Origin of the sequence: Lentzea sp. NPDC003310 (assembly GCF_040610935.1) — a bacterium.
Taxonomy (GTDB): domain Bacteria; phylum Actinomycetota; class Actinomycetes; order Mycobacteriales; family Pseudonocardiaceae; genus Lentzea.
The window spans coordinates 1-56366 of the sequence record NZ_JBEXNC010000026.1 but is presented as its reverse complement, the minus strand read 5'-3'; the positions used below and the strand labels follow the sequence as shown (position 1 = coordinate 56366).

The window sequence follows — 56366 nt, the reverse complement described above, 5'->3', positions numbered from 1 at the left end:
CAGCTCGTCGCCTTCCAGGTGGTCCAGCGCAGCACCGACCCCAACACCGTCGGGCAGGTCGTCCAGGGACTCGCCGCCAAGGCCTTCGAGAGGTTGCCGAAGTGAAGCGCCTGCTGCCGTTGGTGTTGCTGATCGCGGGCTGCTCCGCGGCACCCGTGGCCGCGCCACCGAGCACGACCACGACGACGACCACCACCGAGACGACGGTCACGACGACGTCGCCGCGCATGGACACCCCGCGCAAGCTGCCGGCGGACCCGTGCCAGCTGCTCGCGGCGGGCGACTTCGGCACCCCGCTGGCCGACGTCCCCGCACCGTTCCCGGACCTCCCGCGCTCCTGCGTGTTCCGGGAGGGGACCGGCGCCGACTCCGACCTGTTCGTGATCGTCCAGTTCGCGGGCGCCTTCGCCAAGCCGGACAACTCCCAGGAGGCGCTCGTCGAACTCCACACGGCGGCCGTGTCGTTCGCCACCGCGCCCGGAGTCATGGAGTGCACGTACCTGGTCGCCGTCAACTCGGCCGAGTCGTTCAAGGTCATCGCGAGCCTGCGCAACGGCAACGACACCCAGGTCTCGTCGATCGCGCTGGGCAAGGCGCAACGGGCGTTCAAGCGGCTTGTCACACCCTGACGCGCTGTCTCGTCCACCGGTCATGAAGGTATTCGTGATCGGTGCGACGGGTGTTCTCGGACGGGAGGCGGTCGCTCAGCTGCGGGCCGCGGGACACGAGGTCGGGGTGCTGGACCGGCACACCACCTCGATGTTCGACGCTGACCAGCTGGCGGCGGCGCTGACCGGCTACGACGCCGTCGTCAACCTCGCCACCCGCATCCCGTTGAGCGCCAAGGCCGTGCTGGCGAGCGCCTGGGCGGACAACGACCGCATCCGCACCGAGGGCAGCGCCGCCGTGGTCGAGGCCGCTCGCCGGGCCGGCGTCGGGCGGGTCGTGCAGGAGGGCATCTCGTTCGTCTACGCGGACGGCGGCGACCGGGAGCTCGACGAGAGCGCGCCGATCAAGCCGGTCGGGCACATCGCCAGCTCGGTCACCGCGCAGGAGAACGTGCTCATGCATCCCGGCGGTGTGTTCCTGCGCATCGGCCTGCTGATCGGCGGCGAGGCCCAGTCGCCGCCCGTGCTGGTCGGCGACGGCTGGATGTCGGTCGTGCACCCCGCCGACGCCGCAGCGGCCGCGATCGCCGCCCTCGACGCGCCTCCAGGGGTCTACAACGTCGGCACGGCGGTGCTCAAGCGCGACCTGGGGATCACGCGCCTGCCCCGGTTCTTCGGCAGATTCACGGCGGCGTTCGAGGTGTTCGGCCGTTCGCAGCGGGTGGTGAGCACGAAGCTCACCGAGGCGACGGGCTGGAAGCCTCGGCACTAACCCATGTGCGGGTACCGGTGGTCCTTGGGTGGCACCAGGGTCTCCTTGATGGCGCGCGGGCTCGTCCACCGCTGCAGGTTGTAGATCGAGCCCGCCTTGTCGTTGGTGCCGGAACCGCGCGACCCGCCGAACGGCTGCTGCCCGACGACGGCGCCGGTCGGCTTGTCGTTGACGTAGAAGTTGCCCGCGGCGAACCGCAGCGCGCGGTGCGCCTGCTCGACCGCCACCCGGTCGCGCGCGAAGACCGCCCCGGTCAGCGCGTACGGCGTGGCGGTGTCGATGGCCTCCATGACCTCGGCGTACTCCGCGTCCTCGTAGACGTGCACGGCGAGGATCGGGCCGAAGTACTCGGTCGTGAAGATGTCGTGGCGCGGATCGGTGCCGAGCAGCACGGTCGGGTCGACGAAGTAGCCGACCGAGTCGTCGCACGAGCCGCCGGCGAGCACCTCGACCGAAGTGGACGCCGAGGCCATCAGCAGCGCCTCCTTGTGCTTGGCGAACGCGCGGTGGTCGATGACGGCGCCGCCGAACGCCGACAGGTCCGTGACATCGCCGTAGGACAACGACTTCGTGACGTCGAGCAGGTGGTCGCGGACCCCGCCCTCCCACAACGACCGCGGGACGTACGACCGCGAGGCCGCCGAGCACTTCTGGCCCTGGTACTCGAAAGCGCCGCGCACGAGGCCGGTGACGAGCGCGTCCGGGTCGGCGGAGGCGTGGGCCAGCACGAAGTCCTTGCCGCCGGTCTCGCCGACGACGCGTGGGTAGGCGCGGTAGTGGTCGAGGTTCGCCGCCATGGTCTGCCACAACGACTTGAAGGTGCGGGTGGAACCGGTGAAGTGCAGGCCGGCGAAGAACCTGTCCCGCAACGCGACCTGGCCGAGCGCCTGGCCGTCGCCGGTGACGAGGTTGATCACGCCCGGCGGCAGGCCGGCCTCTTCGAGCAGCCGCATGGTGAAGTGCGCGGCCAGCTGCTGCGTGGGCGACGGCTTCCACAGCACCGTGTTGCCCATCAGGGCCGGTGCGAGCGGCAGGTTGCCCGCGATGGCGGTGAAGTTGAACGGCGTGATCGCCACGACGAACCCGTCGAGCGGCCGGTGGTCCATCCGGTTCCACACGCCCGGCGAGGAGAGCGGCTGCTCCTCGAGGATGCGGCGGCCGAAGTGGACGTTGAAGCGCAGGAAGTCGATGAGCTCGCACGCCGCGTCGATCTCGGCCTGCTGCACGGACTTCGACTGCCCGAGGATCGTGGCGGCGTTGAGGGTGTCGCGCCACGGACCGGCGAGCAGGTCGGCGGCCCGCAGCAGCACGGCGGCGCGTTCGTCGAACGGCAGTTCCTGCCAGCCCGGTGCGGCGTGCTGGGCGGCGCGCATGGCGTCGGCGACGTCGGAGTTCGTGGCCTGCGCAGTCACGCCGAGGACGTGCCTGTGGTCGTGCGGCTGAACGACGTCGATGCGATCGCCACCGCCCATGCGCTGCTCACCGCTGATGGTCATCGTCAGCTCGTGCGTGGTGCCTTCGAGTTCCGCGATACGAGCCTGGAGACTCGTCCGTTCGGCGCTACCGGGTGCGTAGGTGCGCACGGGCTCGTTGACCGGTTCGGGTGCAGACGTGACTGCGTCCATTCCCCCATCGTGGCACGCGGTAGTAGGGTCCGTCGGGTGGCGCGGGTGACTGGCATCGGCGGGGTTTTCCTGCGTTCAAGGGATCCTGTGCGGTTGGCGGCCTGGTACCGCGACAACCTCGGCGTGCCGATGAGCGAGAAGGGCACCGTCACCTTCCACTGGCTCGACACGGCGACGAACGAGTACCCCGGCACGACGACCATGGCGTTGTTCGCGCAGGACACGGAGTACATCGGCGAACCGCACCAGCGCACCATGCTGAACCTGCGCGTGGACGACCTGGTGACGTTGATGGCCAAGCTGAAGGCGCGCGGCGTCGAGGTGCTGCCCGACACCGAGGACTCGGAGTTCGGCCTGTTCGGCTGGTGCGTCGACCCCGAGGGCAACCGCATCGAGCTGTGGGAGCCCGCGGAGGGGATGTGACCGTGTTCGACGAGGCCGTGCGCGCGCTGCGGGAGTGGCAGCACGACGACCAGCCGTTCCAGCTCCACCCCGGCGACCTGGGCTGGCACCGGCGTTTCGGCGCCGAGGCGACCGGCGAGGCGGTCCGGACCTGGCGCGTCGACGGGCGGATCGTCGCCGTCGGGCTGCTGGACGGTGCCGACCTGCTGCGGTTCACGATCGCGCCGGAGCTGCGCGCCGACGAGTCACTGGCGCAGCGGCTGGCCGACGACATCGGCACTCCCGAACGCCGAGTCCTCCCCGCGGGCGCCGTCTACGTCGAGTCCCCGCTGGGCACGCGGTTCAAGGAGCTGCTGTTCGACCGCGGCTGGCAGACCGACGAGCCGTGGACACCGTTGCGCCGCGACCTCACCGAGCCCGTGCCGGAGGCCGGCGTGAAGATCGAGGTGGTCGGCCCGGACCGCGCCGAGCTGCACGCGGGCGTGATCAGAGCGTCGTTCGAGAAGTCGACGTTCACCGAGGAGCGCTGGCACGCCATGGCGTCCGGCTCGCCGTACGCCGACGCCCGCTCACTGGTCGCGTTCGACGACGGCGAACCGGCAGCGGCGATCACGGTGTGGTCGGCCGGTCCCGGCAGGCCCGGCCTCATCGAACCGATGGGCGTGCACCGCGACCACCGGGGCAAGGGCCTCGGCACGGCGATCACGCTCGCCGGCGCCGCCGCGTTGCGGGAGCTCGGCTCGTCGAGCGCGCTCGTGTGCACGCCCAGCTCGAACGCCGGCGCGGTCGCCACCTACCGGGCAGCCGGGTTCACCGCGCTGCCCGGGGTGTTCGACCAGCGCCGGGACTAGAGCAGCTCCAGCACGAACGGCAGTTCCTGTGCCGCGTACCAGGCCAGTTCGTGGTCCTCGGCGCTGCCCAGCGCGAACTCCGCGTCCGGGTCGCCGAGGTCGGCCGCGTCGATGACGTCCACGGCCGCGCGCACGTCCTGTTCGGCCTCGGCCGTGTCGAGGTGCACGGACGCGACGTCCTTCAGCGTGAACGAACCGCCGACCTTCACGACCGAGAAGTCGAGGTCGGGCCGCAGCGTCACGTCGTCCATGTCCACCGCGAGCACCGCACGCCGCGGCTCGGCCTTCTCGTCGGCGGCCAGCAGCCGCAGGGAGGCGCGGGCCGCGTCCAGCATGGCCGCGTACTCCAGTTCCTCCGTGTCGCCCGCCGCGTAGGACTCGCGCAGCGCCGGCGTCAGCGCGAACGCCGTGCCGGTCACCGGAGCCAGTTCGCCGCTCTCGACGAACGTGCGCAGCATCGGCACCGTGGCCGGGATGTAGACCCTCATGCGCTCGCCGTCCCCATCAGTTCCTCCACCGACTCCTCGACCATGGTCGCGAGAACGTCCACATCGGACATGGCGTCGCGGTCGCCGTTCAACCCGAAGTACACACCGCCGTCGTACGACGTCACCCCGATGGCCAGCGCCTGGTTCTTGGCGAGCGGCACGACCGGGAAGATCTCGGTCATTCTCGCGCCTGCCGCGTACAGCGGCACCTGCGGGCCGGGAACGTTCGTGATCATCACGTTGAACAGCCGGCGGCTGAACGAGCTCGCGGCCCGCGCGCCGAGGGCGTGCAGCGTGGGCGGGGCGAACCCGGACACCTTGACCAGCGCGTCGGCGGCGACGGACTGGCCGGACTCCTGGTGCGCGCGCATCGCGTGGCTCACGTGGTGCAGGCGGACGACCGGGTTCGGTTCGCCGACCGGCAGGTCGACCAGGTAGGCGCTCACGTTGTTGCCCGAGTCCGGGTCGGCCTCGCGGACCGACAGCGGGGCCATCGCACGGATCGTGGTGCTGCCGGTGACGTTCTCGCCGCGGCTGAGCAGCCAGTTGCGCAGGGCGCCGGACAGCGCGGCGAGCACCACGTCGTTGACCGTGCCGCCGTGCTGCTTGCGGATGGCGCGGAAGTCGTCGAGCTGGGCGCGCGCGACGGCGAACCGGCGCTGCGGCGAGGCGATGCGGACGTTCAGCGGGCTGCCGGACGCGGGCGTCGCGACGGTGCGGACCGCGCTCGCCAGCACGCCGAACGCGTTGAAGACCTTCTCGACCGTGTTGACCGTGTCGAGGGCGGCGCTGCGGACGTTCTCCACGAGCTCGCCGGGGCTGTGCACGATGTCGGTGACCGCGTCGGCCACGAGCTGCAGCGAGCTGGGCTCTGGCTGCGGCATCCAGAGGTTCTCGACGTTGGTGCGCGGCGTCGGCGAGACGTCGAGCATGACCTGGCCGATCTCCAGCGACGCGATGCCGTCGATCATGGCCTGGTGGGTCTTGGTGATGACCGCGGTCTGGTTCTTCTCGAGGCCCTCGACCAGGTAGATCTCCCACAGCGGGCGGGAGTGGTCGAGCGGGCGCGACATCAGGCGCGCGATCAGGTCGTTCAGCTGGGTCTCGTTGCCCGGCCTGGGCAGGGCGCTGCGGCGCACGTGGTAGGTGACGTCGAAGTCCGGGTCGTCGATCCACACGGGCCGTGCGATGCGTCCCGGGACGTGCACGACCTTCTGCCGGTAGCGCGGCACGAGGCTGAGGCGTTGCTCGATCAGGGCGACGAGCTTGTCGTAGTCGAACCCCGCCTTGGGACGGCGGAACACCGCGACGCCACCGACGTGCATCGGCGTCGTGGAGTCCTCCAGGTACAGGAACGAGGCGTCCAGCGCTGACAGTCGGTCCGGCATGCGCTCCAGCCTAGTGGCGTTCGCGGTCCATCAACTTCTGAAGTGCGGCACGTTCGCGGGGATCGCGGTCGTGCCGGGCCAGCCGGATGCGCGCGGCCTCCGGGATCGCGTTGCGCGCCTCCGGGTCCACGTTGGCCATGAACGACCGCAGGAACCGCCAGCGGGTGATCTTCCGGACCGGCGCTAGGTGCGCGACGGCGAGCGAGACCCAGCTGAGCGCCACGTCGAGCCTGCGGTCGCCCTTGCCGGCGCTCGCCCAGTCGAGGACCACGGGGCCTTCCGGGCCGAGCACGACGTTGCCGGGGTGCAGGTCGAGGTGCAGCAGGTCGCCGTCGCCGTCGAGGAAGTCGGGCGCGGCGATGGCGTCGAGGCGGTGGTGCAGGTCCGCGAGCTCCTCGCCGAGGCTGCCCGCGAGCCACGGCCTGCGGCCGATCTCCTGGGACATCCGCGGGCCGGGCACGTACTGCATGACGAGCTCGTCCGCGGTGGCGTCGTGCACGCGCGGAACGGGGATGCCGTGACCGCTCAGGTAGATCATCATCTCGGCCTCGCGCCGCAGGTCACGGCCTGTGCGGGTGCGCTTGACCAGCAAGCCGTCGGAACGGATGAACACATCCGAGTCCTGACCGCTCGCGAGATGTTGACGTTGCGCGACGCTGCGCATACCTGCCGTCATGTGACGATCATCATCGATATGATCCGAAACACAAGGGCCGAACGGCTCTAGTGGAGCTCTTCACCCGTTTGAGCTCTCCGTGGTTCCCTCTGGCACTCTCTTCCGGTGGAGATCTCGCCCAAGGACCGCTTCGTCACCGTCTACGGCCGCAAGCCAGTGCTGGAAGCGCTGGACGACCCGGCACTCACGGTGGACAAGGTGGTGCTCGCCGACACGGCCCGTGGCCCGGCCGCGCGCGAGATCCTCGACGCCGCCCGCACGCGCGGTGTGGCCGTGCAGCGCGCCACGGCGCAACGCGTGAAGGTGCTGGCCGGCAACGGCAAGCAGGACCAGGGCGTGCTGGCCGACGTGGTCGCGCCGCGCATGAAGCCGCTGGCACTGGCCCTGGAAGAGGAGTCACTGCGGACCGTCCTGGTGCTGGACGGCATCACCACGCCCGCGAACGTGGGCATGATCCTGCGCACCGCGACCGCCGCGGGCATCGACGGCATCGTCGTCCCCCGCCGAGGCGTCGCGTCGATCGACCCGCTCGTGGTGAAGGCCTCCGCCGGAGTGGCTTTCCGCGCGCCCGTGCTGCGCTGCGGCACCTCGGCGGAGGCCTCCGCTCTGTTGCGCGCGTCCGGATTCTCGATCCACGCGCTCGATTCCCACGCATCCGACACGATTTATTCCGCATCTTTTCCGACGCGCGCTGCTTTCGTGCTCGGCAGCGAAACCGCCGGAATCACCGACGACGTGCGTCCACACGTCACGTCGTGGCTCTCGATTCCGATGGCGGCGGGCGTGGAATCCCTGAACGTCGCGTCAGCGGCGGCCGTGCTCTGCTTCGAACTCGTGCGCCGCGCTCAATGAGCTAGAGCCAGTCGACGTGGTACCCGTTCACCCGCGGGTACCCGAGCAGCGACGTGCACGAGGCCACCGACGGCTCACCCCTGACCCGGCCGACGGTCCCGTACTGGTCCCAGACGCCCAGGCCGTTGGTGCAGTGCGCGACGGCCCGGAAGCGTCCCGGCCGCCCCTCGTCGCAGTAGACCTCGACGGTGCGCCCGTCCCGCAGGTAATCCTCGTAACAACCGCGTTCCTGCGCCTGCGCGGGTGATGCAATTGCCGTGGCTGCAATGGCGACTGCAACACAAGCGACAATTCTTCGCATTTTCTCCCCTTGGCAATAGGCAACTGACCAAAAGGACGCTAGTGCTTGCCCCAATAACGGGCAATGACGCTCCGGGGTGAACCCTCAGACGCGGAGCGCGATCGCTAGCAGGACTTCCAACTCCTCGAGGGTGGACCGTGTCGACCGATGGTGGACACCGACCATGCCGGCCTCCGCGGCCCCGCGGACGTTGACCGCGAGGTCGTCGACGAACACGCACTCGCGCGGCTCGAGGCCGAGCTTCCTGGCCGTGAGGAGGTAGATCTCGGTGTCCGGTTTGGCCAGCCCGACCTCACCGGAGATGACGGCGACGTCCAGGACGCTCTTGAGCTCGCGGGGTGGCTGCCACCAGCCGTCGGCGTTGGACAGCAGAGCCGTCTTGAGGCCGTGTCGTTTGACGGTGCGCAGGGCGGTGAGGAGCGGGGGTTCGGTGGGGTTGTCCTCGCCGGGGTCGGTGAGGACGCCGCCGTAGTCGAGCACGAGAGCCTTGAGCATGGTGGGGACCGTAGTCCCACTTTCGGGTGTTCCGCGTCCTGATCCGCGTCGTGGCCCGCCTGTTCTGGCATGCCCCCAGTTGTTCGACGTCTGCCCGCGTATGAGCCACCTGTCGGTGGGCCGGTTTTCGTCCCGCTGCCTCGGCCTCGGCCTGTTTGGGTGCCGGAGGTCTTGCCGCCTTCGCCTGCTTTGGATGCCGCTCGGTTGTTCTCGGTGGTGTTCGAGGTGTTGGACGGGCGGCGGTCTGCTCGGTTGTTGCGGGAGGTGGCTGTGCCTGGGCTGGCTGCTCGGTTGGGGGCTGGCGTGCGGCCTGCCAGTACCCGGATGGTTCGGCCGCCTCGGGTTTGTCATCCGGCTCGGTTCGTGGGGGAGCTGTCGGTGACTGTTCGGCGGGGGGAGCGGGTTTTGGCTGTGGCTGCTCGGGTGGAGTACCGGGGTGGGCGGTGGTGGTTCACCGCGTTCACGGTGCTGTGAGGGCCTTTGTGGCCTTTGCGGCCTGTCGCCTTGCGTTGTGGTCACCTTGCGTCTGTACCGAGCCGGTGCCGGACATCGCCGCTTCGCGACGATCGCGATTGGGGCTTGACTTCGGGGCCCTTGCGAGGCCTTCCTCGGCCTTTTAAAGCCGGGATTGTGAAGCCCGGCCGAGTGGTCAAGTTTAAGGCCTCGCACCCAAAGTCAAGCCCCAATCGCCGTCGTGGTTGCGTCATCACCGCTGACCAGAGGCTCGCAGCTCACACGCCTCGGCTTCGCCATTGCTTGCGGCCCGAGGGGGCTCGGCTTCGCCGTTGCCCTGGGTGGCCCCAGGCGGGTCGTTCCACGCGGTCCATCCGGCCCTCGCCCCGTGCATCCTCTTCCGCCGGCCCCTCCGCCTTGCCGCCTTCCGCCCAGCCACCCGTCCCACAGCGGTCCTTGCCTGTCCCCCACCGGTCCCCAAACGCCGCGTGGGCCGCGTCCCCTCGGGAACGCGGCCCACGCGGTGGTGGTGCGGTGTAGCGGTTAGCGGTTCTTGCGGTTGTTCTTCGCCGCCTGGCGGGCCGCCTCGCGGCGCTCCTTGCGGGTGCCGCCGCCCTGCTGGGCCGCGCCGCCGGACTCGCCGTGCTCGTCCACGCCGCCGTCCTCGGCCGGGCCGCTGTAGCTCAGGTTCTGCTGGCCCGGGCCGCCGAGGCCCTTGCCGCGCAGGGCGGGCGGGATGGCGTTGCCGCTGGCCAGCTGGGCCATGGCCGGGCCTGCGGGGGCCTGGGCCTGCTGCTGTGCCTGCTGCTGGGCGGCTGCCGCGGCGCGGGCTCGGGCGCGGGCGCCGCTGCCTCCGCCGTTGCCCGAGACCTGCGGGAGGGCCTGCGGGGCCGAGCCCACGGTCACCGGGACCTCGGGCTCTGCGGGCTGCTCCGGCTCGGCTGCCTCGACCTGGAGGTTGAACAGGAAGCCGACGGTCTCCTCGCGCAACGCGTCGAGCATCGCGTTGAACATCTCGAAGCCCTCGCGCTGGTACTCGATGAGGGGGTCGCGCTGCGCCATCGCGCGCAGGCCGATGCCCTCCTTCAAGTAGTCCATCTCGTAGAGGTGCTCGCGCCACTTGCGGTCCAGGACGGACAGCAGGACGCGGCGCTCCAGTTCGCGCATGGCGCCTTCGCCGACACGGCCCTCGATGTCGGCCTCGCGGGCGCGGTACGCGTTCATCGCGTCCTCGACGAGGAGGTCGCGCAGGTACTCGCGCGTCACGTCCTCATCGGACTCGAGGATCTCCTTCGCGTCCAGCGAGACCGGGTAGAGGGTCTTGAGGGCGGTCCACAGCTTGTCGAAGTCCCAGTCCTCGGCGTAGCCGTCGGCGGTGGCGCCGTTGACGTACTCCTCGACGACGCTCTCGATCATGTGCTCGACCTGTTCCTTCAGGTCTTCGCCTGCGAGAACGCGGTGGCGCTCGGCGTAGATCACCGTGCGCTGGCGGTTCATGACCTCGTCGTACTTGAGGACGTTCTTGCGGATCTCGAAGTTCTGCTGCTCGACCTGGGTCTGCGCGCTGCGGATGGCGCGGGTGACCATCTTGTGCTCGATCGGCACGTCGTCCGGCACGTTCAGGCGCGTCATGACCATCTCGACCATGGACGCGTTGAAGCGGCGCATCAGCTCGTCCTGCAGGGACAGGTAGAAGCGCGACTCGCCGGGGTCGCCCTGGCGACCGGTGCGGCCGCGGAGCTGGTTGTCGATGCGGCGCGACTCGTGGCGCTCGGTGCCGAGCACGTAGAGGCCGCCGGCCTCGCGGACCTCGTCGGCCTCGGCCTTGCCCAGGGTCGTCAGCTCCTCGACGACCTTGGCCCACTCGGCCTCGTACTCCTCCGGCGTCTCCACCGGGTCGAGGCCGCGGTCGCGCAGCTCGTGGTCGGCGATGATGTCCGGGTTGCCGCCCAGCACGATGTCGGTACCGCGACCGGCCATGTTCGTCGCGACGGTGACGGCGCCCTTGCGGCCCGCCTTCGCGATGATCAGCGCCTCGCGGTCGTGGTGCTTCGCGTTCAGCACCTCGTGCGGGATTCCCCTGCGCACCAACAGCTTCGACAGGTACTCGGAGCGCTCGACGCTCGTCGTGCCGATCAGGACCGGCTGGCCGTTCTCGTGCTTCTCGGCGATGTCGTCGGCGACGGCCTCGAACTTCGCCTCCTCGCTCTTGTAGACGAGGTCGGGCTGGTCCTTGCGCTGCGGCGGGCGGTTCGTCGGGATCGGGACGACGCCCAGCTTGTAGGTCTGGTGGAACTCGGCCGCCTCGGTCTCGGCGGTACCGGTCATGCCGCCGAGCTTTTCGTAGAGGCGGAAGTAGTTCTGCAGCGTGATCGTGGCGAGAGTCTGGTTCTCCGCCTTGATCTCGACGCCTTCCTTGGCCTCGATCGCCTGGTGCATGCCCTCGTTGTAGCGGCGGCCGGCGAGCACACGACCCGTGAACTCGTCGACGATCATCACTTCGCCGTTGCGGAGGATGTAGTCCTTGTCGCGGTTGTAGAGCTCCTTCGCCTTGAGGGCGTTGTTCAGGTAGCCCACCAACGGCGTGTTGGCCGCCTCGTACAGGTTGTCGATGCCGAGCTGGTCCTCGATGAACTCCACACCGAGCTCGGTGACGGCGACCGTGCGCTTCTTCTCGTCGTACTGGTAGTGGAACGACTTCGACTTCTCCTCGATGACCTCGATGCGGTCCTTCTGGGAGAGCTGGGTGACGTCGATGCCGCGCATGCGCGGGGCGAGCCGCGCGAACTCCGTGTACCAGCGGGCCGACTGCTCGGCCGGGCCGGAGATGATCAGCGGCGTGCGGGCCTCGTCGATGAGGATCGAGTCGACCTCGTCGACGATCGCGAAGTAGTGGCCGCGCTGCACGCACTCGTCCAGGCTCCACGCCATGTTGTCGCGCAGGTAGTCGAAGCCGAACTCGTTGTTCGTGCCGTAGGTGACGTCCGAGTTGTACGAGACGCGCCGCTGCTCGGGCGTCATCTCGGAGAGGATCGCGCCGACCGTGAGGCCGAGGAAGCGGTGCACGCGGCCCATCCAGTCCGCGTCGCGCTTGGCCAGGTAGTCGTTCGTGGTGATGACGTGGACGCCCTTGCCGGCGATCGCGTTCAGGTAGACGGGCATGACACTCGTGAGGGTCTTGCCCTCACCGGTGCGCATCTCGGAGATCTGACCCAGGTGGAGCGCCGCTCCACCCATCATCTGCACGTCGTAAGGACGCTGGCCGAGGGTGCGCTTCGCGGCCTCGCGGGCCACGGCGAACGCCTCCGGCAGCAGTTCGTCGAGCGACTCGCCGTCGGCGTAGCGCTTCTTGAACTCCTCGGTCTTGCCGCGCAACTCGGCGTCGGAGAGGTCCACCACCTCGTCTTCCAGGTGGTTGATGTGCTGTGCGATGTTGCGGAGGCGCTTGAGCATCTTGCCCTCGCCGGAGCGGAGCAGTCGGGACAGCACCATCTGGATAGACCTCATCACCTGTATCGCGGCGCGCCCACGTCGGACGCCTTTCCCCTGCCCATCGTAGGCAAGTCGCCAAGATGTGTGCACGGACACAGGCGGATTGGGCTAACTGACCTTGTTCACGCAGGTCAAACGCGGTTTGCGCGTTCTTCCCAGACCTCCTGGCGCCGGTGCCCCCACCTCGGCTACTGGTCTGGAGAACGCATGAGGACCGCGTAAAGGTTCCTGGTCGGGCCGATTTCACCTTCACGGTGAACAGCACGGCCCCAGAAGGGTCCGACCGGGGGTAGACGCGCGCCGCCGCCCCGCACGCGAGGGGTGCGGGGCGGCGGCGGTCGGAGGAATGTGGTCGAGCCGGGGTCAGGCCAGCCTGATCACGCCGTAGTCGAATCCCTTCCGGCGGTAGACGACACTCGGGCGTCCGCACTCGGTGTCGGCGAACAGGTAGAAGTCGTGTCCGACCAGTTCCATCTCGTAGAGGGCCTGGTCGACGGTCATCGGTTTGGCGGCGTGCTCCTTTTCGCGTACGACGCGTCCGGGCAACTTGTCTTCGAGGCCGTCGTCCCAACGCTGCGCGGGCACTTCCGCCATGCCCTCGTAGTCGGCCTCGGGTGCGTCGAGCACCGCGGTCTTGGCGCGGCGCGACGTCATGCTCTCGCCGGCGGACTGGTCCATCAGCCCGCTTGTCGCTTCGGCCACCGAGATCGGGGCGCGGGCCCCGTGGTGGACGCGCCTGCGGTCGTGTGACCGACGCAGACGGTTCTCGAGCTTCGCGACCGCTGAATCGAGCGCGGCGTAGAAGTCACCCGCGCAGGCTTCGGAACGGACCACGGGTCCACGTCCCTTGCCGGTGATTTCGACCCGCTGGCAGTTCTTCGACTGTCGGCGGTTCGGCTCGTGGAAAAGCTCCACGTCGAAGCGGATGACCTTGCGGTCGTAGCGCTCAAGCCGGGCCAGCTTTTCGGCGACGTGCACCCTGTAGTGATCGGGCACCTCGACGTTGCGGCCCTTAACGACGATGTCCATACACGACCTCCCTCGCTTTGCTGCGAGCTATGGCTGGACTGCTTTAAAAAGCGCCGTGGCGATCTTGGATCGCGCATCTGTCGCAGAGGGTCGTCTCCCTCAGCTCTCACGGCGCCAGGGTCATGGGCTGTTCGCCTCCTCCCCGCGGGCCGGGAACGCTGATAGCGGTGCACGTTAGCTTGGGATTCACCGTCGCGTAAGCCCCCTTGCCGGGGGAACGACGAGATTTTTTGGTGACTACGCAGCGCGACGACAGTCCGTTGCAAGTCGTTTCCCGAGCGTGGCCCGAACCAAACCCACCGGCACTTCGCTCACCCGAACGGCGCACACCACGGCCGACACTCGACCGCAGCTCCGCTGCGTCGAACGGGTCCCGTGGAGGCCTCATACCCAGCCAACGGGCGACCACCGCGTCATGTTCCCGAAACCTGGAAGAGATCGATTCCGAACCACTTCGCGCACGCCTGGAGCACTTCTTGCTGCCCATCCGTACTGCCCGGATGCCCGATCACACCCCGGTCACGCCCGCCTGAACGGCGGATTTCGCCCAATGGCGGACAAGGCAGTCGATCACTGTTGGGACGGACGTACAGCTATTTTCTGCAAATAACCGCTGGTCAGCTCGATACGTGAATAATCGTTAACCAGACGGGTGTGTGGGGCGGTGGCAGGCGGGCCACCCAAGGGGGTCGCCGCGCGGCTCGGGTGGCGCTTGATCAACGGCGCTCGGTGCGGACGTCCCAGTTCTGAAACGCCGGCTCAACAGACGTTGGGACAAACGGGTCGAAACGAGTTACAAGATCCCCGGTGATCGTCACAGAACTGGTGCCGAGCAGGGCTTTCCTGGCCCCTCCGCCGGGCTTGGAGATCGACAACGACACCGGAACTTCACTCGTGTGGGCGGTGCCGAAAGACCCCGCCGGCCGCCTGCCCGGATTTTCTGTCAGACCTCGCCGCCATCCTGGCTCCATGACAACTCTCGACCTGCTCGTCCCAGCGACCTGTTCGGGCTGCGGCCGCTCCGGCACCGCCTGCTGCGCCACGTGCCTCGACACCTTCGGTCCGCCCATCCGACTCCAGGTGCCCGGTGTGGGGCCGCCTGTGTGGACGCTGGCCACCTATCAGGGCGCCGCAAGGGAACTGGTGCTCGCCTTCAAGGAACGGGGCGCCCGCGCTCTGGCGGCGTGGTTCGGCGCACTCGTGGCGGCGTGCCTCGTCTCGGTCGGGCCTCCACCTTGGACGCTCGTGCCGGCGCCGTCGCGCCGCAGTGCCGCGCGGGGCCGGGGCGGCGACCACATGGTGCGAATCGCGCGGGAGGTGGAGATCGCAGCCGTCGCACCGGTGTTGCGGCTCGGGGCCGGGGTGGCCGATTCGGTGGGGCTGGGGGCCGGGGCTCGGCGGCGGAACCTGGAGGGGCGGGTGCTGGTGTGCGGGGTGCCGCCGCCGGGGACGACCGTGGTGTTGGACGACGTGGTGACGACCGGGGCCACGGCTGCCGCTTGTGTGCGGGCGTTGCGCGGGGTTGGGGTGCGGACGCAGGCGGTGGTGGTGTTGACGTCGGCTCGGCCGGGGCGGCCTGGGGAGTAGGGGGTTGAGGCGGGAGGAGGGTTGAAGCGGGAGGAGGGGCGGAGGAGGGCTGAGCCGGCTGCGCCGGGCTGGGCTGGACCGAGTCGGGCCGAGCCGGGCAGGGCAGGGCTGGGCCGAGCCGGGCCGGGCAGGGCCGGGCAGGGCAGGGCAGGGCAGGGCAGGGCAGGGCAGGGTCAGGCCGGGCCGAGGCGGGCCGAGCCGGGCTGAGCTGGGCAGAGCCGAGCTGGGTCGGGCCGGGCCGAGCCGGGCTGAGCTGGGCAGAGCCGAGCTGGGTCGGGCCGAGCTGGGTCGGGCCGAGCTGGGTCGAGCCGAGCTGGGTCGAGCCGAGCTGGGTCGAGCCGAGCTGGGTCGGGCCGAGCTGGGTCGGGCCGAGCTGGGTCGAGCCGAGCTGGGTCGGGCCGAGCTGGGTCGAGCCGAGCTGGGTCGAGCCGAGCTGGGTCGAGCCGAGCCGCGCCGAGCCGAGCCGCGCCGAGCCGCGCTGAGCCGCGCCGAGCCGCGCCGAGCCGGGCCGAGCCGAGCCGGGCCGGGCCGGGCAGAGCTGGGCTGGGCCGGGCCGGGCAGAGCTGGGCTGGGCCGGGCTGCACCGAAAGGGCACCGCGGCGGAAGGGCAGTGGAACCAGGTCGCTGCGTCCACGCCCCGGCTACCCGAGCGGCTGCGGACTCGCGGCGGCAGGCCGGACGCGAGCGCGTGGTCAGGCGAACGCGCGGCAGCCGCAAGGCACCGTGCCCACACAGCGCGGCTGCACGCGGACGAGCCGTTCCAAGCCCACGCGGGCGCCGCCGGTCAGCCCGGGTAGAACACCAGCGCCCCGGCCGGCACGCGGATCGCGCTCGACCTCCACACGTCCGTGATGTCCGAAGCCGACCACAGCCCCGAAGGGTCGACCACTTGCACCTGGCGTGCCGCCGCGGCCGCCACCGACCCGACCGGGACGGTCAGGTTGGACTGGCTGTAGCGGTCCATCTTGTAGCCGTCCGTGTAGACCTTGGTGACCGGCCACGAAGGCAGGGAGGAGGAGACGACCAGCACGTCCTGCGAGAGCCAGTCGATGGACTGCACGGCGGCGCCCAGGATCGACGGCTGGAGTTGGCGGGGTGCTCGGAGGGACACGTCCTCGTTGTTGCGCACCACCGAGGCGATGTACAGCTTGCCGGCGATCACCAGGGCGGCCCTCGTGCCGTCCCGGGAGAGGCGCAGTTCGCTGATCGAGCCGAACGGCATGATGTCGGTGATGTTCACGGCCTTGGCGGTCCAGCTGCCGTTGTCGGAACGGGTCACGCGGGCGACCGAGGTGCCGTTCACGGCCGTCCAGAACTCCGTGCCCGGTTCTTTCGGGCCGCTGGAGAGCTGCCACGTCGGTCTCGTCAGGGTGGTGGCGGGCAGGTCCACTTCGGACAGCTCCTGTTCGAGCTCGCCTGCGCGCAGGCGCATTGCGCCGCCTGCTCTCGTGACCACGGCCAGGCGGGAGCCGTCCAGGGACTGCGCGGCCGAGACGACGTTGTACGCGCCCGAGCCCGCCGGGCCCTTGATCAGGGTGCCGTCGGTCAGGGAGCGGATGGCGCCGTCGGCGACGACCATGCCCTGCAGGTTCGCGTTCAGGGCCAGCAGGGGCTCGCCTGCGGTCGCGGAGACGTCGGACGGGCGGAAGTCGCGCTGGTCCGGGAGGATCTGCTGGCCGTCGACCAGGACGCGCACGCGGGACGAGGTGACGCCCGAGAGCGACTTCACGATCTGGGCGACGATCTGCTTGCGCTTCTCGGGGGTGAGGTCCTTGCCCACGTTGGTGAGGTTCACCTGCAACGCGCCGTCGTCGGACTCCAGGGTGTCCGAGATCTTGTCGGTGTCCGGGCCCAGGGCGCTCACGAGCGTGTCGCGCACGGCGTCGCCCGGGCCCGCGATCAGCAGTTCGGTGACGCGGGTCGGGATGGACGTGGCGGGCGGGATCACGACGTAGCGCGGGTCCGGGACCAGCACGGTGAACTCGGGGTTGTAGAAGTAGAGCGTCACGCGGCGGTACGTGGAGTTGAACAGGTTCTGCGGCATGTAGATGCCCGCGGGCGGTTCCGAGATCCGCCACTGGTTCTCGCTGTTGCGCTCGACCTTCACCGGCTTCTGGAAGTCGCCGAGCTGCGGGACGAACGCGTTGTCGCTGCCGAGGCGGCCGACGTACTTGCCCTGCAGCAGAACGGTCTGCACCTTCTCCTGCGGCATCTGCGAGGTCGGCACGGTCGAGAAACCGGTCTCGATGATCGTGGGGTTCTTGGTGTCCCACTTGCGGCTCGCCTCGTCCGTCATGAACGCGCGGGCGGCCGCGTAGTTGTTGTCCGGGTTCGAGGTCGCGTCGATGAAGTCGCGGACGAGCGTGTACGGGTCGATGTTCTGGCGCGGCTCGGGCGCGTCGATCGTGTTGGACGCCTTGTTGTCCTTCGGCCCGATCGGTTTCGGCTGCGTGTTCGTCGGGATCGCGGCGCACCCGGCCAGGGTGACGAGCACGAGCACCAGCAACGCCAGCCGCTTCACCGCACTTCCTCCGAAACCTCGTCCGACTTCGACCGCGACCCCGGCGTGTCCAAAGAGTCCGAGGAGTCCGCAGGGGTCCCGTCCACGGGCTCCGCGGGCTGCCAGGTGATCTCCTCCGGGCGCAGCTCGATCTCGCCGGGCTCGTCCTCGACGATCGGTTCCTCCACCACGGCAACGGGTTCGAGCTGGAGCGCGGGCGCCAGCGGCAACGGGCTCTCGCGCAGCTCCTCGCCGTGGCGGCGCGGCAGCGTCAGGCGGAACACGGCGCCGTGGCCCGGTTCGCCCCACGCCTCCAGCCAGCCGCCGTGCAGGCGCGCGTCCTCCAGCGAGATCGACAGGCCGAGGCCGGTGCCGCCGGTGCGGCGGTTGCGCGACGGGTCGGCGCGCCAGAAGCGGCTGAACACCAGGTCCGCCTCGCCCTGGCGCAGGCCGACGCCGTGGTCCCGCACGGTGATCGCGACCGCGTCGGCGTTGCCGCGCATGGTGAGCTCGACCGGCTGGCCCTCGCCGTGGTCGATGGCGTTGGCGAGCAGGTTGCGCAGGATCCGTTCCACGCGGCGGGAGTCGAGCTCGGCGACGAGCTCGGAGTCGGGCAGGTCCAGCACCACGGGCGAGTTGGCGGACGTCGAGATCGCGCGCACCGAGTCGTGCGCGCGGCGCGCCAGCACGCGGATGTCGACCTGGTCCGCGGTCAGCTCCTCGACGCCGGCGTCGAGGCGCGAGATCTCCAGCAGGTCGCCCAGCAGCGACTCGAACCGGTCGAGCTCGTCGACCAGCAGCTCGGTCGAGCGGGCGAGACCGGCGGGGAACTGCTCGCGCGAGGCGTGCAGGACGTCCGCGGCCATGCGCACCGTCGTCAACGGCGTGCGCAGCTCGTGCGAGACGTCCGAGGTGAACCGGCGCTGCAGCTGGCCGAACTCCTCCAGCTGCTTGAACTGCGCCTGGATCGACTCGGCCATCTCGTTGAACGACTCGGCGAGGCGCGCCACGTCGTCCTCGCCGACGACGTGCATGCGTTCGTGCAGGGTGCCGTCCGCGAACCGCTCCGCGACCTCGGCTGCCTGCCGCACCGGCCGGACGACCTGCCGGGTCACCAGGTTCGCGATCAGCGCCAGCAGGACCAGCAGCACGATGCCGCCGACCGCGAGCGTCGACTGCACGACCTCGGCCGTGCGCTGCTCCGCGGTCAGCGGGAAGATCAGGTAGAGCTGCATCGACCGGGCGGACGTGCTGATCGGCAGCCCCACGACGAACAACGTGGTCGGCTGGCCGTCGCGCTGCACCGTGTGGATCTGGGTGCCCTCGCCGCCGTCCTCGACCATCTCGCGCAGGCCGCGCGGCACGTCCTCCAGCTTGCCGACGGACGGCACGCGCCCGACGCCCGCCGAGCTCTGGCCGTCCGCGAGCACGGGTTCGAACGCGCCGGCGCCCGCCGTGGTGGCGTCCGTGCCGGTGCCCCCGACGGCGAGCTTGTTGATCGCGCTGGTGAACCGCGTCTGCACGCTGTCCGGACCGGGGTTGAGCCCGACCAGGTCCGACTGGATCAGGTTGCGCGACGTCAGCGCCTGCCGCACCGCGGCCTCGTCCTTGGTGCTCAGCAGCTGGTTGGTGATCTGCATCTGCAGCACCATGCCCAGCACGAACACCACGGCCGACGAGAGCGCGAGCGTGGACACGACGACGCGCAGCTGCAGCGAACGACGCCAGAGGTCACCAAACGCGGCCCATCGCCTGCGCGCCTCCTCGACGAGGAACTGCGCCTTCGCGATGGCCGGCCGAACGAACTTCATACGCCACCTGTCACGGAGGGCCGGCCTTGTACCCGACACCGCGGACAGTCAACACCACCTCGGGGTGTTCCGGGTCCCGTTCGACCTTCGAACGCAGCCGCTGCACGTGGACGTTCACCAGGCGCGTGTCCGCGGCGTGGCGGTAGCCCCACACCTGCTCGAGCAGCACCTCGCGGGTGAACACCTGGCGCGGCTTGCGGGCCAGCGCGACGAGGAGGTCGAACTCGAGCGGCGTGAGCTGGATCGGCCGGCCCTCGCGCAGCACCTCGTGGCCGGGGACGTCGATGGTGAGGTCGCCGATCTGCAGCACCTCGGACGGCTCGGCCTCGGTGCGCCGCAGGCGCGCCCGGATGCGGGCGACCAGTTCCTTCGGCTTGAACGGCTTGACGACGTAGTCGTCCGCGCCGGACTCGAGGCCCAGCACCACGTCGACCGTGTCGCTCTTCGCGGTGAGCATCACGATCGGCACGCCCGACTCGGACCTGATCGCCTTGCAGACGTCGATGCCGTTCATGCCGGGCAGCATCAGGTCGAGCAGCACGAGGTCGGGCTTGAGCTCGCGCAGCGCGGGCAGGGCACGGGCACCGTCGGCGACCACCGCGGTGTCGAAGCCCTCCCCGCGCAACACGATCGTCAGCATCTCCGCCAGGGCGGGGTCGTCATCGACGACGAGCACGCGTGCCTTCATACCCAACATCGTCGCACTGCCGGTCGCGCGTTCGCGCACCGCCCACGTTCCGTTGCCGCTGGTGGCGGTGTGCGCTCGTTCGGTAACCGGCCGGAACTGTCGTTCCACGTACCCCACCTCGCCCCGTTTGACCTGTTCGTCGCGGGAGTAACCGCGCGAGGATCACCTTTCGTTACCCCGGCGTCGTCACCCCGTGCGAACGGCGGAGACCAGCCAGATGCGCGCGTCGCCCACCCTGCGCGGGTCGGTGATCGCCGGGACCGCCCGGTCGTGCCGCGCGGCCAGGTCGACCTGGTGCGTCACGGCGGCGGCCCAGCCGTAGCCGTCGAGCCACTCGACCGGGTCCTCCACGTCGGACTGCCAGCGGGCGTCCAGCGCGTCGAACCGCTGGTGCACGGGCTTCATCTGCGGGAGGTCGCGGAACGCGCGGTTGACGTGTTCGAGCGCGAGCGTGCTGCCTCGGGCCGACAGCGCGCTCACCCAGTAGAGGAGCCTCTCCCCCGCGTCCGGCGGCAGGAACATGAAGAGGCCCTCCAACAACCACGCCGTGGGTTTCTTGGGGTCGAGACCGGCGCGGATCAACGCGGTCGCCCAGTCGTCCCGCAAATCGCACGGAACGGCCACGCGCTCACAGGTGGGCTGCGCGTGCTGATCGCGCAGCGCGTCCTCCTTGAACTCGACCATCTCGGGTAAGTCGAGTTCGAAGACCGTCGTGCCCGGCGGCCACTGCAACCGGAACGCTCTTGTGTCGAGGCCCGCCGCCATGATCACGACCTGCGGTCGCGGCGTGTCCAGGAGTTCGTCGTCGAAATAGCGGGTGCGCAGGACGAAGTGGTCGCCCGCGAGCGTGCGCACGCCGTTCAGGTCGTTCGCGGAGCCGGCGGCCTCCACGAGTTTCGCGGCCAGGGGGTCGTCGAAGAGGCGGTCGTCGTGACGTTGCTCGTTGGCGCGGGCGGCAGCGATCAGCACCGCCGTACGGGCGACACCGACCGGGGGGCGCTGCAGTACACGCTTCAAATTGCGATCTCCTATACACCCACAGTTACCTACCGGACACTCGATCGTGTCAATCGGTACGCACGTGAGCGACCACTCAAGGAGTGAACAGCGGTTCCAGAAGCGAATAAAAGTTCACGTTTGACCGCCCGTCCACCACTTGCCACGGAGCAAGCCAGCCGATGTTCGCCAATCCGTCGTAAACGACTCCACAACGCGCCTGCAGCGAGCCATCGGATTCATAAATGTCACGGGCGCGCGATTCGTCGGCCTGTTCCCTCTTCGCCGCCCGCTCGGCCGCGACCTCCACGGGCACGCGCAACAACAGGTGCAGATCGGGCACGGGAAGTCCGAAGCGTTCGATCTCCAGTTCGTGCACCCACCGCACGAACTCGCCGTGCTCGTCCTGGTGCAACCGCGCGGCGCTGTACGCGGCGCTCGACGCGACGTACCGGTCGAGCAGCACCACGTCGTGCTCCTCGAGGTCCTTGCGGATCTCGTCGGCCGCGCCGCGCCGGTCGAGCGCGTAGAGGACGGCCATGCCGTAGACCGAGTCGCTCAGGTCGCCGAGACGGCCGTAGAGCCCGTCGCGGACCAGGTCGGCGTGCACGCTGACGCCGTAGCGCGGGAACGCGTGGCTCGCCACGGTCCTGCCCTGGGAGGCCAACGCCTCGGTCAGTCCGTTGGCGAGCGTGCGCTTGCCGGCCCCGTCGAGACCTTCGATGACTACGAGCTTTCCCACGCCAGAACCCTAACGGGACCGGTTCCGGCCACTCACACGGCCGCAGCAGGTCCCCCACACGGGCGAAATCCGATCTTTCGATCACCAGAACGAGTGACTACGGTGAACAGTCACACGGCGCGTGTGAAGGGTAGGTGCCGCGGTGGCCGCGGATTCCGGGCACGCCGGATCGGTCGACGAACCGATCGGGCTCCCGACCGGGGGTCTGCCGACCCCTCTCGCCGAGACGCTGCGCTACGGGCCGTTCCACCGCGCACTGCGCGAGGCGATCGCCCACCGTGGCCTCTCGCTGGCAAGGCTGCGCGCACACCTCGAGCAACTGGGTGTCCAAGTTGGCCAGTCGACGCTCTCGTACTGGCAACGGGGTCTGCGCCATCCCGAGGTACCGCGCGCCATCAGCACGGTGCGCGCGCTGGAGACCGTGCTGCGCCTACCGCCGTCGTCCTTGTTGGACCTCATCGGCCCGCGCACCGCGAACACCTACGCGCCACGTCCGGTCGCGACCTGGCCCGAGCCCGCGCCGCTGCTCGCGACGTTCGACTCGGTGCCGGAGGCCGCGCGGGGCAACGCCGACCTCGAGGTGCTCGCCGTGCACGACACCGTCCAGATGGGCATGCACCGCGAGCAGCGCTCCATCACCACGCGGCTGGTCGTGCGGGCGATCCGGCAGGGACCGGACCGGTACCTGGCGATGCACCACGGCGACGAGGGCTCGTTGATCGAGAACGCGCTGGTGAGAGCCGGCGAGGGCTGCCGGCAGGGGCGACTGCGCCGGGAAAGCGCTTCCCGCAACCTCGCGGTGGAGATGCTGTTCGACCGGAGGCTCTCGGCGGGCGAGGAGCACGTCTTCAGCTTCACGATCGTCGACGACACGGGCAACGCGACGCCCGGCCACCACCGGACGTTCCGCGACACCTGCGGCTCGTACCTGGTGCAGCTGTCGTTCCACCGGAGGGCGATGCCCGCGCGCTGCATGAAGCAGTTCCTGGCCTCGGCCGACGCGACGCCGGTCGACGTCGACGAGCTCGTGTGCGGGCTCGGCGGCGTCGTCAGCGCCTACTTCGGCGACGTCGGACCTGGTATCGCGGGCATCGCCGTCGAGTGGAGCTAGGGGCGAGGAAGGCGAGAGGGCTAATGACCGGCGCTCCGAAGAGCATTCCGGTTCCGGAATTAGAAGGAAGCCCTCTCATGGCCTCGCGTTCGCCACGGTAGCAGCGAACACCTCTAGTCCGACAGCAGTTTCCCGAGTTCCGCCACGGTGGTGACACTTCCGGTCTCGTCCTGTGCCAGCCCGATGCGGATCTGCGGCGCGTCCTTTGTGGATCCCTTGCGCGCGAACAGGTCGCGCACCCGCGCCACGGTGAAGTACCTGCGCCGCAACGCCGCCGCGGCGATGAGCTTCACGATGTCGCGGTTCTCCTCGACGCGGTTGCCCCACGCCGAGCCGCGCAGGTAGAGGTGCAGCCAGGTGCCGAACCAGGTGTCGCCCTCCCGTTCGAACATCACCGGCAGCGCGACCTTCCCCTTGCCGCGCATGGAGGAACGCGCCCGGACGGTGGTCGGCTCGAACGGCTTGCCCATCTGGTCGAGGTCGCGGGTCATGAAGCCGAACAGCGACTCGGCGACGTCGTCGAACCCCTCGCCGGAGTAGACGTTCACCTGCGGCACCACGTACTTCGCGTTCGTCTTCAGGCGGTGCACGTCGACGAACTCGGTGGCGCCGTCCGAAGCGTCCGTGACGTCACCCGAGTGGAAGGCGCCGCCGCCCTTGAGCTGCGTCCACGACACCTGGCCCTGGTAAGCGAACTTCTCGTCGAGCAGCACGGCGGACAGGTCGTAGTCGGTCCGCTTGGCGTGCTGCCGCCAGTGCACGAAGAACCGCAGCACGTCACCCTCGAACGTGAGCTTCGAGCCGCGCGGGAGCACGCCGAAGCCCTCCTCGGTCCCGGACACCGGCACGACGACGTCGAGCACCTCGTCGTCGACGCGCAGCTCCGAACACTCGGGCAGCCTGCGGACCAGCTCGTCCTCGATCACCTCGACGATCGGCGCGAGGCGGGCGGGGTCGAGCGGCGCGCGGTCGTCGTCGGCGATCCACACCCGGCGGGCCCGCGTCGCGAAGACGCGGGCGGCGTCGGGCGCGGACCGGTTCGACAGGTGTTCCAGCACCGAGATGAGCACGCGGCTCGACACCTCGGGCACGGCCTTCGCGACGAGCGCGTCGAGGTCGCTCGCGCCGGCGCGGAGCAGCCGGTCGAGCGCGCGCAGCAACAACCCCGGCGCGTTCGCGAGGACGCGCGCGGCCCGGTCGGCGTCACCGTCCGCGAACGCCAGCTCGACCTGCCCGGCGAACGACCGCGCGACCTTCTCCTTGCGCGCCACCGCGAACACGTCCTGCGCCCGTTCGAACGGGTACTCGTGCGGGTGCAACCGCTCGCCGAGACGCTTCCACGCCTCGCGGTGCTGGTTGACGTCACCGAGCTTGCTCTCCGCGACCTCGTTCAGCGCCTGCAGCAGCGCCCTGCGCTCGGGCCGGCGGAACGACCGGAACAGCGTCGGCTCCTGGAGCGTGACGTCACCCCCGGACGCCTCGGCGGCAAGTCGCAGCACGTCGGTGACGGTGTCGATGTCCTGCAACGGCCGCTGTGCGACGAGCCGCGCGGCGTTGAGGATGGCGCGGTTCTCCCTGACCGGCACGTCGAGCTCGACGTCCGCGGCGAGCACCGCCAGCTCGCCGAGCAACGCCCTGTCGTTCTCCGCCAACGGAATCGGACTGCTCGCGAGCTCTTCGAACAGCCGCTGCACTTCTTCTTCGAGCGTGCCACCGAGGCGCACGACCGTGATGCGGTCCTTCAGCGACGGGACCAGCTCGTCGTGCGCCGCGAGCATCTCCTCGTAGGTGTGCTGGACGCGCCCGTACTTGGGCAGGTCGAGCAGGTTGCCGGTCGGCTCGACGCCCTGCGCCACCGCGTCGCGCACGCACTCCCACCAGAAGGCGAGCGTGTCCGGCACGTTGTGCGGGAACTCCTTGAAGTACGGGTTGTGCTGCCCGCGCGCGCCGATCAGCTCCTTGACCGCGCGCACGGTGCCGGCGGCGAACTCCTCGGCGTCGTGCAGGCCCGAGACGTGTTCGAGCAGGTCACGGGAGGCCTTGAAGCCCGACCGGAGCAGCGCGGCGTCCAGCTGGCGCGCGACGGCGGCACCGTCACCCGGCGCACCGTCCGAAGTGGGCACGCGCAGGGTTCTCTTGATGATGGTCGTCCGCACCCCGCCAGTAAAACCCGCACGTCAACGCAATTCCACCCGTTTGGGCACGATGTTGTTCGGTCTCCAACGCCTAACGTCGGACTGCATGAACGGTGATCCGTCCACCCCTTACAGCCGTGACCTCGGCGACGAGCTGCGTCAGATCCGCGAGCAGTGGACGACCTTCCGCGGGCGGAGGATCGCGCGGATGCTCGGGTGGGATCCGGGGAAGGTCTCGAACATCGAGCACGGCAAGGTGCGGGCGAGCGAGATCGACATCATCCAGTACCTGGGGCGGTGCGGCCGCAGCCAGGCGTTCATCACCGACTTCCTGGAGCGGTACCGCTCCGCTTTCAACCCCTACTTCGTGCAGGTGCCCGACAACCTGCGCACGATGTCAATGGCCGAGTCGACGGCTGACAAGATCACCAGCTTCACCATGACGTCCATGCCGGGCCTCGTGCAAACGAGGGAGTACGCGGTGGCGCTCTTCCAGGCACGCGGGCTTCTCGCACCTGAGGTGATCGAGAGGGCAGTCCGCTTCCGCATGGAGCGGCAGTCGATCCTCCTGCGACCCAACCGCCCCCAGTGCGTCTTCTACATCCATGAGTACGCGCTACGGCTCAAGGTGGGTAGTGACGAAATCATGGAGGACCAGCTGATGAGGCTGCTTTTCCACACACACGTCATCCGCGTGGTGCCGGAGTCCGCTGGAGCGGCGGGCGCTCTGCCTGCCGAGTACATGCTGTGGGAGTACGAGAAGCGCAGCAGCTCTGCCTATCAGGGTTCAGATCTGGCTCAGGTGTTCGTGCAGGACCTGGCCGGGGTGAAGCACTGCATATCGATCTTCAAGCTGTTGGATGCGCTCGCGCTCGATGAGGAACAATCGCGGTCGTTGGTGGCGGACCTCGCCAGCCGATCGCGGGAGGACCTCAGTGGCCGGAAACTGCACCTGGCGTAAGAGCAGCTACAGCGGTGGTGGCTCGGAAGACAGTGCGTGTGTCGAGGTGGCGTTCTCCCAGGCTGTGCGCGTCCGCGATTCCAAGAACACCGCAGGCCCCGAGCTGGAGTTCAGCGTCGAGGCCTGGCAGGCGTTCACGCGCTGAGTTCACCCGGCAGAGGCAGGTCCAGCGCCGTCAGGAACCTCCGAGTCTTGACCTCGACGAACACCGCTTCCTCATCGATGTCCTCGGCCTCGTCGAGCTCGAAGTCCTCGGGGTCCTCGTCCTCGGCCAGGTACTGCAGCAGCTCGGCCTGCTTGCCCGGCACGTCCCCGCCGCCGTGCACGAGGCCCCACCACGCGGCCAGGCCGGCGGCCTCGCGCAGGGTGTCGGTGGGGTCGGACGCGTTCGGGTTCTCGAAGTAGGTGCGCGGCGTCAGGCCCAGGTAGGCGACGCCCGAACCCGTGCCGGCCGGCGCGTAGACGACCGAAGTGATGTCGCTGTCGTGGATGTCGATCCACAGCGACGGTTCCGCGAGGGGCGGTAGCTCGCCCTCCGACAGGGTCTTCCAGTCGCCGTTCTCGTAGGCGTAGGTGCCGAAGAATCCCACCGCTGCCGCTCCCTAGCTGATGTCGACGCCGCTGATCGACGTGCCGTCGGGGAGGTCCCGCACCTTCGCCCACAACTGGCCGTGGAGGTCCCAGTAGACCTGCTCGTCGATCACTTCCAGATTCTCCACGTCCTCGGCTCCGCCCAGGAACAGCGGTTGCCTGAACCCGACGCACGTGCCGGTCGGCAGCGGTTCCGGGTGCCGGTCGCGCCACGCGGTGAACAGGTGGTGGGCGAGGAAGGTGTCCGGGTCGTCGGTCATGAACTCGTCGAGCAGTTCGGGGATGGTGCCGTCGAGCTCGTAGATCTGGGCGGCACCGGGGTCGAGCAGGAGGAGCAGCGCGCCGCGGTGCAGGTCGAGCGCGTACTGGCGGCCGGTCCAGTCGCCGGCGAACGGGCGGGTGCGCGGTGCCCAGTCCGGCCACATCAGGTTCGCCAGGGCCTGGGCGCGGCGGGCCTCGTCGTCGGTGAACACGCGGAGGAGGCCGTCGCCGAACGAGCAGCCCGCGGCCATCGTGACCAGCTCGGCGAGGCCGGGTACCTGGCGCAGCGGCGCGATGTTCTCGGGCGGCGAGGGCGTGCCGGGGTCGAGCGGGTACGCGGAGACGAAGCGGTTGAACAACGCCGGTTCCCCCAGACAGGCGACGAGCCCTCCCCCGGTGCCGGGTGAGGGCTCGTCGCGTCACTGACTCAGTAGCGGTAGTGCTCGGGCTTGAACGGGCCCTCGACGTCGACGTCGATGTACTCGGCCTGGTCCTTGGTGAGCTTGGTCAGCTCGCCGCCCAGCGCCTCCAGGTGGATGCGCGCGACCTTCTCGTCCAGCACCTTGGGCAGGCGGTAGACCTCGTTGTCGTACTCCTTGAACTTGGTGAACAGCTCGATCTGCGCGATCACCTGGTTGGAGAAGGAGTTCGACATCACGAACGACGGGTGGCCCGTGGCGTTGCCCAGGTTCATCAGGCGGCCCTCGGACAGCACGATGATCGTGCGGCCCGACGGGAAGACCCACTCGTCGACCTGCGGCTTGATGGTGTTCTTGCGGATGCCCGGGTAGCGCTGCAGGCCCGCCATGTCGAGCTCGTTGTCGAAGTGGCCGACGTTGCCCAGGATCGCCTGGTGCTTCATCTGGGCCATGTGGTCGACGGTGACGACGTCCTTGTTGCCCGTCGTGGTGATCACGATGTCCGCGATCGGGAGGACGGACTCCAGACGAGCGACCTGGTAGCCGTCCATCGCGGCCTGCAGGGCGCAGATCGGGTCGATCTCGGTGACGATGACGCGGGCGCCCTGGGCGCGCAGCGACTCCGCCGAGCCCTTGCCGACGTCGCCGTAGCCGCAGACGACCGCGACCTTGCCGCCGATCAGGACGTCGGTGCCGCGGTTGAGGCCGTCGACCAGCGAGTGGCGGATGCCGTAGCGGTTGTCGAACTTCGACTTGGTGACCGCGTCGTTGACGTTGATCGCGGGGAACAGCAGGTCACCGGCGGCGGCCAGCTGGTACAGGCGCATGACGCCCGTCGTGGTCTCCTCGGTGACGCCGCGGATGCCCTCGGCGATGTTCGTCCACTTCTTGGCGTCCTTCTCGAGCGACGCGCGGAGCGTGTCGAGGACGATGGTCCACTCTTCCGAGTCGTTCTCGTCCGCCGAGGGAACGACACCGGCCGCCTCGTACTGGACGCCCTTGTGGACGAGCAGGGTGGCGTCGCCACCGTCGTCCAAGATCATGTTCGGGCCCTTGCCGTCCGGCCAGGTGAGCATCTGCTCGGCCGTCCACCAGTACTCCGGGAGGGTCTCGCCCTTCCACGCGAAGCAGGCGACGCCCTTGGGCTCCTCCTCGGTGCCGTGGGGGCCGACGACGACGGCCGCGGCCGCGTGGTCCTGCGTCGAGAAGATGTTGCACGAGGCCCAGCGCACCTCGGCGCCCAGGTCGACCAGGGTCTCGATGAGAACGGCCGTCTGGATCGTCATGTGCAGCGAGCCCGAGATGCGGGCGCCCTTGAGCGGGTACACCCCGGAGTACTCGCGGCGGAACGCCATCAAGCCGGGCATCTCGTGCTCGGCCAGACGGATCTCCTTGCGACCGAACTCGTGGAGCGACAGGTCGGCCACTGCGAAGTCGATGCCGTTGCGGGTCTGCAACCGGTCCGCGGTCATTGCGAAGTCCTCCAAGGCACTTCAGAGAGGGTGTCGTCCGACCATACCGCCCTCTGATGCACCACTATGGCCCCCACGTCAGTGAGGGAGGTCTCGGGTGTTGATTGCCGGCCCGGACACACGTGTCGTCGAACTGCGCGTGCACGGCGTCCAGGGAACGACGCCGCAGACGCTCGTCGACGCCGTTGCGGCCGTGGACGTTGCGGGAGACGGGCTCGGGCGCATCGTGCGCCCGGCGGACAGACTCCGCAGGCCCGCGCCCGGACCAGTCTTGCAGACCGAGGGCCGTCCCATCCCCCGCGTGGTCGAGGGGTATCTGTGGGGTGGAATGACGTCGGGAGGTGTGGCGAAGGCCACGTGGGCGCTGCTCTTCCCGTTCAGCATCGCGAACGTCGCGCACTGGATGCTCCCGCCCGTTCCCGAGCGGAACCTGCCCGCTCACCTGCTCGGAATCGGCCTGCGCTCGCTGCTGCGGGTGTTCGCGCTGCTGCTGACGGCGCTGCTGGTCGCGCAGATCTCGGTGGTGAGCCTCGACCTGCTCGCCGCGCAGTGCCTGCGTCCCGGAACCGCGTGTTTGACCAGCATTCCGGCCGAAGTGCGCACCTTTCCGTGGTTTCGGACCTTCCTGGGGCTGCTGCCGATCCTCGTCGTGATCGCGGTGATGCGGCGCATCTCGCACGTCGAGTGGCGGATCGAGCGCCGGGAGATCGCCGAGGCGGAGGAGCAGGACAAACAACCGTCGTCCGGGCTGCCCGGCGCGCACGTGGCGACCGACCCGGACACGCCGGCGCTGCGGTCGTTGCACGTCGTGGCGGCGCTGGCGGTGACGGCGCTGATCGCGCTCGGCGGGCCGTTGAAGCAGCTCACGGCCACGGGCGGGATGGGCGTCGCGATCACCGTCGCGTGGGTCGTGTCGCTGGTGCTGGTCGGTGTGGCCGTGCTCGGCGTGCTGCTGCTGGACGACCCCACGGGCGGTGCGCCCCATCGTGGCGGACGGTGGCTGCGTGCGGCGTTGGGCCGCAAGCCGCGGCGGGTGTTGTTGGTGTTCTCGGTGCTTTTGGTGCTGACGACGCTGGGGCTGCAGGAGCACCTGCCGTTGCGCGTGCCCGGCGCGGACGTGACCGTGCAGGTCGTGGCGCTGCTGATGGCGTTCGTGCTGGTGCTGTTCGGGCTGATGCTGGTACCCGCGGCCCTGCTGGCCCGCAAGACCTGGCGCTCCCTGCCGCGCGAGCTGCGGCCGTGGGCCGGTGGCTGGTTCGCGGCGCCCGTGCTGGCGATCGGTGGCCTGCTCGGCGGCGGTTTCGGCGCCGGGGTGGCGTTGCCGGTCCGCAAGGCGCTGGGCGACGGACTCGATCTACCCGTCGGGTACCACTACATCACCCTGTTGTGGGGTGTGGCCGGTGCGTTGGCGTTGCTGAGCACGCTCGCGGTGGCGTCGTTCACCGGTGCCGTGCGGTGGCGGGCGTTCCGCAAGGGCAAGGTCTGGGCGCGTGAGGCCTCGTTGCTGCACTCCGGCCGTATGCGCGACCTTCGTGCCGCGACGCGTGCGTGGTGGTGGGCGCGTTGGGAACGCAACCACGGCCATCACATGATCCTGATCATCGCGTCCGTGCTCGTGCTTGGTGCCGTGCTCGCCTCTCTGCTGCGACTGCAGAACGTGCCTCTCGCGTCGTGGACGTACCCCTTCTCGGCGTTCGGTGTCTTCGTGCTCGGCCTGCTCGCCGTGTCGCTGCTGCGCGCGGTGTACCTCGCGGCGCGGCAGCCGGAGTCGGGCCGGCGGCTCGGGATCATCGCGGACATCGCGCAGTTCTGGCCGCGCGAAGCCCACCCGATCGTGCCTCCCTGCTACGCGCTGAAGGTGGTGCCGGAACTCGTCAACCGCGTGCAGGACCACCTGCGCGACCCCGGCACCCGCGTCGTCCTCTGTGGACATTCGCAGGGGTCGCTGCTGGTCGCCGTCGCGGCCGCCCGCCTGCTGGAGGACCTGCCGGAGCACGACCGCGAACGGATCGGCCTGCTGACGGCCGGGTCGCAGCTGCAGTGGGCGTACCCGCGCGCGTTCCCGGCCGTCGTGCCGCACGCGTCGCTGGCCCGGCTGGCCGGTGGCCTCGACGGGCGCTGGCGTGCGCTGTGCCGGGGCACGGACCCGCTGGGCGGCGCGGTGATGACGTGGCGGCGGCAGGTGTTCGACGGCATGCTGCTCGGCGTCGGCTACCGCGAGGACGGCTCGGAGGGTGCGCTGGCGCCTGCCCTGCGCGGACCGACCGGGGCGCTGGTGCTGGGCGGCGACCACTGGCTGCCGGACCCGCAGCGGGGACCGTTCCCCGGCCGGCGGTGGCGGTCGGGGGTGTCGGGGCACGCGGACTACACCTCGGACCCCGAGTGGGACAGGGCGGTGGCGATCGCAGCGGGGCTGTTGCAGGTGGACGCGCCGGAGTCGCCCTCGCTGCCGTTCGCGCGCAAGCCCTAACGGCGTCCCGTCTCGCGCTCCCACAACGACTCAGTCAGCTGCGCGACCGCCTTGTCGCGGTGCCGCCGGTAGGTGTTGAACGACAGGTGCAGCGAGGCCGCGACGCGCTCCTGGGCACCGGCCGGGTGCAGGAACGTCCGGTCGATCAACGCGCTCAGCTCGGGCTTCAGCGCGGCGGCGGCTTCGGTGAGCAGGTCCCGCAGGGCTTCGGCGGGTGCGTTTCCGGTCCGCAGCACCATCCGCGACCGCACCAGCGGGTTCGACCGCAGTTCGGGGGCGTGCAGGGTGCGCAGGGCGGAGCGGACGGCCTCGGCGAACTCCGTCCGGGACAACACCGGACCGCCGAGGACCGGACGACCCGTGTGGTGGGCGTGCAGCTTGTCCGTGAACTCCGTGATCCCGGTGCGGCGCCAGTCGCGGCCGAACACCGGGGCCCCTCCCACCTCGGCGAGCGGCTGGAACCCCAGGAACTCCATGGCCGGCGACCACAGCTCACCGTCGCCGAACGCGCCGACGAAGCTCCACGCCGTGTCGTCACCGATCAGGATGACCTCCAGCATCTGCCAGGCGACGAACAGGGTCAGCGACCGGGACGGACGTTGCCCGTGGTCGCGGTCGAGGAAGAAGCGCCAGGCGCGCACCCGGTCACCGGCCCGCGGCGGCCCGTGCTCCGCGGCGTGCTCCCACATCGCGTCGGTGGTCCGATCGGCTCCGAGATCGGCCTCGGTCAGGTCCAGGCAGGCGCCGAAGCCGAGCAGGTCGCCGGCCTCGCCGCGGAAGACGCGGAACGCCTCCGGCCGCCGCCGCAGCCAGTGCGCCACCAGCTCGGCCTGCTCGTCGCCCTGCCACCGCGCGGTCATGGCGACGACCGGCTCGCGGTCGTCGTCGCGGAGGCCGTCCGCGTACGCCCCCATCGTCGGCGGCAGTGACGCCAGCGCGGTGAACGGGGAACGGGAGCCGTTGAGCACCACGGTCATGACCATCAGGTCGAGCTGCTCCCGTTCCGCCGCCGTCGAGCGGACCTGCTCGTGGAACACGGCGAGCTTGCGGCGGTACAGGTCGGCGTACCGGGCGGGGTCGCGCCAGCGCAGGTCTGCCATGATGGCGTCGCGGACCACGTCGTGCGGGTGGAGCCCGTACGGGGACTCGTCGACGAACACCTGCGTCCGCAGCCACGCGAACAGCTCACCGGCGTCGTCCCCGATCATCGAGCGCAGCAGGTCCTCGGTCGTGACGAGCACCAGCGCGCACACCTCCAGCGCCGTGCGGTGCCGGGTGCTCGGCACCTCGCCGATCAGCTCCGTCAGCAACGCGCCCAGGTCCGGGAGGTCCGACAGGGAGCGCGGCTCGACACCCCGGCGGACGGCGTCCACCACCATCGACAGGGTGAGGGGGTGGCCGCTGCTGATCTTCAGCAACCGCTCGTACGCCTCCGCCGGAACGCCCTGGGAGCTCAGGTAGGCGCGTCCGTCCGGCTCGGACAGGTTGCCGAGCGCGATGATCCGCATGACCGTCCGCCAAGCCGGGTCCGCCCGCCACCTCGGTCCGGGTTCGCGCCGACCGGCGATCACCACCAGGCACGACTCCGGGAGCGACGGCAGGTACTGCTCGCGGACCCAGTCGTCGACCGGCTCCAGCAGCTCGTACGTGTCGACGAGGAGGACCACCGGAGCGCCGTCCGCGAGGACGGGCAGCGACTCCCGCCCGAGGGTCAGGTGGCGGGCGTCGACCCGGACCGGTTCGAAGCCCTTCTCGGTGGCCAGGTCGGCGAACACGTCGAGCAACGCGCTCTTGCCCACCCCGCCGGGACCGTGCACGAAGACCACGCCAGGCCCGCCCAGCGCCTCCCGGAACACCGCGACCTCCTCGTCGCGACCCGTGAACGACCACCGCCGCAGCTCACGCAAGGTGTGTCCGAGTGAGGGCATGCACCCGACAGTAACCAAAGCACTGCCCACCGGATCGGGCACCGGATGGGCACCGCGCTGGGCTGTCGGTCGTGCGGCGGGACCGAGACGATCTTGGTGGAGCACCCACCCGAGGAGGAAGCCACCATGGACCAGAGCCCTGCCGAGTTCCCGAGCAACTGGGGGCGCTGGGGCGACGCGGACCAGCTCGGCACCGTCAACCTGATCACCGCCGAGGCCCGCGCCCGCGGTGCCGCGCAGGTGCGCACGGGCGTGTCGGTCTCGCTGGCCCGCAAGACCCCGACCGCCCCGCTGACGGGTGGGCCGATGGCCTCGCTGCAGGCCACCAGCACGGCCGTGCAGACCATCATGTCGTTCACCGGCGCGTCGCCGATCGCGATGGGCGACATCATGATCGTGACGACGCACCACCCCGAGGTCACGCACCTGGACGCGTTGTCGCACATGGTGGACGACGGGCAGGTCTACCCCGGGATCGCGCAGGCTGCGAGCTCCGGGCCCACGGGCGTGGTCCACGGCGCCGCGGACGTGTTCGCCGGCGGGATCGTGACCAGGGGCGTGCTGCTCGACCTGGCTCCCGGCGGCAGGCTGGCCGACGGGCACGCGGTCACCGCGGACGACCTGGACGCCGCGGCCGAGCGGGTGGGCGTCGTGGTGGAGTCCGGGGACGCCCTGGTGGTGCGGGCCGGCTGGGACCGCGTGCGCGACGACGGCCGGCCGTTGCCGGGGATGACCTCGGGCGCGGTCCGGTGGATGCACGACCGCGGGATCTCCGTCTACGCCGGGGACATCGGTGACGCGTCGCCGCCGGTGAAGGACGACGTCCCCGGCGCGTTGCACCGGCTGGGACTCCTGCGGCTCGGCCTCCCGCTGGTCGACGGCGCCCAGGCCGAGGAGCTCGTCGCGGTCTGCGAGGAGCAGGGCCGCCACACGTTCCTGTTCGTGGCCGCGGTCCCCCGCATCCTCGGCACCACCGGTCTGCCGGTAAACCCGTTGGCCGTCTTCTGACCCGGCTCCTACCCTCCTGCTCATGCTGACCGGTGATCTCGTCCGCCTGCGTCCCGTCGAGCCGGAGGACGCCGACGCGTTCCACCGCTGGCACAACGACGAGGAAGTGATGCGCTGGCTGCAGAGCTATTACCACTCGTCGCTGGCGTCGGCCCGCAAGCGCTTCGGCGACCGCCAGGAGAACTCGTACGAGAAGGTCACCTTCTGCATCGAGACGCTGGAGGGCGGCAAGCTCATCGGCGTCGTGGTGCTGCGGGACGCCGACCCGATCAACGCGCGGGCCGAGGTCGACATCTACATCGGCGAGAAGGACCACTGGGGCGGCGGCTACGGCACGGACGCGCTGCGCACCGTGTGCCGCTACGGGTTCGACACGATGCGGCTGCACTCGATCGAGCTCGGTGTCGTCGAGGCGAACGAGCGGGCGATCAAGTCCTACAAGAAGGTCGGCTTCCAGGTCGACGGGCGGTTCCGGCAGTCGTTCTTCCGCGACGGCGAGTGGCACGACGCGCTCCTGATGTGCGTGCTGAAGGACGAGCTCACCTGAGCGCCGGCGCGAGGTGCCCGATCGCCTCGCGCAGGTGGTCCTCGATCGAGGTCGCCGAGACCACGGCGAGGCCGGACGGGCGCAGGTCCACCCAGCGCCGGACGGCGAGGCGGGCGGCCGCGATCACCGCGGCCGCCAGGACCTCGGCCGCGTCCTCGGACTTGCCGAGGCGCGCGGCGATCAGGCCGGCGATCGGCGGTTCCACCTCGGCGACCGAGTCGAGGTAGGCCGCGCGCAACGCCGGGGTCGAGGTGATCAGGGCGAGCGCCTCCGTCGGCGGTTCGCGGTACTGCTCGGCGAACGCGGCGACGATCGAGTCGGCCAGCGGTTCACTGGAAGGCCTGTCCCGCAACGCTTCCACGACCTTCACCGCGCGGGAGGCCGTGACGCCGGCGACGATCGCGTGCTCGCGGCTCGCGAAGTAGTTGTTGTAGGTGCGCGGTGAGACGTTCGCCGCCTCGGCGATCTCGTCGACGCGCACCTCGTCCACGCCCTTCTCCAGGGCGAGCCTCAGCGCGGCGGCCGACAACGCCGCCCGGGTCTCGGTCTTCTTGCGCTCGCGCAGTCCCACGCGCTCACTGTAGAGACCTGTTGCGACACGATCACTACCGATTGACTTTCGATAGATCACTACCGATACTCGATGCATGATTTCTGAACGTTGGGCGGTGGTGGCGCTCCGGGTCTTCCTGGTGGCGCTCTTCGGCATCCTCGTCGTCCTGGAGACCATGTCGATCCCCGGCTCCTACGCGTACATGGCGCAGCAGAACCCGGACGAGGCCTACCTGCGGTGGCCGTCGACGATCGTGTCGATCTTCTGGGTCGTGTGCGTGCAGGTGGTCATCGTCGCCACCTGGAAGCTGCTCACGCTGGTGCGCAAGGACCTGATCTTCACCGAGGGCGCGATCAAGTGGGTCAACGTGATGGTGTGGGCCATCGCGGCCGGGTGGGTCGTGCTAGTCGCGGTGTTCATCTGGGTCGGGGTCAACGCCGACGACCCCGGTGTGATCGTGCTGTTCTCCTTGTTCATCACCGTCGTCAGCGTGATCGGACTCGTGCTGGTGGTGATGAGGGCGTTGCTGCAGCGCGCTACTACGCTCCGCTCCGACATGGAAGCGGTGATCTGATGGCCATCGTCGTGCGCATCGACGTCGAACTGGCCAAGCGCAAGATGAGCGTCGGCGAGTTCGCGGAGAAGGTGGGGCTGACGCCCGCCAACGTCGCGGTGCTGAAGAACGGACGCGCGAAGGCCGTGCGGTTCAGCACCTTGGAGGCGATGTGCCGGGTGCTGGAGTGCCAGCCCGGCGACCTCCTCGAGTTCGTGGAGGACGAGGAGTCAGCCTAGGGTCTTCGCCAGTCGGTCGGCGGCCTCGAGCCGCCCCGACTCGGCGAGCAGTCCCACCGGCGCCAGCACGTAGTCGCGGTCGACGGTGATCTCGGCGGTCCGCAGCACCGGCCGCAGCACCGGGTCCGCGCGCAACGCCTCGACGACCGGCGAGATGTCCGGCGTGTGCCGGAAGACCCCGCCCGACAGCACCAGCAGGCCCGCTCCGTGCGGGCCGAGCTGGCCGTCGACCTGCCGGAGGTGCCGGCGCACGGCCAGGATCGCCGCGAACGACGCGAGCTTCACGTCGACCGCGGGGTCGTCCGCGATCCAGTCGACGTGCTCCGCCCGGAACTGCGCCTCCGCGCTGAGGTCCTCGGTCGTCAGGCGTTCGGTCAGAGCCTCCTTGACCACCCCCGGCGCGGACCAGCGCATGCCCAGGTCGCCCTCCACGGTGCGGCGGTCCGGCGGCAGCGCGACCGTCCTCTCCAGACCTTCACTGTCCGCAGTGGACACCGCCGAGTACACGTCCGTGGTCGCGCCACCGACGTCCACCACCAGCACGGCGCCCTCGCGGTCCTGGTGGGCCAGCCGGGATACGCCCGCCAGCACGGCGTCCGGCGTGACGGCCCGCACGAGCTGCCGGAACCGCGGCCCGCGCGAGAGCCCCTTGCCGCCGATCACGTGCTGCAGGAACGCCGCGCGGATCGCCTTGCGCGCCGGTTCGGGAGCGAGCCTGCCGACGTCGGGCAGCACGTTCGGACAGGCCACCACCGTCCGCTTCGCCAGCAGTGCCAACGCCTCCGGCTGCGCCTCGACGTTGCCCGCCAGCACGATCGGCACGGCCACGCGGGCGAGCTTCGCGGCGTTGTGCAGCAACACCTTCTCGTCGCCACCGTCCGTGCCGCCGACGAGCAGCACCAGGTCCGGCTTTGACTCCCGCAGCGCCTTCACGTCGACCGGTCCCGCGCTCACGTGCACGACCTTGGCACCCGCGGACAACGCCACGCGGTACCCGGCCTCGGCGCTCACGACCCGTTCCTGACCGACGACCGCGAGCCGCAGCCCGCCGCCGGCCGACGAGCACGCGAGGACCTCGCCGTCGCCGACCTCCTCGCGCAGCGCGTCGACCCCCCGCAGCACCTCCGGCGGCGTGGTCGGGTGCTGGCCGGTGCGGACCAGCTCGCCCTCGGGGGTGAGGAGCGCGGCCTTGGTCCAGGTGGAACCGACGTCGAGGCAGAGGATCACGGGGTTAGCTTGCCACCATGAAGCTCACGCCCAAGGTGATCCTCGAAGGAACGCGGCTGACCGGCAAGACGGACCTGGCGTTCGCGTTGAACGAGCACCCGCGCCTGGTCGGTCACCGCAGGTACCGGTACCACTCGCCGTTGATCTCGGGTGAGTGGAGCGGGTTCAGCAACGAGCCGTGGGGCCGCGGGCTGATCGACTTCGCGCCCGAGGAGACAGCGCACGCCATGGAGACCTACGAGACGTGGGTGCGGATGTTCGAGCTGCAGCGCTACTACTCGTGGATCGTCGACCGGTTCCACCTGTCCACACTGGCGTACCAGGCGCGACAGGGCCGGGAGTTCGACTTCGGCTGGCTGGAGGAACGGCTGAAGCCGCTCAACTTCGCGATCGTGCTGTGCACGCGGCCCGAGGACACCTTCGAGGCGGCGCGCGAGGAACGGCTGAAGATCAGCGCGAACCCGAAGCAGTACGTGTCGCTGGAGCCGTTCGTGCAGGAGCAGCGCCAACTCCGCGAACTCGCGGCGAAGTCGATCCTGCCCGTGCTGGAGCTCGACGTGACGCGGCAGGGCGCGGACGACGTGGCGCAGTGGCTCGACGAGCAGGACCTGCTGACGCTCTAGTCGTCCGCCTTCTCGTGCACGGTCTGCATGAACGACCCGAGCTGCGCGAGCTGGTCCGGCGTGAACAGGTCGATCAGGTACTCCCGCACCGTCCCCACGTGACCCGGTGCGGCCGACCTCAGCAGATCCTTGCCCGCATCGGTGAGCACGGCGACGATGCCGCGCTCGTCGGACTCGTGCGGCTCGCGCCGCACGAGTCCCGCCTTCTCGAGCTTGCCGATCTGGTAGGTCAGCGAGCTCTTCGACACGACGACCCTGCGCGCCAGTTCGGTCATGCGCATGCGGTTGCCCGGCTGTTCGGACAGCACGACCAGCACGTTGTACTGCGCGTGCGAGAGGCCCGCGTCGCGCTGCAACTGCTGTTCGATCTGCCTCTCGAGGAGGTGGTACGCCTGGACGAAGTGGTGCCAGGCGTTGCCCTCCTCCGCCGAGAGCCACCGCGCGTTCTCCATGGTGCGCAGGTTAGTTGGTGCCGAGCTAGATCCCGGGCTCTTCGCCGTGCTTGACCACCGGTTCGGGCTCGACCTTGCTCTCGCCGGTCTTGCCGAGCACCGAGTTGCGGCGGCTGTAGACGAAGTAGACGACCACGCCGAGCGCCATCCAGATGAGGAACCGGATCCACGTGAGCGCGGTCAGGTTCAGCATCAGCCACAGGCAGGCGAGGATCGCGAGGATCGGCACCAGCGGCACGAGCGGCACGCGGAACCCGCGCGACAGGTCGGGCCGCGTCTTGCGGAGCACCATCACGCCCGCGGACACGAGGATGAACGCGAACAGCGTGCCGACGTTCACCATCTCTTCCAGCTTGCCGGCCGGGAAGAAGCCCGCGGCGATCGCGACGAGGACGCCGATGATGATCGTGATCCGCGTCGGCGTGCCGTGGCTGCCGGTCTTCGCGAGACCGCGCGGCAGCAGGCCGTCGCGCGACATCGCGAACAGCACGCGGCTCTGGCCGAGCATCAGCACCATGACGACGGTCGTCAGACCGGCGAGCGCACCGACGGAGATCACCGTCGCCGCCCAGTCGACGCCGTTCTGCGCGAACGCGCTGGCGAGCGTCGCGCGCGTGCCGTCCGGCTGGGTCGCGAGCTCCTTGTACGGCACCATGCCGGTGATCACCAGCGTGACGGCGACGTACAGCACCGTGACGATCGCGAGCGAGCCGAGGATGCCGCGCGGCACGGCCTTCTGCGGGTTCTTGGTCTCCTCCGCCGTGGTGGCCACGACGTCGAAACCGATGAACGCGAAGAACACGATCGACGCGGCGGCCAGCATGCCGAGCACGCCGTAGGTGCTGCCCGAGTAGCCGGTGAGGAGCGAGAACAGCGACTGCTCGACACCGGAGTGCGCGGCGGGCCCGCTCTCGGCGGCCGGCGGGATGAACGGCGAGTAGTTCTCGGCCTTGATGTAGCTGATGCCGAGCACGATCACGAGCAGCACCACCGCGACCTTGATGGCCGTGATGACCGCGCTGACCCGCGAGCTCAGCTTCGTGCCGACCACGAGCAGCACCGTCAGCACCCCGACGAGGAGCACGGCACCCCAGTCGAACTTGATGCTGTCGCCCACCTCGGTCTTCACGTCGAGCCCGAACAGCCCGAGCGTGGTCTGCAGGTAGGCGGACCAGCCCTTGGCGACGGCGGCCGACCCGACCGCGAACTCCAGCACCAGGTCCCAGCCGATGATCCACGCGGCGAACTCGCCGAACGTCGCGTAGGAGAAGGTGTACGCGCTACCGGCGACCGGCACCGTCGAGGCGAACTCGGCGTAGCACAGCGCGGCCAGCGCGCAGGCGATCGCCGCCAGCACGAACGACAGCGAGACCGACGGTCCCGCGATGTTGCCGGCGGTGCTCGCGGTGAGCGTGAAGATGCCCGCGCCGATGACGACCGCGACACCGAACACCGTGAGGTCCCAGGCGGTCAGGTCCTTGCGGAGCTTGGTGCCCGGCTCGTCCGTGTCCGCGATCGACTGCTCGATCGACTTCGTGCGCCACAACCCGTTCCCAGGCACGGTGCATACCTCCTTGATGGATCCGATTCGGCCCACCCTAGAGGTATCCACCAGCTGAGATGCCCATACCTTCACCCGAACGCACAAGGGGGCCTTCCGTTCACATCAGGTGAACGAAAGGCCCCCGCGTGCGAAGGATCAGGAGCTGGCGACCGTCGAGCGGTCCAGGTCCGGCTCCAAGTAGATCAACCGGGCGTGCGGCACCTTGGCGCGCACCCGCTGCTCGGCGTCGTTGATCGCCTGCGCCACCTCGTCGAGCGGCAGCCGGGGCTCCAGCGCGATCTTCGCCGCGACCAGCAGCTCCTCCGGGCCGATGTACTGGGTCTTGATGTGGATGACCCGCTGCACCTTGCCGGCGGCGAGCTCGTCCACGATCACGTCCAGGTCCTTGTCGGACGCGCCCTCACCGATCAGCAGCGACTTCATCTCGATGATCAGGATGACCGCGATGATGCCGAGCAGCACACCGATGCAGACCGTGCCGAGCGCGTCGAACACGGGGTTGCCGGTGATCGTCGTGAGGCCGACGCCGAGGAGCGCGAGCACCAGACCGACGAGCGCGCCGAGGTCCTCCAGCAGCACGACCGGGAGCTCCGGCGTGCGGGAGTTGCGGATGAAGCCCCACCAGGAGGCGTCGCCCTTGATCTTCTTCGACTCGTTGATCGCGGTGACGAAGCTGTAGGTCTCGAGTCCGATCGCGACGACGAGGATGCCGACCGCGACCAGCGGGCTGGTGAGGCCCTCCGGGTGCTGCAGCTTGTGGATGCCCTCGTAGAGCGCGAACACCGAGCCGAGGCTGAACAGCAGCAGCGCCACCACGAACGACCAGAAGTACCGGTCTCGGCCGAAACCGAACGGGTGCAGCCTGGTCGCCTTGCGCTGGGCCGTCTTCTGGCCGAGCAGCAGCAGGCCCTGGTTCGACGTGTCCGCGACCGAGTGCACCGACTCGGCGAGCATCGACGACGAGCCGGTGATCAGGAATCCGACGAACTTGGCCACCGCGATACCGGCGTTCGCGACCAGTGCCGCGACGATCGCCTTGGTTCCGCCCCCTGCTGACACGCCTGTCTCCTTGCAACCAGTCCGGTTTGTCCGGCCGAACCTTAGTCTGTTCCGGCCGTGGCGCGGAAAAGTTCAGCGGATTCGACACCATCCGGTCGGACGAGCACCGCCGGATCCGATGCGGGGAGCCAGACGGACTCGCCGCGAGCCAGCTTCAGCCCCTCGCCGCGCGCGTTCGTGAGTACCACCGCGCCCTCGGTGCAAATCATGATCTGCGGGCCGTCGTGGTGCAGCCTCGTCTCGCCGGTCAGGTCCACCCTGGACAGTTCGAACTCCGGCGCGGGCGTGCGGTAGACGCGGACGCCCGGCTGGACCTCCTCGCCCAGCAGCACCTCCATGTCGCCGCACGTGAAGTCGAGCACGCGCAGCAGCTCGGGCACGTCGACGTGCTTCGGCGTGAGGCCGCAGCGCAGGACGTTGTCCGAGTTCGCCAGGATCTCGATGCCGGTGCCCCGCAGGTACGCGTGCAGGTTGCCGGCGGGCAGGTGGATCGCCTCGCCCCGCTGCAGCACGATCCGGTTCAGCAGCAGCGCCGCAAGCACGCCCGCGTCACCGGGGTACGACTCGCCGAGTTCCAGGATCGTGCGGCACTCCAGGTCGAACTCGCCGTGCTCCTTCACGTGCAGCACGCACGCGTCGAGGACCTGCGGGAGCAGCACCGACAGCGACGTCTGCGGCAGTGTGATCAGCATCGTGAACAACGCCCGCAGACCCGACGAGTCCGGCTGCGCGACCAGCATCTCGGTGTACGGCGCGAGCGCCGGCGCGTCCAGCGTGCGCAGCAGCGAGACCGTGCGCGACGGCTCGCGGAAGCCCGCCAGCGCGTGGAACTCGGTCAGCGCGCAGACCAGTTCCGGCTTGGCGGACGGGTCCTTGTAGTTGCGCACCGGGGAGTCGAACGGCACGAGCCGCTTCTCCTCGGCGGCGAAGCCCTCCGCGGCCTGCGCGGCCGACGGGTGCGCCTGCAGGCTGAGTGCCTCCTCGGCGGCGAGCACCTTGAGCAGGAACGGCAGTCTGCTGCCCCACCGCTGCGCCACGCGCGGGCCGAGCTGGCCCTGGGGGTCCGCCGTCAGCAGGTCGAGGAGCGTGCGTTCCACCCCGTCCGCGCCGCGGACGCGGGACGGGTCGCCGGGGTGGGCGCCCATCCACAGCTCGGCCTCGGGATGGGGTGCGGGCACCTCCTTCCCGAGCAGCTCGGCGATGGCCGTGCGCGAGCCCCACGCGTACGGCCTCACCGCGTTGTGCAGCAGGTCCACTTCTGAGTCAGCTCCCCAATCAGTACGGGTTGCCGCCGAGAGTTCCGGCGGCGAGCCCGAGGTACAACGCGGCCAGTTCGAAGCGGAGCGCGAGGAGAGCGGCGCTGACCGCGTCGCCTCCCGCCACCTCGACGGCCGGTTCCAGCACGTCTGCTCCCGGCAGGGCGTCCTCGGCGGCGTGCCTCAGGGCATCGGCCGCGGGGCCCTGGCGCACGGCCAGCAGCAGCACGCGCACAAGTCCACTGCCCGGCTCGTCGTCCGGGTCCGCGAAGAGGTCTGCACCCGATGTTCCCTGCACCGCGCGGCGGTGCAGCACCGGGCGGGTCAGTGCCTGCGGGTACCCGGCGACGTCGCAGGCGACACCGGCGAACGCCGCCAGCACACCCGCGCCGTGCACGCCCACCGACGTGGCGACCTCGTCGAGGCCCCACAGCAGCGGCGTGCGGTCGGCGACGCGCAGCGCCAGCGACTTCGCCGGGTTCACGAACGACTCGTGCATCGGGTGGTCGCGCTCGGCCTCGCGGTCGAGCTCGTCCGCGATCAGGTCGAGGTCGGCCTTGAGCAGCCCGAGCGCGTGCAGCACCGACAGCCACGCGGCGAACGCGCGCGGGAAGCTGAAGCCCGGCGGCACGTCGATGCGGGGCGGCAGGAGCACCGCCCTGCCCGCGGCGGCCGCGGCGATCGGACCGGAGTCAGGCGCCGTGAGCAGCGTGCGGGCGCCCCGGCGGACCGCCCGGTCGATCGACTCGGCGAGCACCCGGTCACCGGGGTCCTCGGTGTGCGCGAGCACCACGTCGAGGGCGCCCACCCAGGGCGGCACCTCGTCGGACACCACGACGGGCACCGCGCAGCCCGGGCCGAGCAACGACATGACGACGTCGGCGACGGCGACCGCGTGGCCGGGCCGGGTGATCAGCACCACCGCGCGCGGGCGTTCGGAGAAGATCCGCTCCACCCCCGCCTCGGCCGCGGCCTCGGCGGTGGAGCGGACCTGGGCTCCGGCCCGTGCGGCGGCGCGCAGCCAGCCACCCGTGTCGGCGTCGGCGAGGCGGCCCGGGTCGTCGAGCAGCGTGTCGTCGAGCACTCGGGTCACCCAGCCGACGGCGGCTCGACCGCCTCGTCCAGCAGCAGCACGGGGATGCCGTCGCGCACCGGGAACGAACGACCGCACGACGTGCACGTGAGGAAGTCCGCCTCGGGGTCCGACGGCGTCCCGAGCTGCAGGGGCGCGTGCTCGGGGCACGGGCAGGCGAGGATGTCCAGCAACTGCTGTTCGAGCTTGACGGCCACGGTGTTCTCTCCTCAGGCCCGCACGATCGCGAGGACCTCGTCGCTCAGCGCGGCGACGGCCTCGGGGGTGGCGGCTTCGACGTTCAGGCGCAGCAGCGGCTCGGTGTTCGAGGCCCGCAGGTTGAACCACGACCCGTCCGCCAGCTGCACGGTGAGACCGTCGAGCTCGTCGATCGTGACGCCGTCCTTGGAGCCGTAGGCGTCCTTGATGGCGGCGATCCGGCCGGCCTGGTCGGCGACGGTGGAGTTGATCTCACCGGACGCGGCGTAGCGGTTGTAGACCTCGGTCAGCGTCGACAGCGGGCCGTCCTGCTCACCGAGCGCGGCCAGCACGTGCAGCGCGGCCAGCATGCCGGTGTCGGCACGCCAGAAGTCGCGGAAGTAGTAGTGCGCGGAGTGCTCGCCACCGAAGATGGCGCCGGTCCTGGCCATCTCCTCCTTGATGAACGAGTGGCCGACGCGCGTGCGCACGGGCTTGCCGCCGTGCTCCTTGACGATCTCCGGCACCGCGTGCGAGGTGATCAGGTTGTGGATGATCGTGCCGCCGGGGTCCTTGGCCAGCTCGCGCACGGCGACCAGCGCGGTGATCGCGGACGGGCTGACCGGGTCGCCGTTCTCGTCGACGACGAAGCAGCGGTCCGCGTCGCCGTCGAACGCGACACCGGCGTCGGCACCCTCGGCCTTGGTACGGGCCTGCAGGTCGACGATGTTCTTCGGGTCGAGCGGGTTCGCCTCGTGGTTCGGGAAGCTGCCGTCAAGCTCGAAGTACATCGGGATGACCTCGATGGGCAGGCCCTCGAAGACCTGCGGCACGGTGTAGCCGCCCATGCCGTTGCCCGCGTCCACGACGATCTTGAGCGGGCGGATATCCTTGAGGTTGACCAGCTCGTTCAGGTACGCCGCGTAGTCCGCGAGCATGTTGCGCTCTTCGAACGTGCCCGGTTCGACGCCCTCGGCGTCGGGGACCTGGTTCTCGGCGTCCTGGCGGATCTGCGCGAGCCCGGTGTCCTGCCCGACCGGCGACGCACCCGCGCGGCACATCTTGATGCCGTTGTACTGCGCCGGGTTGTGGCTCGCGGTGAACATGGCGCCGGGCAGGTCGAGCTTGCCGGACGCGAAGTAGAGCATGTCCGTGCTGGCCAGGCCGATGCTGATGACGTTCACGCCCTGCGCCTGCGCACCCTCGGCGAACGCCCTGCTCAGCTCCGGCGAGGAGTCGCGCATGTCGTGGCCGATGACGATGGTCGGCCCACCGACCAGGCGGGCGAAGGCGGCGCCGAAGTCGCGGACCAGGCCGGCGTCCAGCTGTTCGCCGACCACCCCGCGGATGTCGTACGCCTTGACGATGCTGGACAGGTCACGCACGCAGCTCACTCCCGAAACTCGCTCTTGACGGCCACTGCCTGGGCAGCCTACCGGCGAGAAGATTAGTGATGCGTGTGGTCAGTCAGTCCTCGTGCGGATCGGGCAGTACCCGCAGGTGGCCACGCCTCTGAGAGCCCGCAGGCACGTCGGGCAGCTTCGGGCTCACATCAGCCCGTCCAGCCTCCCGCACGGCCTCGGCCAACGCAGTCAGGTCGTCCACAGTCGGCTCGGGCGCCGCGAACTCACCCTGGTGCCTCACGACCTCCCAACCACGTGGCGCCGTGAGCCGCAACGCGTGCTCCTCACACAGGTCGTAACTGTGTGGTTCGGAGTACGTGGCAAGCGGCCCGACGACCGCGGTGGAGTCCGCATAGGCGTAGGTGAGCGTGGCGACAGCCGGGTTAGCACACCCGGTTCGCGAGCACCGTCTCACGCTCCGCACGATCGGGGACGATAGCGCGTCCACCGCAGGCTGTGTGTGAGGCACGCTGTGTTTAGTCGTCGGGGGGAGCAACTAGGCTGCTGGGTTGTGGTGATGGCACGGGGTTCTCAGCGGCAGGATTCGCCGCGCCGACGCAACCGCGACCGGCACGGCCGAGGCCTGCGCGGCCCGCTCTACCCAGCCACCCTCCCGGCGGCCCGCTCGAGGGCAGAACGCTTCGACGCCCTGGTCATCGAGGCGCTGGAGCCCATCGAGGCCCGCTGGCGCACCGAACTCACCCAGCTCGACGTGGCCGTGGACGACGTGCCGGACGTGCAGGTCGAGGGCGAGGACGGCGTGGTGGAGGACGGCAACGTCCCCCTGGCCCGCCTGCTGCCCGCGGGCTCGGACAACCGTGCCCGGATCGTTCTCTACCGCCGCCCTCTGGAAGCCCGGGCGAAGGACGGCGCGGACCTGGCCGACCTGGTGCACGACGTGCTGGTGGAGCAGGTGGCGAACTACCTGGGCCTGGACCCGGACGTGGTGGACGAGGGCTGAGACACCTCTCACACCGCACCCCTGGGGAGCCTGGTGGGTGCTGAGCGCGCAATGGCTGCGCGGGCGGGGCGATGGACGCGGGCGAGGCGACTGGGCCACGGGTGGCGGGCAGACGCTGGGCAAGGGGCAGGTGGAGCGCGGGTGCGCAGGGCATGACACACCGCCTCATCCGCGAAGCCGAAGGCGAGCCGTCCTGAGCAAACGGCTTGGGCGGTGGGGTCCCATCACGAGTCGCGCCATAGCACTTGCTGCACCTGAGTAGGGGTGTCAAGTCGACATGCTTTTCGTCGACTTGACACCCCTCTTCACGTGTGGCCCGCTCTTGGCTCGGCTCGTGATGGGACCCCACCGCCAACGCAACCTTCTAAGCAACGTGCAGCCGCTCTAAGCAACAGGCGTGCCATCAGCCCACGGGCAGCGCTGGCCCCCTGATCAGATTGCCGGGGGTCTGGGGGCAGAGCCCCCAGGGGAAGCACGCAACAGCAACCCGCCAACGGCACGGAACCACCCACTCACCGACGGCGACTGGGCACAGCAGTCAACAACGTGAACAACGCAGCAGCCGCCTGCCCCAACAACATGAAGTCCCGCAACGTCGTGGACATCGACACCCGAACCTCAGCCCCACCCGACGGCAACGGCACCCCCACCAAATGCCCCCAAGCCCGAACCACAGGCACCTCCACCGAGTCCACGAAAACCCGCCACCCCGGCTCGTCCTCAGCGGCCAGCACCAACACCCGCCCCTCCCCACCAGGCGACACCTTCACCGCCACCTCGGGCAACGACGCAGCCACAGGAGCCATCCCGACCACCGCCAACTCAGCCGGCGGCTCCCCACCGGTCCGAGCCCGCCGAGCGAGATCCGGCGCCAGCAACACCCCGGTGTCCGCCGTCAGCCGAACCCGCAACACCGGCCGCCCATCGGTGGCCCGAGGCGCGTCCGACACCAACTCTCCCGCAGCCGACCGAACCCGAGCGGCCGCACCGTCGTCGGGCAACACGAGGAACGACACCCCGGACGACGCCGCCTGGGCCAGCGCCACCTTCACCACAGGCGCGGCCCCGTCCAGCAACGACGAGTTCCACCTCCGCAACCGAGCAGGCGACGACACCGTCGGCACCAGATCGTCGTCACCGAACGCGGGCATCCGCCCGGCGACCTGACGAACGGGCGACCCGAGGATCAGCACCGACCGGCCGCTGCGCTCCAGCTCCGCCGTCAGCGACGAGCTCAGCGCCACCCCGCCACCGGACTTCAGCGGCCCGGACCGCAGGTCCAGGAACCCGGCCACCGCGAGGCTGGCGAGCGTCACCACGCCGACGACGTACACGGCTCGCCGGACCTGGGCCAGCCGCGCGATGCCGGGTGGCACGCCCCGCTGGCAGCCGGCGAGCACGACGCAGACGAGTCCCCAGGCCAGCAGCACCAGCGGGGTGCCCGGCCACGCCCCCACCGCGGCGACTGCGGCCAAGGCGCCGATGGCCAGCACGATCACGGTCAGGCCGGGGAGCATCGACGCGTTCGGGCGCAGCACGGCGGCGGCGAAGGCGGCGGCCACGAAGACCGAGCACACGACCAGGTTCGGTGGTGGCGACGAGAAGGCCGCGCCGAGGCCGTTGAGGACCATTTCCGGGTGTTGCAGCAAGACGGCGGGCCACGGCAAGAGGAGGCCCATCGGCAGGAGCACGATCACGAACAGAGCCGCGATACGGCGTGCACCACCTGTCACTGCGACGAAGCCGCCCAACGCACCGACGATCACCACGACGTGCGTCAGCGGCGAGAAGGCCCCTAGGACTGCCACGCCAATAGCCGTGCCGGACGCCATGGGCAGCCATGCGTGCGTGGACGACGCACGCAGGACCGCGTACACGCCGGCGAAGACCACGGGCGTGACGATGTGCACTACGACGACGTCCAGGCGGCCTTCTGCCACGGCCGTAGTGGCGACGGGAAGCAGGCCGTAGAAGGCGGCTACCACCGCGCGCACGGAACGACGTACGCGCAAGCCTCGTGACGCGATGTACGCGGACAACGCGGCGAGGGGGATATCGCCGAGCAAGAGCAGAGCGACGGCGAACGACGGTCCGCCGGGGAAGAGTCCCAGGACGGCCAACGCGGCGGGTGCGGGGGCCGCGGTGCCGCCGAAGACGGGGTGCCACGACGACAGGTACGTCGACCAGACCTCGCCCAGCGAGCCGACCGGGAGCAGGCGCCCGCCCGCGAGATCGAGGCCGAGGCGCGACCAGTTCGCGATCACCGCGACGACCGAGAGGCTCAGCACCAGCAGCACTGGTGGCGCCAGCAGCAGGGAGCGCAGCACGCGCGACTGGTCGACCTCGACGAAGACCATGCCGGGCGCGCCGCGAGGACCAGGTGACGGGCGCGGACGTGGCGAAGGTCGCAACGCGCCCGGCAGCGCGGCGTCGACGGACACCACGACCGGCGGGCGGCGCAGGCCGGCGACGCGCGGGCGGCCGCGGGACGCGCCGGCGGGCAGCGCGGACGGGCCGACCGGGCGTGAGTCCACTTCGGACGGTTCGAGCCACGTCGCACCGGAATCGGTTGCGGGCAAACGACCCAGCGCGGCGTCCGCCTCGACCCGGCGGCGGATCAGGAACGCGGCGCCGGCGCGGACCGCGTTGCGCAGCCGGGTGAGTCTGCTGGTGAAGAGGCCGCGCACGACGGCGGAACCGCGACGAGCCCGTCGACCTTCCCGCAGACGGCCCCGCGTCAGGAGGTAGCGAGCCGCGCCAACCTCGGCGTGTGCGTCCGCGAAACGCCGGAGCAGCAGGAAGCCCAGAGCCCGCAGCAGCGACAGGAACAGCAGCCGCGGCAGTCCCACCAGAAAGGAGAAACCTGAACAATTGACCAAGAACGTCCGCATGCCGTGCGCGCGGTCGACGCCCCGAAATGACGGACCCGGTCGTGCCATCGCCGCGTCCAAACGGCGGGCGCCTTTAGTTGCGGCGCGCGCATGTCGCATGCGTGCGACGGGTACGCACAGGACCAAATGACCCGAGCGATTAGCGCGCCAGCCGAAGTCGAGATCATCGCGCAGCAGCGGCATCGCTTCGTCGTAACCGCCGAGGGCGTGCCAAACCTCACGTTTGATCAACGAACCGGCGGACGAGACCGCGAGAACCTCGGTGCTCTGCTGAAACGATGCGGAATGTTCCGCGGAGGACAGGCCAGTCTGTCGATGTCCTGAAGAATCCGTCGAGAGACCCGCTTCGACGACAAGCCGGGAATCCACCCAATCGAGGCACAGCGGGCCGAGCACCGCGGCCGACGGCGACACCTCGGCGGCGGTCAGCAGCGAGGTCAGGCAGTCGGGTTCGGGCGCGCTGTCGTCGTGCAGCAACCACAGCCATTTACCGGGGTCACCCCACCTGCCGACGGCGTGCTCGACGGCGATGCGCACGGCGGTGCCGAAGCCGGTGCCGCGCGGTGCGGTCAGCACCCCGTCCAGCAGATCTCCGGCCTCTGCCAGGACTTTTGCCGTCCCGTCCGACGACCCGGTGTCGACCGCGATCACGTGCCGGGGACGAATTCGCTGGCGCCGCAAGGCAGACAGCGCCGTGCTGAGCCACTGGTCGCCGTCGTGGCAGACCAGGACGCACAGCACCGGCGCTGTCCGGAGCCTCGGGTGAGGACTTGTCACGTCCCCAAGTTAAGGCAAGAAGATCACGCTTCTAGACAGCTCTCTTCTTCAGCTTGCGGCGCTCTCGTTCACTGAGACCGCCCCAGATGCCGAAGCGTTCGTCGTGCTGGAGCGCGTACTCCAGGCACTCCGAACGAACCTCGCAGCCCAGGCAGATGCGCTTGGCCTCCCGCGTCGAACCACCCTTTTCGGGGAAGAACGCCTCGGGATCCGTCTGGGCGCAGAGCGCGCGCTCCTGCCAGTCCTGCTCGTCGGCAGGGTCGAACAGGTACGACAGCTCGCCCTGTACGACCGGCTGCGTGACGTGATCTTCTTCGAGCTCTTCGAATTCCTGCATTTCGTCCGCCTCCTCGCCTTCCGCTCTCCCCGGTTGGCGGACGCCAGACGCCGTTCCCACAACGACGAATGACACCGATGTGATTACACCTGCGTCACAGCGGGCGGTCAAGCGGAGTCCACACGTCGGGGGATATTCGCGCGGATGGCCCCAAAAACCTTGACTGACTGCACAGACGGTGATTCAGGGGTCGCAACCCGTCCCCGAACGGCCCACCACGCCGGGCGACACGCCACACTGGAGGGGTGAAGCGATCAGCGGTGCGCCCCAGTCCACTGTTCCTCGGCTTGCTCGCGGCCACCGTCGCCGGAGCTGTTCTCACCCTGCTCGAAGGTGACGTCGCCATCATCTCGGGCACCATCCTCTTCGTACTCGCCGGGTGGGCGGTGACGCTGTGCCTGCACGAGTTCGGGCACGCCGCCGTCGCGTACCGGGGCGGCGACTACTCGGTGCGCGACAAGGGTTATCTGACCCTCGACATCCGCCGTTACACCGACCCGGTGCTCAGCATCGTGCTGCCGCTGGTGCTGCTGGTCATGGGTGGCATCCCCCTCCCCGGCGGCGCGGTGTGGATCAACCACCACGCGCTGCGCAACAAGCGGGTCGAGTCGCTGGTCTCCCTCGCGGGACCGTTCTCGAACCTCGTGATCGGCGCGCTGCTGGCGCTCGTCGTCCTGGTCTTCTCGCCGCCGACCGCCCTGGCCGCGGCGATTTCGTACCTGGCTTTGTTGCAGGTGTTCGCGTTCGTGCTCAACATCCTGCCGATCCCCGGCCTCGACGGCTGGGGCGCGCTGGAACCTTTCCTCCCGTACGAGGCGCAGAGGTTCGGCGCGAAGGCCCGGCCGTGGGCACCGCTGGTCCTGTTCGCCGTCCTCATCGGCTTCTCCGAGGTCAGCCGGTTGTTCTTCCAGGTGTCGGCGTGGCTGTTCTCCCTGCTCGGCGGCGAGCCGGGGTACGCGTACCTCGGGTCCGAGACGTTCGCCTTCTGGAAGTACCTGTAAGCGCCTTCGGGCGCTGTGGAAGCATGGGCGGGCGTGAAGGTCGTAGCACTCGTCGGCGGAGTCGGCGGCGCGAGGTTCCTGCAGGGACTCAAGGCACTGGGAGCGGACGTCACCGCGGTGGTGAACACCGGCGATGACGTGTGGATGCACGGGTTGCGCATCACGCCCGACCTGGACACCTGCATGTACACGCTGGGCGGTGGCATCGACACCGAACGCGGCTGGGGCCGCGAGGGCGAGTCGTGGACCGTCAAGGAGGAGCTGGCCGCGTACGGCGCCGAGCCGACGTGGTTCGGGCTGGGCGACCGCGACATCGCGACGCACCTCGTCCGCACGCGGATGCTGCGCGCGGGCTACCCGCTGTCGGCCGTGACGGAGGCGCTGTGCGACCGGTGGCAGCCGGGCGTGAAGCTGCTGCCGATGACGGACGACCGCGTCGAGACGCACGTCGTCGTGGAGCTCGACGGTGAGACGAAGGCCATCCACTTCCAGGAGTGGTGGGTCAAGCACCGGGCGGCCGTGCCCGCGAAGTCGTTCGCGTTCGTGGGAGCCGAGACGGCCACCGCCGGGCCCGGCGTGCTGGACGCGATCGGCGAGGCCGACGCGGTGGTCCTGGCGCCGTCCAACCCCGTGGTGAGCGTCGGCACGATCCTGAACGTGCCCGGCGTGCGCGACGCGCTGCGCAAGACCGAGGCCGGCGTCGTGGGCCTGTCCCCGATCGTCGGTGGGAAACCGTTGCGGGGCATGGCCGACGCCTGCCTGGACGCCATCGGCGTGGAGACCTCGGCCGAGGCGGTCGGGCGGCTCTACGGCTCCCGCAAGTGCTCCGAGGACGGCATCCTCGACGCGTGGCTCGTGCACACCGGCGACCGCGCGGACGTGCCCGGTGTCGCGGTGCGCGCCGTGCCGCTGATCATGTCCGATGTGGACGCCACGGCGCAGATGGCGAAGGACGCGCTGGAACTGGCCGGGGTCGACGTTGACTGACCACGCCGCGGCGGCGCTCGAACTGCTGCCGGTCACCGGCCTGCCGGAATTCCGCCCCGGTGACGACCTGGCCGGCGCGGTGGCGGCGGCCGCGCCCTGGCTGCGCGACGGCGACGTGCTCGTCGTCACGTCCAAGGTGCTGTCCAAAGTAGAGGGACGACTCGTCCGCGTGCCGGCCGATCCCGAGGAGCGGGACCGGATTCGGCGCGAGCACGTGGCCGCGGAGTCCGTGCGCGTGCTCGCCCGCAAGATGCGCACGCTGATCACCGAGAACAAGCTCGGCATCGTGCAGGCCGCGTCCGGTGTGGACGCCTCGAACGTGGCGGGCGACGAGATCGCACTGCTGCCCGTGGACCCGGACGGTTCGGCCGCCTCGCTGCGCGCCGCGCTGAAGGAGTCGCTGGGCGTCGAGATCGCCGTGGTGATCACGGACACGATGGGCCGCGCGTGGCGCAACGGCCAGACGGACGCCGCGATCGGGTCGTCCGGACTGCGCGTGCTGCACGACTACGCGGGCTCGGTGGACGCGCACGGCAACCAGCTCGCGGTGACGCTCGTCGCGATCGCCGACGAGATCGCGGCGGCCGCGGACCTGGTCAAGGGCAAGCTCGGCGCGGTGCCGGCGGCGGTGCTGCGCGGGTTCGAGGTCGTGGACGACGGGTCCACCGCGCGCGACCTGATCCGGCCGGTCGAGGAGGACCTGTTCAGCCTCGGCACGGAGGAGGCGCTGGCCCAGGGCCGTGCCGAGGCCGTGCTGATGCGCAGGTCCGTGCGGTTCTACGCCGACGAGCCCGTTGATCTGGCCGTGCTGAAGCGCGCGGTGGGTGCGGCGCTCACCGCGCCCGCGCCGCACCACACGAAGCCGTTGCGGTTCGTGCTGGTGCGCGAGAAGCGGGCGGAACTGCTGACGGCGATGCGCGAGCAGTGGGAGACCGACCTGCGCGCGGACGGGTTCACCGACGAGCAGATCGCCCGGCGCGTGCGCCGCGGCGACCTGCTGGTGGAGGCGCCGGAGATCGTCGTGCCGTTCCTGGTGCGCGACGGCGCGCACTCCTACCCCGACGACCGCCGCGCGGACGCCGAGAAGACGATGTTCACGGTCGCCGGTGGCGCCGCCGTGCAGGGCCTGCTGGTGGCACTGGCCGCCGAGGGGCTCGGCTCGTGCTGGGTGTCGTCGACGATCTTCTGCGCGGACGTCGTGCGCGCCGTGCTGGGCGTGCCGGCCGACTGGGAGCCGCTGGGCGCCGTCGCGGTCGGACACCCGGTCGAGCCGCTGACGCCGCGCGACCCGCTGGAAGGACTGATCGAGCTGTGACGCTGCACGCCGACGCCGTCTCGACGCTGAGCCGGTTCGCGGGCCAGGACGCGCTGAAGGAGGCCTACCTGGGCTTCCTGGCGGCCCGCGAGGACGCCTGTCAGCGTTCCTGCGAGCCGGGGCACATCACGGCCTCCGCGCTCGTCCTGGACGCCACCGCGGAGCACGCCCTGCTGACGCTGCACCCGCGCGTGGGCCGCTGGCTGCAGCTGGGCGGCCACTGCGAGCCCGAGGACGCCACCCTGGCCGACGCGGCGCTGCGGGAGGCGACCGAGGAGTCCGGCATGCGCGGGCTGCGGATCGAGCCGACTCCGGTCCACCTCGACGTGCACCCGATCACGTGCTCACTCGGCAAGCCGACGCGGCACTTCGACGTGCGGTTCCTGGTGCGGGCGCCCGTCGGCGCGCAGCCGGTGCGGTCCGCGGAGTCCGTGGACCTGCAGTGGTGGCCGCTCGACTCGTTGCCGGACAACGTCGACGACCTGCACTCGTTGATCGAGAGCGCTCTCGCCCGGATCCGCTAGAACCTGCGGTAGTCGCGCGGCGAGAACCTCGGGGCCCGCCGCGGCCGACGCAGGCCCGCCGCCTCCAGGTACATGACCGCGCGGTGGCGCTGCGGCTGGTAGGGCGCCAGCAGCTCCATCATGGCGTCGTCGTCGCCGGGGGTGCCGGTCAACGCCCACGTGACGTTCTTGGCCACGTGGTAGTCGCCGACGCTCACCGCGTCCGGGTCGCCCCAGGCCCGTTGCGCCACCTCGGCGGACGTCCAGACGCCGATGCCGGGCACCTTCTCGAGCAGCGCGCGGCTGCGCGTCTCGGCGGCCTTCTCGAGCCGGTGCGCGACCTGCGCGACGTTGATCAGCGTTCGCCGGCGCGCGCCGTCGAGCCCGCACTGGTGCCACTCCCAGTCGTGCAGGGCCAGCAACCGCTGCGGCGTCGGGGGGACCTTGAGCGGCACCGGTCCGGGAGCGCTCTCACCGAACCTGCGGCCGAGTTCGCGCCACGTCCGGAACGCCTCCGTGCCGGTGACCTTCTGCTCGAGGATCGAGGCGAACAGCAGGTCCCAGACGCGGTGGGTCATGCCGAGCCGCAGTCCCGGACGTTGCCGGCGCGCCTCGGCGATCACCGGGTGGTGGGCTACGAACTCGTCCACCGTGTCGTCCGCGCCGAGCAGGGCGGGCAGGCCGTCGAGCAGCCACGGCCCGCCCTCACCCCACGCTTCGGCGCACACCTCACCGTTCGTCCTGGTGATGTGCAGCGTTCCCGGCCCGCACGGCGTGTTCGCCGCGAACCAGACGCCGCCCTCCGTGCTGAAGGACGGGTCGCCGGGTCCGCGGCGCAGCCTGCCGAGCACCGCGCCCAGGTCGAGTGGGAACGGTGGAGTCCAGGTTCTGCTAGGCATCCGTCGAGAAGCGCACGCCGGCCTCGGGCAGCACCACACCCGGCCACACACGCGCCCCACCGATCAGTTCGCACCGTGCGCCGATCACGGCAGAGTCGCCCACAACGGCATCCCTCAGCACCGCACCGGCCTGCACGAGCGCACCGGCACCCACGATCGAACGCTCGACCACGGCACCTTCACCCACAACGGCGCCGTCGAACAGAATCGCGCCATCGAGCACAGCACCATCCGCGACCGTGCAGTTCGCACCGACCGTGCTGCCACCACGGACCGTCGCACCTTCGTGCACCGACGAGTTGTCCAGCACCAAGTAGTCGCCAGGCTGTGCAACTGCGGCAGAAGGAGCAACACCGCGCACCAGGTCGGCCGACCCCTGCACGAACGCCTCCGGCTTGCCGAGGTCGAGCCAGTACGTGGCGTCCACGTGGCCCTGCAACCTCTTGCCGGCCTCCAGCAACCCGGGGAACGTCTCGCGCTCCACGGACACCGGCCGCCCGGCGGGAATCGCGTCGATCACCTCACGCCGGAACACGTAACAACCAGCGTTGATCTGGTCCGTCGGCGGGTTCTCGGTCTTCTCCAGGAACGCCTGGACGCGCCCCTCGTCGTCCGTCGGCACGCACCCGAAAGCCCGCGGGTCCGCGACCTTGACCAGGTGCAACGTCACATCCGCCTCGTGCTTGCGATGCGTGTCCACGATCCCCGTCAGGTCGACGCCCGACAGGATGTCGCCGTTGAACACCATCACATCCCGCTCACGCAGCTTGTCCGCCACGTTGCGAATAGCCCCCGCCGTGTCCAGCGGCACCTCTTCGACCACGTACTCGAGCTCCAGCCCGAGCCGCGACCCGTCCCCGAAGTACTCCTCGAACACCTCGGCCTTGTAACTGGTCCCCAGCACCACGTGCGTGATGCCGGCCTCCTTGATCCGCGACAGCAGGTGCGTCAAAAATGGCACTCCCGCGGTCGGCAACATGGGCTTGGGAGCGGACAGGGTCAGCGGGCGAAGGCGGGTGCCCTTGCCCCCGACCAGCACCACAGCTTCGACGCCGTGCACCTTTTTCCTCCTCCGCGTTACAGCGAGCCGTTCGACGGAATACTCTGACACGAAGCAGATCGTCATACGGGATCTGGTCCCGGCAAGGAGCTAAATCCGACATGGACCCCCGCGACCGGGCCGACGCCATGCTCGCCCGCGCCCGCGCACGTGGGCGGAACATCGTGACGCCGGACAACATGACGTCCCCGATGGACTCCTCGGACACGCAACGAGTCCCTCGATCGCTGGTCAACGCGGTGGACCCGCGCCTGGACCCGGACTCGACCATGATCCTCGCGCCGGCCCAGATGGGCCAGCAACAGCCCCCGCGCCCGCCGCAGCAACAGCACCAACAGCAGCAGAAGCCCATGCCGACGCAGCCGATGCCGTCGCCCGCGCCGCCCGGAGATGACGCGGAGATCACGCAGGTGGTGCAGCCGGGCCTGATCCCGACGGTGTCGAACCACCAGCAGAAGCGGAACTCGCTGACGCAGAGGCTCAGCGGAGACATGTGACGGACCGGGCAAGCTGACGCAAGGGTCCCCTTGAGCGGAAGATCCCCCGCGACCCAAGGTACCGAGCGGGTCTGACAGTCGAAGCGATCAAGAAAAGGGCAAGCCCGCACCAAGCGAAGCCGAAGGCGAGCTGGGTTGGCGGGCGCACCAAGCGAAGCCGAAGGCGAGCCGTCTCTTGCCAAGACTCCAGGGCGGTGGGGTCCCATCACGAGTCGCGCCATAGCACTTGCTGCATGCCTGGAGGGGTGTCAAGCGGGCACGCTTTTCGCCCGCTTGACAC

Annotated in this window: 55 protein-coding genes (1 of these 55 running past the window's edge); 23 read left to right on the top strand and 32 right to left on the bottom strand. The window is 70.0% G+C overall.

Annotated elements, in window-relative coordinates:
- The 3 genes in view from ABZX02_RS39500 to ABZX02_RS39490 are tightly spaced (at most 34 nt apart) and all read left to right on the top strand, a layout consistent with a single transcriptional unit that may run on beyond the window.
- A protein-coding gene (locus ABZX02_RS39500) for a hypothetical protein (RefSeq protein WP_355306494.1) crosses the window boundary here: on the top strand, positions 1-105 show its 3' end. It extends 363 nt beyond the left edge of the window; 105 of the gene's 468 nt are visible here — the last part of the coding sequence; the start codon falls outside the window, past its left edge; the stop codon is at positions 103-105.
- A complete protein-coding gene (locus tag ABZX02_RS39495; RefSeq protein WP_355306492.1) occupies positions 102-629 on the top strand; it encodes a hypothetical protein in 528 nt (175 codons plus the stop codon). The genes ABZX02_RS39500 and ABZX02_RS39495 overlap by 4 nt, the downstream gene beginning before the upstream one ends.
- Before the next feature lie 34 nt (positions 630-663).
- Complete coding sequence (locus ABZX02_RS39490; RefSeq protein WP_355306490.1) at positions 664-1380, top strand: NAD-dependent epimerase/dehydratase family protein; 717 nt, start codon at positions 664-666, stop codon at positions 1378-1380.
- Here the strand turns inward: ABZX02_RS39490 and pruA are convergent.
- Positions 1377-3005: an L-glutamate gamma-semialdehyde dehydrogenase gene (gene pruA / locus ABZX02_RS39485; protein WP_355306488.1), complete on the bottom strand. Its 1629-nt coding sequence runs from the start codon at positions 3003-3005 to the stop codon at positions 1377-1379. The two genes, ABZX02_RS39490 and pruA, sit on opposite strands and share 4 nt — an antisense overlap.
- A 36-nt stretch (positions 3006-3041) precedes the next feature.
- Between pruA and ABZX02_RS39480 the strand changes: the two genes are divergently transcribed.
- Together ABZX02_RS39480 and ABZX02_RS39475 are read left to right on the top strand one after the other, a co-directional pair.
- The gene (locus ABZX02_RS39480; protein ID WP_355306487.1) at positions 3042-3428 is read left to right on the top strand and encodes a VOC family protein; all 387 of its coding nucleotides are present in this window, start codon (positions 3042-3044) and stop codon (positions 3426-3428) included.
- The gene (locus ABZX02_RS39475) at positions 3425-4258 is read left to right on the top strand and encodes a GNAT family N-acetyltransferase (protein WP_355306485.1); all 834 of its coding nucleotides are present in this window, start codon (positions 3425-3427) and stop codon (positions 4256-4258) included. Before ABZX02_RS39480 ends, ABZX02_RS39475 begins: the two co-directional genes overlap by 4 nt.
- Here ABZX02_RS39475 and ABZX02_RS39470 read toward each other — a convergent pair.
- The 3 genes from ABZX02_RS39470 to ABZX02_RS39460 are packed head-to-tail and all read right to left on the bottom strand — an operon-like array spanning position 4255 to position 6810.
- Entirely contained in the window at positions 4255-4746 is a 492-nt protein-coding gene (locus tag ABZX02_RS39470) for a hypothetical protein (protein ID WP_355306483.1), read from the bottom strand. The two genes, ABZX02_RS39475 and ABZX02_RS39470, sit on opposite strands and share 4 nt — an antisense overlap.
- Positions 4743-6134 carry a wax ester/triacylglycerol synthase family O-acyltransferase gene (locus tag ABZX02_RS39465; protein ID WP_355306481.1) on the bottom strand — a complete coding sequence of 464 codons (1392 nt, stop codon included), beginning with the start codon at positions 6132-6134 and terminating at the stop codon, positions 4743-4745. The genes ABZX02_RS39470 and ABZX02_RS39465 overlap by 4 nt, the downstream gene beginning before the upstream one ends.
- 10 nt (positions 6135-6144) lie before the next feature.
- Entirely contained in the window at positions 6145-6810 is a 666-nt protein-coding gene (locus tag ABZX02_RS39460; protein WP_355306479.1) for a phosphotransferase, read from the bottom strand.
- Positions 6811-6915: 105 nt separating this feature from the next.
- Between ABZX02_RS39460 and ABZX02_RS39455 the strand changes: the two genes are divergently transcribed.
- Positions 6916-7662: an RNA methyltransferase gene (locus tag ABZX02_RS39455; RefSeq protein ID WP_355306477.1), complete on the top strand. Its 747-nt coding sequence runs from the start codon at positions 6916-6918 to the stop codon at positions 7660-7662.
- A 1-nt stretch (position 7663) separates the two neighbouring features.
- Here ABZX02_RS39455 and ABZX02_RS39450 read toward each other — a convergent pair whose 3' ends face one another.
- Entirely contained in the window at positions 7664-7963 is a 300-nt protein-coding gene (locus ABZX02_RS39450) for a hypothetical protein (RefSeq protein WP_355306475.1), read from the bottom strand.
- Positions 7964-8047: 84 nt separating this feature from the next.
- On the bottom strand, positions 8048-8458 hold the full coding sequence (locus tag ABZX02_RS39445; protein WP_355306473.1) for an HAD-IA family hydrolase: 411 nt from the start codon (positions 8456-8458) through the stop codon (positions 8048-8050).
- Positions 8459-8527: 69 nt separating this feature from the next.
- Here ABZX02_RS39445 and ABZX02_RS39440 point away from each other — a divergent pair, with 69 nt between their 5' ends.
- Positions 8528-8932, top strand: coding sequence for an Rv3235 family protein (locus ABZX02_RS39440; protein ID WP_355306472.1), 405 nt, complete (start codon positions 8528-8530; stop codon positions 8930-8932).
- Between the two features lie 522 nt (positions 8933-9454).
- On the opposite strand, the gene secA is transcribed toward ABZX02_RS39440, so the two are convergent.
- Positions 9455-12403: a preprotein translocase subunit SecA gene (gene secA / locus ABZX02_RS39435; RefSeq protein WP_355306471.1), complete on the bottom strand. Its 2949-nt coding sequence runs from the start codon at positions 12401-12403 to the stop codon at positions 9455-9457.
- A 363-nt stretch (positions 12404-12766) separates the two neighbouring features.
- Positions 12767-13432: a ribosome-associated translation inhibitor RaiA gene (gene raiA / locus ABZX02_RS39430; RefSeq protein WP_355306469.1), complete on the bottom strand. Its 666-nt coding sequence runs from the start codon at positions 13430-13432 to the stop codon at positions 12767-12769.
- A 969-nt stretch (positions 13433-14401) separates the two neighbouring features.
- Between raiA and ABZX02_RS39425 the strand changes: the two genes are divergently transcribed.
- Positions 14402-15019, top strand: a complete 618-nt coding sequence (locus tag ABZX02_RS39425) for a phosphoribosyltransferase (protein ID WP_355306467.1) — start codon at positions 14402-14404, stop codon at positions 15017-15019.
- A 784-nt stretch (positions 15020-15803) separates the two neighbouring features.
- On the opposite strand, the gene ABZX02_RS39420 is transcribed toward ABZX02_RS39425, so the two are convergent.
- The 5 genes from ABZX02_RS39420 to ABZX02_RS39400 all read right to left on the bottom strand — a co-directional run bounded on the left by ABZX02_RS39420 (position 15804) and on the right by ABZX02_RS39400 (position 21756).
- A complete protein-coding gene (locus tag ABZX02_RS39420; protein ID WP_355306465.1) occupies positions 15804-17540 on the bottom strand; it encodes an LpqB family beta-propeller domain-containing protein in 1737 nt (578 codons plus the stop codon).
- Complete coding sequence (gene mtrB / locus ABZX02_RS39415; RefSeq protein WP_355306463.1) at positions 17537-19330, bottom strand: MtrAB system histidine kinase MtrB; 1794 nt, start codon at positions 19328-19330, stop codon at positions 17537-17539. Before mtrB ends, ABZX02_RS39420 begins: the two co-directional genes overlap by 4 nt.
- A 10-nt stretch (positions 19331-19340) precedes the next feature.
- Positions 19341-20018, bottom strand: a complete 678-nt coding sequence (gene mtrA / locus ABZX02_RS39410) for an MtrAB system response regulator MtrA (RefSeq protein WP_030471262.1) — start codon at positions 20016-20018, stop codon at positions 19341-19343.
- A gap of 186 nt (positions 20019-20204) precedes the next feature.
- Positions 20205-21035 carry an SAM-dependent methyltransferase gene (locus ABZX02_RS39405; RefSeq protein ID WP_355306461.1) on the bottom strand — a complete coding sequence of 277 codons (831 nt, stop codon included), beginning with the start codon at positions 21033-21035 and terminating at the stop codon, positions 20205-20207.
- Between the two features lie 76 nt (positions 21036-21111).
- On the bottom strand, positions 21112-21756 hold the full coding sequence (locus ABZX02_RS39400) for a dTMP kinase (RefSeq protein ID WP_355306459.1): 645 nt from the start codon (positions 21754-21756) through the stop codon (positions 21112-21114).
- Positions 21757-21898: 142 nt separating this feature from the next.
- Between ABZX02_RS39400 and ABZX02_RS39395 the strand changes: the two genes are divergently transcribed.
- Entirely contained in the window at positions 21899-22867 is a 969-nt protein-coding gene (locus ABZX02_RS39395) for a hypothetical protein (RefSeq protein ID WP_355306458.1), read from the top strand.
- A 113-nt stretch (positions 22868-22980) separates the two neighbouring features.
- On the opposite strand, the gene ABZX02_RS39390 is transcribed toward ABZX02_RS39395, so the two are convergent.
- Complete coding sequence (locus tag ABZX02_RS39390) at positions 22981-25023, bottom strand: DUF3322 domain-containing protein (protein WP_355306456.1); 2043 nt, start codon at positions 25021-25023, stop codon at positions 22981-22983.
- An 85-nt stretch (positions 25024-25108) separates the two neighbouring features.
- Between ABZX02_RS39390 and ABZX02_RS39385 the strand changes: the two genes are divergently transcribed.
- Positions 25109-25963: a DUF5753 domain-containing protein gene (locus ABZX02_RS39385; RefSeq protein ID WP_355306454.1), complete on the top strand. Its 855-nt coding sequence runs from the start codon at positions 25109-25111 to the stop codon at positions 25961-25963.
- A gap of 46 nt (positions 25964-26009) precedes the next feature.
- Positions 26010-26108, top strand: a complete 99-nt coding sequence (locus tag ABZX02_RS39380; RefSeq protein ID WP_355306452.1) for a DUF397 domain-containing protein — start codon at positions 26010-26012, stop codon at positions 26106-26108.
- Here the strand turns inward: ABZX02_RS39380 and ABZX02_RS39375 are convergent.
- From ABZX02_RS39375 to ahcY, 3 genes are all read right to left on the bottom strand, one after another.
- Positions 26098-26553 carry a hypothetical protein gene (locus tag ABZX02_RS39375; RefSeq protein ID WP_355306450.1) on the bottom strand — a complete coding sequence of 152 codons (456 nt, stop codon included), beginning with the start codon at positions 26551-26553 and terminating at the stop codon, positions 26098-26100. The genes ABZX02_RS39380 and ABZX02_RS39375 overlap by 11 nt on opposite strands.
- 12 nt (positions 26554-26565) lie before the next feature.
- Entirely contained in the window at positions 26566-27174 is a 609-nt protein-coding gene (locus ABZX02_RS39370) for a T6SS immunity protein Tdi1 domain-containing protein (RefSeq protein WP_355306449.1), read from the bottom strand.
- A 68-nt stretch (positions 27175-27242) separates the two neighbouring features.
- Positions 27243-28706, bottom strand: a complete 1464-nt coding sequence (ahcY, locus tag ABZX02_RS39365) for an adenosylhomocysteinase (protein WP_355306447.1) — start codon at positions 28704-28706, stop codon at positions 27243-27245.
- A 97-nt stretch (positions 28707-28803) separates the two neighbouring features.
- On the opposite strand from ahcY, the gene ABZX02_RS39360 reads away from it, so the two are divergent.
- Positions 28804-31176, top strand: a complete 2373-nt coding sequence (locus ABZX02_RS39360) for a hypothetical protein (RefSeq protein WP_355306445.1) — start codon at positions 28804-28806, stop codon at positions 31174-31176.
- Here ABZX02_RS39360 and ABZX02_RS39355 read toward each other — a convergent pair.
- A complete protein-coding gene (locus tag ABZX02_RS39355; protein ID WP_355306443.1) occupies positions 31173-33104 on the bottom strand; it encodes an ATP-binding protein in 1932 nt (643 codons plus the stop codon). The two genes, ABZX02_RS39360 and ABZX02_RS39355, sit on opposite strands and share 4 nt — an antisense overlap.
- Positions 33105-33230: 126 nt before the next feature.
- Here ABZX02_RS39355 and ABZX02_RS39350 point away from each other — a divergent pair, with 126 nt between their 5' ends.
- Positions 33231-34112, top strand: coding sequence for a cyclase family protein (locus tag ABZX02_RS39350; RefSeq protein ID WP_355306442.1), 882 nt, complete (start codon positions 33231-33233; stop codon positions 34110-34112).
- Positions 34113-34134: 22 nt separating this feature from the next.
- Complete coding sequence (locus ABZX02_RS39345) at positions 34135-34659, top strand: GNAT family protein (protein WP_355306440.1); 525 nt, start codon at positions 34135-34137, stop codon at positions 34657-34659.
- On the opposite strand, the gene ABZX02_RS39340 is transcribed toward ABZX02_RS39345, so the two are convergent.
- Positions 34652-35230 (bottom strand): TetR family transcriptional regulator, encoded by a 579-nt coding sequence (locus tag ABZX02_RS39340; RefSeq protein ID WP_355306438.1) that lies wholly within the window; start codon positions 35228-35230, stop codon positions 34652-34654. The two genes, ABZX02_RS39345 and ABZX02_RS39340, sit on opposite strands and share 8 nt — an antisense overlap.
- A 76-nt stretch (positions 35231-35306) precedes the next feature.
- Here ABZX02_RS39340 and ABZX02_RS39335 point away from each other — a divergent pair, with 76 nt between their 5' ends.
- Both ABZX02_RS39335 and ABZX02_RS39330 read left to right on the top strand, forming a co-directional pair.
- Positions 35307-35786, top strand: coding sequence for a DUF2975 domain-containing protein (locus ABZX02_RS39335; RefSeq protein WP_355306436.1), 480 nt, complete (start codon positions 35307-35309; stop codon positions 35784-35786).
- Entirely contained in the window at positions 35786-36004 is a 219-nt protein-coding gene (locus tag ABZX02_RS39330) for a helix-turn-helix transcriptional regulator (RefSeq protein ID WP_089914565.1), read from the top strand. The genes ABZX02_RS39335 and ABZX02_RS39330 overlap by 1 nt, the downstream gene beginning before the upstream one ends.
- Here ABZX02_RS39330 and ABZX02_RS39325 read toward each other — a convergent pair.
- Positions 35996-37231, bottom strand: coding sequence for a glutamate mutase L (locus tag ABZX02_RS39325; RefSeq protein ID WP_355306434.1), 1236 nt, complete (start codon positions 37229-37231; stop codon positions 35996-35998). The genes ABZX02_RS39330 and ABZX02_RS39325 overlap by 9 nt on opposite strands.
- A 17-nt stretch (positions 37232-37248) precedes the next feature.
- On the opposite strand from ABZX02_RS39325, the gene ABZX02_RS39320 reads away from it, so the two are divergent.
- Positions 37249-37854 carry a hypothetical protein gene (locus ABZX02_RS39320; RefSeq protein ID WP_355306432.1) on the top strand — a complete coding sequence of 202 codons (606 nt, stop codon included), beginning with the start codon at positions 37249-37251 and terminating at the stop codon, positions 37852-37854.
- Here ABZX02_RS39320 and ABZX02_RS39315 read toward each other — a convergent pair.
- The 8 genes from ABZX02_RS39315 to ABZX02_RS39280 form a co-directional block, all read right to left on the bottom strand.
- On the bottom strand, positions 37851-38306 hold the full coding sequence (locus ABZX02_RS39315; protein ID WP_355306430.1) for a MarR family transcriptional regulator: 456 nt from the start codon (positions 38304-38306) through the stop codon (positions 37851-37853). The genes ABZX02_RS39320 and ABZX02_RS39315 overlap by 4 nt on opposite strands.
- 25 nt (positions 38307-38331) lie before the next feature.
- Positions 38332-39867 carry an amino acid permease gene (locus tag ABZX02_RS39310; RefSeq protein ID WP_355306428.1) on the bottom strand — a complete coding sequence of 512 codons (1536 nt, stop codon included), beginning with the start codon at positions 39865-39867 and terminating at the stop codon, positions 38332-38334.
- 138 nt (positions 39868-40005) lie between these two features.
- Entirely contained in the window at positions 40006-40929 is a 924-nt protein-coding gene (locus ABZX02_RS39305) for a cation diffusion facilitator family transporter (RefSeq protein ID WP_355306426.1), read from the bottom strand.
- A 41-nt stretch (positions 40930-40970) separates the two neighbouring features.
- Positions 40971-42185, bottom strand: a complete 1215-nt coding sequence (gene manA, locus ABZX02_RS39300) for a mannose-6-phosphate isomerase, class I (RefSeq protein ID WP_355306424.1) — start codon at positions 42183-42185, stop codon at positions 40971-40973.
- Positions 42186-42204: 19 nt separating this feature from the next.
- Positions 42205-43269: a hypothetical protein gene (locus ABZX02_RS39295; RefSeq protein ID WP_355306616.1), complete on the bottom strand. Its 1065-nt coding sequence runs from the start codon at positions 43267-43269 to the stop codon at positions 42205-42207.
- 5 nt (positions 43270-43274) lie between these two features.
- On the bottom strand, positions 43275-43475 hold the full coding sequence (locus tag ABZX02_RS39290; protein WP_355306422.1) for a Trm112 family protein: 201 nt from the start codon (positions 43473-43475) through the stop codon (positions 43275-43277).
- Between the two features lie 12 nt (positions 43476-43487).
- Positions 43488-44840 carry a phosphomannomutase/phosphoglucomutase gene (locus ABZX02_RS39285; protein ID WP_355306420.1) on the bottom strand — a complete coding sequence of 451 codons (1353 nt, stop codon included), beginning with the start codon at positions 44838-44840 and terminating at the stop codon, positions 43488-43490.
- Positions 44841-44922: 82 nt separating this feature from the next.
- A complete protein-coding gene (locus ABZX02_RS39280) occupies positions 44923-45282 on the bottom strand; it encodes a DUF3499 domain-containing protein (RefSeq protein WP_355306419.1) in 360 nt (119 codons plus the stop codon).
- A 93-nt stretch (positions 45283-45375) separates the two neighbouring features.
- Between ABZX02_RS39280 and ABZX02_RS39275 the strand changes: the two genes are divergently transcribed.
- Positions 45376-45819, top strand: a complete 444-nt coding sequence (locus ABZX02_RS39275; RefSeq protein ID WP_355306417.1) for a metallopeptidase family protein — start codon at positions 45376-45378, stop codon at positions 45817-45819.
- 512 nt (positions 45820-46331) lie between these two features.
- On the opposite strand, the gene ABZX02_RS39270 is transcribed toward ABZX02_RS39275, so the two are convergent.
- Positions 46332-49487, bottom strand: coding sequence for a glycosyltransferase (locus ABZX02_RS39270; RefSeq protein ID WP_355306415.1), 3156 nt, complete (start codon positions 49485-49487; stop codon positions 46332-46334).
- 31 nt (positions 49488-49518) lie between these two features.
- On the bottom strand, positions 49519-49824 hold the full coding sequence (locus ABZX02_RS39265; protein WP_051784712.1) for a WhiB family transcriptional regulator: 306 nt from the start codon (positions 49822-49824) through the stop codon (positions 49519-49521).
- A 245-nt stretch (positions 49825-50069) separates the two neighbouring features.
- On the opposite strand from ABZX02_RS39265, the gene ABZX02_RS39260 reads away from it, so the two are divergent.
- The 4 genes from ABZX02_RS39260 to ABZX02_RS39245 are packed head-to-tail and all read left to right on the top strand — an operon-like array spanning position 50070 to position 53651.
- Positions 50070-50825: a site-2 protease family protein gene (locus ABZX02_RS39260; RefSeq protein ID WP_355306413.1), complete on the top strand. Its 756-nt coding sequence runs from the start codon at positions 50070-50072 to the stop codon at positions 50823-50825.
- A 33-nt stretch (positions 50826-50858) separates the two neighbouring features.
- Positions 50859-51812 carry a 2-phospho-L-lactate transferase gene (cofD, locus tag ABZX02_RS39255; RefSeq protein ID WP_355306412.1) on the top strand — a complete coding sequence of 318 codons (954 nt, stop codon included), beginning with the start codon at positions 50859-50861 and terminating at the stop codon, positions 51810-51812.
- On the top strand, positions 51805-53127 hold the full coding sequence (locus ABZX02_RS39250) for a coenzyme F420-0:L-glutamate ligase (RefSeq protein WP_355306410.1): 1323 nt from the start codon (positions 51805-51807) through the stop codon (positions 53125-53127). The genes cofD and ABZX02_RS39250 overlap by 8 nt, the downstream gene beginning before the upstream one ends.
- Positions 53124-53651, top strand: a complete 528-nt coding sequence (locus ABZX02_RS39245; RefSeq protein WP_355306408.1) for an NUDIX hydrolase — start codon at positions 53124-53126, stop codon at positions 53649-53651. Before ABZX02_RS39250 ends, ABZX02_RS39245 begins: the two co-directional genes overlap by 4 nt.
- Here ABZX02_RS39245 and ABZX02_RS39240 read toward each other — a convergent pair.
- Together ABZX02_RS39240 and ABZX02_RS39235 are read right to left on the bottom strand one after the other, a co-directional pair.
- Positions 53648-54529, bottom strand: coding sequence for a DNA-3-methyladenine glycosylase 2 family protein (locus tag ABZX02_RS39240; protein WP_355306407.1), 882 nt, complete (start codon positions 54527-54529; stop codon positions 53648-53650). The two genes, ABZX02_RS39245 and ABZX02_RS39240, sit on opposite strands and share 4 nt — an antisense overlap.
- Positions 54522-55589 (bottom strand): NDP-sugar synthase, encoded by a 1068-nt coding sequence (locus ABZX02_RS39235; protein ID WP_355306405.1) that lies wholly within the window; start codon positions 55587-55589, stop codon positions 54522-54524. Before ABZX02_RS39235 ends, ABZX02_RS39240 begins: the two co-directional genes overlap by 8 nt.
- A gap of 101 nt (positions 55590-55690) precedes the next feature.
- On the opposite strand from ABZX02_RS39235, the gene ABZX02_RS39230 reads away from it, so the two are divergent.
- The gene (locus ABZX02_RS39230) at positions 55691-56086 is read left to right on the top strand and encodes a hypothetical protein (RefSeq protein WP_355306404.1); all 396 of its coding nucleotides are present in this window, start codon (positions 55691-55693) and stop codon (positions 56084-56086) included.
- Positions 56087-56366: the final 280 nt, after the last annotated feature.

What these genes read in the sequence shown, in the direction of transcription:
- pruA (WP_355306488.1), bottom strand. Translation starts at nt 3,005, where the DNA reads ATGGACGCAGTCACGTCTGCACCCGAACCGGTCAACGAGCCCGTGCGC.
- ABZX02_RS39470 (WP_355306483.1), bottom strand. Translation starts at nt 4,746, where the DNA reads ATGAGGGTCTACATCCCGGCCACGGTGCCGATGCTGCGCACGTTCGTC.
- ABZX02_RS39465 (WP_355306481.1), bottom strand. Translation starts at nt 6,134, where the DNA reads ATGCCGGACCGACTGTCAGCGCTGGACGCCTCGTTCCTGTACCTGGAG.
- ABZX02_RS39460 (WP_355306479.1), bottom strand. Translation starts at nt 6,810, where the DNA reads ATGACGGCAGGTATGCGCAGCGTCGCGCAACGTCAACATCTCGCGAGC.
- ABZX02_RS39450 (WP_355306475.1), bottom strand. Translation starts at nt 7,963, where the DNA reads ATGCGAAGAATTGTCGCTTGTGTTGCAGTCGCCATTGCAGCCACGGCA.
- ABZX02_RS39445 (WP_355306473.1), bottom strand. Translation starts at nt 8,458, where the DNA reads ATGCTCAAGGCTCTCGTGCTCGACTACGGCGGCGTCCTCACCGACCCC.
- ABZX02_RS39440 (WP_355306472.1), top strand. Translation starts at nt 8,528, where the DNA reads ATGCCCCCAGTTGTTCGACGTCTGCCCGCGTATGAGCCACCTGTCGGT.
- secA (WP_355306471.1), bottom strand. Translation starts at nt 12,403, where the DNA reads ATGGTGCTGTCCCGACTGCTCCGCTCCGGCGAGGGCAAGATGCTCAAG.
- raiA (WP_355306469.1), bottom strand. Translation starts at nt 13,432, where the DNA reads ATGGACATCGTCGTTAAGGGCCGCAACGTCGAGGTGCCCGATCACTAC.
- ABZX02_RS39425 (WP_355306467.1), top strand. Translation starts at nt 14,402, where the DNA reads ATGACAACTCTCGACCTGCTCGTCCCAGCGACCTGTTCGGGCTGCGGC.
- mtrB (WP_355306463.1), bottom strand. Translation starts at nt 19,330, where the DNA reads ATGAAGTTCGTTCGGCCGGCCATCGCGAAGGCGCAGTTCCTCGTCGAG.
- mtrA (WP_030471262.1), bottom strand. Translation starts at nt 20,018, where the DNA reads ATGAAGGCACGCGTGCTCGTCGTCGATGACGACCCCGCCCTGGCGGAG.
- ABZX02_RS39385 (WP_355306454.1), top strand. Translation starts at nt 25,109, where the DNA reads ATGAACGGTGATCCGTCCACCCCTTACAGCCGTGACCTCGGCGACGAG.
- ahcY (WP_355306447.1), bottom strand. Translation starts at nt 28,706, where the DNA reads ATGACCGCGGACCGGTTGCAGACCCGCAACGGCATCGACTTCGCAGTG.
- ABZX02_RS39355 (WP_355306443.1), bottom strand. Translation starts at nt 33,104, where the DNA reads ATGCCCTCACTCGGACACACCTTGCGTGAGCTGCGGCGGTGGTCGTTC.
- ABZX02_RS39350 (WP_355306442.1), top strand. Translation starts at nt 33,231, where the DNA reads ATGGACCAGAGCCCTGCCGAGTTCCCGAGCAACTGGGGGCGCTGGGGC.
- ABZX02_RS39345 (WP_355306440.1), top strand. Translation starts at nt 34,135, where the DNA reads ATGCTGACCGGTGATCTCGTCCGCCTGCGTCCCGTCGAGCCGGAGGAC.
- ABZX02_RS39335 (WP_355306436.1), top strand. Translation starts at nt 35,307, where the DNA reads ATGATTTCTGAACGTTGGGCGGTGGTGGCGCTCCGGGTCTTCCTGGTG.
- ABZX02_RS39330 (WP_089914565.1), top strand. Translation starts at nt 35,786, where the DNA reads ATGGCCATCGTCGTGCGCATCGACGTCGAACTGGCCAAGCGCAAGATG.
- ABZX02_RS39320 (WP_355306432.1), top strand. Translation starts at nt 37,249, where the DNA reads ATGAAGCTCACGCCCAAGGTGATCCTCGAAGGAACGCGGCTGACCGGC.
- ABZX02_RS39315 (WP_355306430.1), bottom strand. Translation starts at nt 38,306, where the DNA reads ATGGAGAACGCGCGGTGGCTCTCGGCGGAGGAGGGCAACGCCTGGCAC.
- ABZX02_RS39275 (WP_355306417.1), top strand. Translation starts at nt 45,376, where the DNA reads ATGGCACGGGGTTCTCAGCGGCAGGATTCGCCGCGCCGACGCAACCGC.
- ABZX02_RS39265 (WP_051784712.1), bottom strand. Translation starts at nt 49,824, where the DNA reads ATGCAGGAATTCGAAGAGCTCGAAGAAGATCACGTCACGCAGCCGGTC.
- ABZX02_RS39240 (WP_355306407.1), bottom strand. Translation starts at nt 54,529, where the DNA reads ATGCCTAGCAGAACCTGGACTCCACCGTTCCCACTCGACCTGGGCGCG.
- ABZX02_RS39230 (WP_355306404.1), top strand. Translation starts at nt 55,691, where the DNA reads ATGGACCCCCGCGACCGGGCCGACGCCATGCTCGCCCGCGCCCGCGCA.